Raw genomic sequence first — 57671 nt, forward strand, 5'->3', positions numbered from 1 at the left:
GCTGCACGAAGGCCGGCTGCTGGCTCAGGGCACGCCGGAAGAACTGCGCCGACTGACCGCCGGGCTCTGCTTCGCCTCCGACGTTCCGCACGGCGTGAAGGCGCGCCGACTTCAGGCCTGGCTGCTCGATCAGCCCTCGCTCGTCATGGACGCCGTGCCCGAAGGCAGCCGCGTGCGCTTCGTACTCGCGCCCGAATGCGGCAAAAACGGCATTCCGGAAGCGCTGCTTGCGCCTTCCGAAGGTGCGCTGCGCCTTCGCCCCGAAGACTGCCGCCCCGTCGCTCCCCGCCTCGAAGACAGCTTCATGTTTCTGCTCCGGCACAGGGACAACCCCGCGCCAGGCGCCTCTTCCGACGCCGCCGTCGGCTTGCCCGAGGCAGAATCTGGAGCCTCCGGCACGGATTCCGGAACACCTGAGTCAAGCGCCGGAGCAGGCCGACAGTGTGCCGGGGCAACGGCGCTCTCCTCCGGGGCAATGGCTTCCCCCATCAACGACGCATCACCGAACAATCCGGCAAACGACGACGAACCCGTCATTGAAGTGCGCGACCTGGTGCGCAAATTCGGCGACTTCACCGCCGTGGCCAGCACGTCCTTTTCCGTTCGGCGCGGCGAGGTGTTCGGTCTGCTCGGCCCCAACGGCGCAGGCAAAACCACCACCTTCCGCATGCTCTGCGGTCTGCTCCCCGCCACCAGCGGCTATCTGCGCGTGGCCGGAGAAAACCTGCGCAAGGCCGCCGCGCACGCCCGCACCCGCGTGGGCTACGTTTCCCAGAAATTTTCCCTGTACGGCAATCTTTCCGTGCTGGAAAACCTGCGCTTCTTCGGCGGCGTGTACGGGCTCGGCCCCTTTGCCCTGCGCAGGCGCATCCGCGAAGTGCTGGACGAATTCGACCTTGCCGGGCACGAGCACGATTTGAGCGGCGCCATGCCGGGCGGCTTCAAGCAGCGTCTTTCCATGGCCGTGGGCATGCTGCACAAACCGGAAATCCTCTTTCTCGACGAACCGACGAGCGGCATTGATCCGCTGGCCCGCCGCGTGTTCTGGCGGCGCATCACCACGCTGTCGGACGAAGGCACCACCATCATCATCACCACGCACTTCATGGAGGAGGCCGAATACTGCGACCGCATGCTCATTCAGGACGCCGGACGGGTGCTCGCCCTCGGCACGCCGGACGAAGTGCGCGCGCAGGGCGGCCACGCCCCCACCATGGAAGAAGCCTTCATTCATATCGTGGAACGCTCGCGGGCCGAACGCGCCGCAAAGGAGGGCGCATGAACGGATTCCTCCGCCGCCTGAAAGCGCTCACCATCAAGGAAATCAGGCAGATATCCAGAGATCCGAGCAGCATCATGATAGGCATCGCGCTACCCATCATCCTGATTCTGATTTTCGGCTACGGCCTTTCCCTGGACGTGAAGAACGCGCCCGTGGCCGTGGTCATGGAAAAATCCACGCCGCTTGCGCGCGACGTGCTCGCCGGACTCAACGGATCGGCCTATTTTTCGCCCCGCTACGCCGCCTCCATGCACGAAGCGGAAGCCATGCTCAAAAAACGCGAGGTGGACGCCATCATACGCACCGGCAGCGACTTCGACAGTCGCTTCGCCCGGGGAGACGCCGAGGTGCAGCTCATTCTGCACGGCGTGGATTCCACCACGGCCACGCTCATCGGTCAGTACGTCTCCGCGCTGCTCTCCCTGCGCACGCAGATAAGTCTCGACCGGCAGGGAAAAAGCGCCCCGCAGGGAGCGGGCGTCGCCTCGGTGCAGAGCCGCATGTGGTTCAACGAGGCTGCGGACAGCACCTGGTATCTGGTGCCGGGGCTCATCGTCATCATCATGACGCTGGTGGGCGCGTTTCTCACGGCGCTCATCATGGCCAGAGAATGGGAACGCGGCACGCTGGAATCCCTGTTCGTCTCGCCCGTGGGCCGCGCGGAAATTCTGCTCTCAAAAATCATTCCCTACTTTCTGCTCGGCATGGCCGGACTTCTGCTCTGCCTTGCCGCCGCGCGCTGGCTGTTTTCCGTGCCCATGCGCGGAAGCATGATCCTGTTTCTGCTCTGCTCCTCGCTGTATCTCATCGTGGCGCTCGGCATGGGACTGGCCATTTCCTCCGTGACGCGCAGTCAGTTTCTTTCCTGTCAGATTGCGCTCGTGGTGAGCTTCCTGCCTGCCATCATTCTTTCGGGCTTTCTCTTCGATCTGCGCAGCGTGCCCCTCGTGGCCCGCGTGGTGGGCAACATTCTGCCCGCCACCTACTACATGGAAATTCTGAAAACCCTGTTCCTCGCCGGAAACAACGCCTCCATTCTTCTGCGCGACTGTGCGGCCCTGCTCTTCTACGCCGTGCTCTTCATGGGAGTCGCCGTGCGCTTCACCCGCAAAAATCTGGACTAGCCATGCGCTTTCTTCTCCTGCTCCGAAGACTCCGCAGTCTCTGCATCAAAGAGCTGCTCATCATTCTCAAGGATCCGGCCAACAGGCTGGTGCTCATCGTGCCCGTGGTCATCCAGTCGTTCATCTTCGGCTACGCGGCCACCTACGACCTCAACTTCGTGCCCTACGTCGTGTGCGATCAGAGCCGCTCCACCCTCTCCCGCGACCTCATCGCCCGCCTCGACGGTTCGGAAAAATTCTCCCGTCAGGCCACGCTCGACAGCACGGCCGAGGCCGAAAAATGGATCTACGACGGCAAGGCGCTGCTCGCCGTGCAGATAGGCAGCGACTTTGCCGACAAACTTCTCTCCGGCCGGAACGCCGCCATTCAGGTCATTCTCGACGGCCGCAATTCCACCACGGCCTCCATCGCGCAGGGCTACCTTGCCCAGATTGTGGAAGGCTGGAACGCCGCGCGCGGCATCAAATCCGCCGTGTCCATCGTCATGCGGGCATGGTTCAATCCGCAGCTCGAAACGCGCTGGAACATCATGCCCGGCATGCTGGCCTCGCTGAGCATCATTCAGATCATGCTGCTCGCCGCCCTTTCCGTGGCCAGAGAACGGGAACAGGGAACCTTCGATCAAATGCTGGTCACGCCGCTTTCGCCGTGGGAAATCCTCATCGGCAAGGCCATTCCGCCCATCGTGGTGGGTCTCGCCCAGGCCGCGTTCATTCTCGTGATCTGCGTGCTCTGGTTTCACATTCCCTTTGCGGGAAGCTACGTCGATCTCTTTGTCGCCCTCGGCGTGTTCACCCTGAGCTGCGCCGGACTCGGCCTGTGCGTGTCCGCCATTTCCCTGAGCATGCAGCAGGCGCTCGTGTACTGCTTCGTCACGCTTCTGCCCATGATTCTGCTCTCCGGTCTGGCCACTCCCGTGAGCGCCATGCCCGAAGCCCTGCAGATCGCCACCTACGCCAATCCTCTGCGCTTCGCCCTCGTGTGCGTGCGCAGCATCTATCTCGAAGGCTCCACGCTGGCCGACGTTGCGCAAAACTTCGTGCCCATGCTGGCCGTGGCCGCCGTCACGCTTCCGCTCGCGGGCTGGCTGTTCCGAAACCGGCTGAGCTGAGGCACTGCGTCCGCAAACGCTGAGGCGGGAAAAACGACCGCTCGCCAAAGCGCCCGGCGCATGAAAAAGCGCGGCCGAAACGACCGCGCTCAACAATCGTGCGCAAATCCACACGTGCGTAATGCCGCTAAACAAGCTCAAACTGTTCTTTCCCTCCGATATCCGGTTCGTGCGGCCCTGAACGTGACGGCCGGGTCGTGAACGTTTTCCCGAAAGGGCCGGCGCTTCCGAACTTGAACATCGCCGGGCGAACCTGCGACAGCAGATCAGCGCTGCATGAGAGCGGCCATGTGATTGCAGGGGCCGTGCCCCTTGCCCGGAGCAAAGCTGTGACGAAGCGCCAGGTTGAGAAACTCCTGCGCCTTTGTGACGGCCACGCGCAGCGGCATGCCGAGAGCAAGCTGCGCGGCAATGCCCGCGGAAAGCGTGCAGCCCGTGCCGTGACTGTTCTGCGTATCCACATGCGGCTGACGAAGAGCCACGGGCTCGCACCCCTTTTCCAGCAGCCAGTCGGTCACAAAAACTGGATTGCCCTCGCAGTGACCGCCCTTCATGAGCACGGCGCGTGCCCCGCTCTTCAGAAGGCGTTCGCCCGCCTCGATGACGTCGTCCTCGGTTTTGATCGTCATGCCGGAAAAAAGTTCGGCCTCCGGACGGTTGGGCGTAAAAAGATCCGCGCGCGGCATGAGCCGCTCGCGCAGCGTGGCTATGCCCTCATCTTCCATGAGCTTGTGACCGCTCGTACTTACGCACACGGGATCCACCACCAGCGGAAAGGTCTGCGCGTCCAGAATGTCGGCCACCGCGCTGATGATGCCGGAATTGAACATCATGCCCGTCTTGGCCGCGTTCACGGGAAAGCCCTCCAGCACGGTATTGAGTTGAAGCGCCACAAACTCGGGCTCCGGCGCATGAATGCCCGTCACCCCAAGGCCGTTCTGCGCGGTGAGCGCCGTAATCACGCTCATGCCGAACGTCCGCATCATGGTCATGGTCTTCAGATCGGCCTGTATGCCGGCGCCTCCGCCGGAATCGGACCCCGCAATGGTCAGAACATTCGGAATCTTCTGCATGAAACGCTCCTTTTTTCCTGCATTTTTCTCCCTGAGATGCACACAAAAGCCTTGCACCGTCAAGTTTCTCCCGCCGCTGATCTCCTAAAGTTCTTGATGGAACGCGTTTTTTTAGGTACAAGAAAACCTAATTCTATTTTTTCCCGAAAGGAGTCCGTGGATGCACCGTTTCAAATTCATTTCGGCCCTCCTTCTGGCGATGCTGCTTGTGCCGAGCATATGCCTCGCCGAAGGTCATTTCCAGCTGCCCAATGATCTTTCCATCATCTGGGTTGTGCCCTTTGTCTGCATGCTGCTTTCCATAGCCATCTGCCCCCTGGTGGTTCCTCATTTCTGGGAGCATCATTTCGGCAAGGTGGCCCTCTTCTGGGGACTGGCCTTCCTCGTTCCCTGCGCGCTCGTCTTCGGTTTCGGCAACGCCTTCTTCATCGCCGCCGAAAGCATCCTGCTTGAGTACGTGCCCTTCATTCTGCTGCTGCTCGCCCTCTTCACCGTGGCCGGCGGCATCCGCCTCAAGGGCACCCTCGTGGGCACTCCCATCGTGAACACCGCCATCCTGGCCGTGGGCACCATTCTCGCCAGCTGGATGGGCACCACCGGCGCCGCCATGCTCCTCATCCGTCCGCTGCTCCGCGCCAACGCCCACCGCAAGTACCGCGTGCATCAGGTCGTGTTCTTCATCTTCCTTGTGGCCAACATCGGCGGCTCCCTTACGCCTCTGGGCGATCCGCCGCTGTTCCTCGGCTTCCTCAAGGGCGTGAGCTTCTTCTGGACCACCGTGCATCTCTTTGTGAAGACGCTGCTGATCTCCGTCATCCTGCTCGCCCTCTACTTCGTCATCGACACCGTGCTCTTCAAGAAGGAAGGCAGCCCTGTTCCCGCCGACGCCGCCGGTTCCAAGGAAAAGCTCGGCTTTGAAGGCTGCATCAACTTCGTGTTCCTCGCCTGCATCGTGGCCAACACCCTCATCTCCGGTCAGTGGACCGGTCCCACCTTCCACATTTTCGGCGTTCCCATGGAACTGCAGAACGTCGTGCGCGACCTCATGTACATCGTGATCGCCGTGGCTTCCTGGAAGGCTACCGACATGGGCTGCCGCACCCGCAACAACTTCACCTGGGCTCCCATTGAAGAAGTGGCCAAACTGTTCATCGGCATCTTCCTCAGCATGATCCCCGCCATCGCCATCCTGAAGGCCGGCTCCGACGGCGCTCTCGCCGCCGTGGTGAACCTCACCACCGACGCCGAAGGTCATCACGTGACCTCCATGTTCTTCTGGATGACCGGTCTGCTGTCCTCCTTCCTGGACAACGCTCCCACCTACCTCGTGTTCTTCAACACCGCAGGCGGCAATGCCGCGCAGCTCATGGCCGACGGCGAAGTGCTGGCCGCCATTTCCGCCGGTGCGGTGTTCATGGGCGCCAACACCTACATCGGCAACGCGCCGAACTTCATGGTGAAGGCCATCTCCGAAGAACAGGGCGTCAAGATGCCCAGCTTCTTCGGCTACATGGCCTGGTCCGTCGGCATTCTCTGCCCGCTCTTCGCCCTCATCACCTTCCTGTTCTTCATGTAATCTCCATCTGAACCTCGTCAAAGGGGCCGCGTCCATGCCGGGCGCGGCCCCTTTTCTTTTAAATCCCCCCCCCCTGAAGAGACGACTTTCTTTCCCACGAAATGCCGCCGCAGCGTCGAACGCCCTGTGCCTTGAATACCCGCCGCACTTCCGGCAGGACGCCCGCCCCTCCCCAGGCACGGATGACGCCTTCCGTCACGTGCGACGGTGTTTCCGACACAAGCCATGTTTCGAAAGCAGCCGAACCCGAGCGATGCCGGGCTTTTCAAAAAAATCTTCAATTCCCTCCCCAAGCGCGGACGAAGGCTGGATCAAGGCGTTTCGACGTCTCACAGGCCGTTTTTCTCTCCTCGGAAGCGACAAAACGTCAGCCGAGACCGGAGTATGAAAGACGCACGTACTCCCGCAAACGCAACAGAACGTCGGCAGCGATCACGGCCGCAAGGCCGACGTGATCTTTTCCCCCACAGGCTGGGCCGAACGTGACGGACGCCTGTCCGCCGGAGGCAGAAACAGGCATTCTTCACGAGAGCACGACAAAACGCCGGTCAAAACTCCGCCCGCAGCGCAGGGATGCACCCGCCCCATGCCGACGCGCCCGCCCTCCGACCGCCGAACCTCTCCGTCTCTGCGCCCTCGGCCTCCGCTCTTTTCTCCGAGCGTCACGCCCTCCCCGCATGCCTCAAGAAAGCTCTCAATCGCCGCCCCCTCATGCCTCGCCCCCCTGTCTCCGAAACGCGTTCAGCATCCGGCCCTGCCACGCCGCCGACTCCGGCTGCCCACGCTCTCCCCTCGGACTCCCCTCCCGCAGGCGGCGCAAAAAAAAGCCCCCTTTCCGAAAAGGAAAGAGGGCCCGGGCTTACGCCCAAAACTCGCGGATGCGCGCCTTACGCTTCGGGATCGAAGTCTTCGGGGAAGTCAGCGTTGGTGTACACGTTCTGCACGTCGTCGAGTTCTTCCAGCGCGTCGGTGATGCGCATGAGCTTCTGCGCGGTGTCGGCGTCCACAGGCACCAGCATGCGGGGAACCATGGCAAGCTGAGCTTCCATCATTTCCACGCCCTGGCCTTCGAGAGCTTCACGCACGGTGTTGAAGTCGGCCATGGAAGTGCGCACTTCCCAGGTGTCGTCGTTGTCCTGCACGTCGTCGGCGCCGGCTTCGAGCACCATGTTCATCACGGCTTCTTCATCCGGATACTTTTCCTTGTCCAGGGTGATCACGCCGAGGTGATCGAACTGGAACGCCACGGAACCGCTTTCGCCCATGGCTCCGCCGTACTTCGTGAACACGTGGCGCACTTCGGCCACGGTGCGGTTCTTGTTGTCGGTGGCGGTTTCCACAATGATGGCCACGCCGCCCGCGCCGTAGCCTTCGTACATGATTTCGGTGATGTCGCCGCCCGCGTCCTGACCGGTGCCCTTGCGGATGGCGGCTTCAATCTTGTCCTTGGGCAGGTTCACGGCCTTGGCGGCGGCGATGGCGGAACGCAGACGGGCATTGCCGGCAGGGTCCCCACCGCTCTTGGCGGCGATGATGATTTCCTTGGCGGCCTTGGTGAATGCCTTGCCTCGCTTGGCGTCCTGAGCACCCTTGCGAAGTCTGATGTTTGCCCATTTGTTATGTCCCGACATGTAAGCCTCCGAAACAGAAAAGTGTTTATCCCTGAACAGGGCCCTTGAACCCCATGCCGACTTCAAAAATTTCCTTGCTTTCGGCGCGGGAGCTCTTGGGTTTGAATGTTTTTACCGTGGCAAAGCGCGCGCGGAGCGCCCTTGCCAGTTCCTGAAAATCCGGCCCCATGAATATCTTGGCGATGAAGCCGCCGCCCGGCTTCAGATAGCGGTCGGCCACCTCCACGGCTTCCAGACACAGCTCCAGAGAACGGGCCTGATCGGTGAACTTCGTTCCCGTCGTGCGCGGGGCCATATCGCTGATGACCATGTCGAACGGCCCCTTTTCTTCGAGGAGAGCCTCGAATTCGGGCGTGCGTTCAAAAACGTTTTCCTGCAGGAAGGTCACGTTCGGGGGAAAGGTCGTATCGGTGCTCTGCAGATCGCAGGAAAGCACGAGACCTTTCTGACCTACGCGCTCCGCGGCGTACAGAGACCACGAACCGGGAGCCGCGCCGAGATCGAGCACCTTCATGCCGGGCCTGAAAAGGCGGAAAGCCCTGTCCATCTCCTTGAGCTTGTAAACGGAGCGGGCAGGGTAATGTTCCTCTTTGGCCTTAAGAAAATAATAATCGCGATATACTTTCATGGCTGCTCGGGACTGTGTACCGTATTTCCTGGCGGTCGCCAAGTAAATTCCGGGCGGAAATTTTTTGCGGGAAATCTTGTATCACAAACCTTTTCCCTTTTCCAGTGTCTTGACGGGGCTTTTCCCGGCAGGTCAGGACGGATTTTCGCCTCAGAAAAACCGCAGGCGGCGCGCCTTCCGCCCGGACGGAGCGCAAAATTTGGACTTGACTTCTTATCGAGAATAATTATTGTTTATTTACTGCCGCGAAAAACATTTCGCGCAAGCCAACCATCTTCTACCAGGAGAATGAGTCATGCCTGCAAGATATGAAGTATACCAGTGCAAACATTGTGGAAATATTGTTGAAGTGCTGCATGGCGGCGCTGCCCCCCTCATCTGCTGCGGCGAACCCATGAAGCTTCTGCGCGAAGGCTCCACCGACGGCGCCAGCGAAAAGCACGTCCCCGTCATTGAAAAGACCGAAAACGGCTACAAGGTGAAGGTCGGTTCCGCCGCGCATCCCATGGCCGAAGATCACTACATCGAATGGATCGAGCTTCTGGCCGACGGCGTTTCCCACATCGCCTTCCTGAACCCCGGCGACGCTCCCGAAGCCGAATTCTGCGTGAAGGCCGACAAGGTCACCGCCCGCGAATTCTGCAACAAGCACGGCCTCTGGAAGGCCGAATATCAGGGCTGATCGACCATGAAGAAGTACATCTGCAACGTCTGCGGCTACGAATACGATCCCGCCAAGGGCGACCCTGATTCCGGCATCGCTCCCGGCACCGCCTTTGAAGACATCCCCGAAGACTGGGTCTGCCCCGTCTGCGGCGCTTCCAAGGCCGACTTCGAGGCCGTGGAAGGCGAAGAGCCCAAGGCCGAAAAGGGCGAGAAGGACATGTCCATGTGGCAGTGCCAGGTAGGCAACTGCGGCTACATCTACCGCCCCGAAAAGGGCGACCGCAAGGGCAAGATTCCCGCCGGAACCCCGTTTGAAGACCTGCCCGACGACTGGCACTGCCCCGTCTGCGGCGCAAGCAAGAAAATGTTCAAAAAGCTCGCCTAGCGGGCAAAGAGAAGCATTATGGTTCACTGCAAAACTTCCGCGAGCGCCTGCGCGGAGCAGACCATGCTCGGCGCCGGCGTCAAGTTTGAACGCATACGCCGCATCACCGGCTATCTGGTCGGCACGCTCGACCGCTTCAACGACGGCAAGCGCGCGGAAGAACACGACAGAGTCAAACACTGCAACATGGAAAACTGGCGCTGAGCCGCTCTCAAGGAGACACACCGATGGAAAAGTACATCTGCAACGTCTGCGGTTACGAATACGATCCCGCCAAGGGCGATCCCGATTCCGGCATCGCTCCCGGCACCGCCTTTGAAGACATCCCCGAAGACTGGGTCTGCCCCGTCTGCGGCGCTTCCAAGGCCGACTTTGAAGCCGCGTAATTACTGAAAAGATTGTCCGCGGGCAGCCTTCTTCGGAAGGCTTCCCGCTTTTTTTGTTTTACCCAGCCGAGGAAATCATGAGACCTGTTGAACTTAAAAAGGATATTTACTGGGTCGGCGCCGTCGATTTCGACATCCGCAACTTCCATCACTACAGCCGCTCCCCCGAGGGCAGCACCTACAACGCCTATCTCGTGTGCGACGAAAAGAAGGTGCTCTTCGACACCGTGAACGCTCACGAATTTGAAACCCTGGCCAAGCACATTGCCGAAATCACGGATCCCGAGAGCATCGACTACATCGTGTGCAACCACCTCGAGCAGGATCACTCCGGCGCGCTTCCCCGCATCGTGAAGCTCTGCAAGCCCGAAAAGATCTTCTGCTCGGCCATGGGCTACAAGTCCATGACCAATATTTATAATACCGAAGGGTGGCCCATCGAAGTGGTCAAGGACGGTCAGCGCCTGAACATCGGCAAGCGCAACATCACCTTCCTCGAAACCCGCATGCTGCACTGGCCCGACAGCATGGTGTCCTACCTCGAAGAAGACAAGGTGCTCTTCAGCAACGACGCCTTCGGTCAGAACATCGCGAGCTCCTACCGCTTCGCCGACGAATGCAACCGCTACCAGCTTCATGAATCCATGAAGCGCTACTACTACAACATCGTGCTGCCCTACTCGCCCCAGGTGCTCAAGACCCTGAAGCGCGTCACCGATCTCGGCCTGCAGTTCGACATCATCGCTCCCGATCACGGTCTCATCTACCGCACGCCCGAAGACGTGAAGTTCGTCATCGACTCCTACCTCGAATTCGCCCAGCAGAAGCCCAAGAAGCGCGCCGTCATCGCCTACGAAAGCATGTGGAACGGCACCGCCAAGATGGCCGAAGCCGTGGCCGACGGCCTGGAACAGGAAAACGTGCCCTACGTGCTCATCAACCTGCAGACCTGCCACTGCAGCGACGTGATGACCGAACTTGCCGACAGCGGCGCGCTCATTCTCGGTTCCGCCACGCGCAACAACATGCCCATGGTGAACATGATGGCCTGCCTCGCCCATGTGAAGGGTCTGCGTCCGCAGAACCTCGTGGGCGCCACCTTCGGCACCTACGGCTGGTCCGGCGAAGCCCCCAAGATGATGGCCGACGCCCTTGCCGAAATGAAGGTCGAACTCGTGGGCGAACCGCTCAAGTGCTATTTCAACCCCAAGAAGGAAGATCTTGAGAAGTGCCGCGAACTCGGCGCCGCCGTGGCCCGCGCCCTCAAGGAAAAGTGCGGGGACTAACCGCCTGAAACCTTAAGCGCCCGAGCGTTTCCGTTCTTGCGGAAGCGTTCGGGCGACATGGCCGATTACGGCAGAGACTCGTCTTTTCTACGCCGCCGACGAGCACCAAGGAGCAAATCATGGATCTTATCCTCCTCTCCCGCCTCCAGTTCGCCATGACCGTGTTCTTCCACTTCATCTTCGTGCCGCTCACCCTGGGCCTTTCCGTGCTGCTCGCCATCATGGAAACCATGTACGTGCGCACCGGAGACGAAGACTACAAGAGAATGGTCAAATTCTGGGGCAAACTCTTCCTCATCAACTTTGTTCTGGGCGTGGTCACGGGCATCACGCTTGAGTTCCAGTTCGGCACCAACTGGTCCCGCTACTCCGCCTACGTGGGCGACATTTTCGGCTCTCTGCTGGCCATTGAAGCCACGGTGGCCTTCTTCCTCGAATCCACCTTCGTGGCCGTGTGGACCTTCGGCTGGGAACGCGTGAGCAAGAAGGTTCACTGCTTCGCCATCTGGATGGTCGCCATCGCCGGCAACATTTCCGCCCTGTGGATCATTCTCGCCAACGGCTTCATGCAGCATCCCGTGGGCTACGTCATCCGCAACGGCCGCGCGGAACTCGACAACTTCCTCGCCGTGGTCACCAATCCCTACGCCTGGGGCGAATATTTCCACACCGTTTCCTCCGCCTGGATGCTCGGCGGCTTCTTCGTGCTCGGCGTGGCCGCATGGCACCTTGCCCGCAAGAATGAAACCTCCCTGTTCACCAAGGCCGTGCGCATAGCCGCGCCCTTCACGCTCATCATGGCTCTGCTCGTCGGCGCCGCCGGCCATCAGCAGGGCATGAACGTGGCCGAATATCAGCCCGCCAAGATGGCCGCCATGGAATCCCACTGGACCACCCAGACCAGAGCCCCCATGTACCTCCTTGCCTGGCCCGATCAGGAAAACGGCCGCAACCTCGTGGAAGCGCTGCCCATTCCCGGCCTCATGAGCTTCATCGCCTTCAACGACGTGAACGCCGAAGTCAAGGGCCTCAGCGACTTTGCCAAGGAAGACATTCCGCCGGTGCTGCCCACCTTCCTGTCGTTCCGTATCATGGTGGGCCTCGGCTGCCTGTTCATCCTGGTGGCCGCCTGGGCCTGGTGGCGACGCAAGGATCTGGCCGCCGACACGCGCCTTGCCAAAATCCTGCCCTGGATGATTCCGCTGCCCTACATCACCATCATGCTCGGCTGGACCGTGGCCGAAGTGGGCCGTCAGCCCTGGATCGTGTACAATCTCATGCGCACCTCGGACGCCGTGTCCCCCGTGCCCACGAGTTCCGTGCTCATTTCCGTCATCGCCTTCCTTGTGATCTACACGCTGCTCGGTCTCATCGACATCTGGCTGCTGTATTCCAACTCCCGCAAGGGTCCCGAACCTGTCAAAGCCGCTGAGGAGGCGTAACATGGAAACGATCTGGTTCTTCCTCTGGACGCTTTTGTGGGCCGTGTACTTCATTCTCGACGGCTTCGACCTCGGCATGGGCACCCTCATGCCCTTCGTGGCCGCCAACGACCATGAACGCCGCGTCATCTACAACGCGCAGGGCCCCTACTGGGACGGCAACGAAGTGTGGCTCATCACCGCCGGCGGCGTGACCTTCGCCGCCTTCCCCAACGCCTACGCCGTCATGTTCAGCGCGCTCTACGCTCCCCTGCTCATCCTGCTGTTCTGCCTCATCTTCCGCGCCGTGGCCTTTGAATTCCGCGGCAAGGGCGATTCCTGCACCTGGATCTTCAGCTGGGACGTGTGCATGACCCTCGGCAGCTTCCTGCCCGCGCTTCTGCTCGGCGTGGCCTTCGCCAACCTGTTCATGGGCATTCCCATCGACGCTAACGGCGTGTACCACGGCAACATCCTCAAGCTCCTCAATCCCTACGGCCTCGCCGGCGGCGTGCTCTTCGTGGTGATGTTCTGCTATCACGGTGCGCTCTGGCTTGAACTCAAGTCCGAAGGCAATCTGCAGGCGAAGGCCCTCAAGGCCGCCCGCGTGCTCTGGCCCGTGCTGCTCGCCCTGGTGCTGCTCTTCCTGGCCCTCACCGGCCACTTCACCGAAAGCTTCACCCGCCTTGCGCAGCATCCCGCCGCCTACGCGGCCCTCGCCCTGGCCGTCATCGGCCTCGTGGGCAGCCGCCTCGCCCTCAACAACTGCACCCTCGTCGCCTGGCTGTGCAGCGCCCTGTTCATTCTCGGCCTGACCTTCTTCGGCGTGTTCGGCATGTATCCCGGCATCATTCTTTCCAGCATTGATCCGGCCTACAGCATCACCGTGTTCAACGCCGCCTCCAGCCCCCTCACCCTGAAGATCATGCTCACCGTCACGCTCTGCGCCGTGCCCGTGGTGCTCCTCTACCAGGCCTGGGTGTACTGGACCTTCGCCCACAAGGTGACCAAGGAAGTGCTCAAGGACGAACACTCCTACTAACAGGACAACGTTCTTCCACCTTTCCGGGGCCGACGCGCTGCTTGCGCGCCGGCCCTTTTTCTTACCCGAAACTCTCTTTCTCCGAGCCTACAGATTTCCGGCGTTCTTCGGCGCAAACCAGAACAAAAAAGGCTCGATTTTTTCGACTCGAACGAAGAAAACATAGCGGAAAGGTAGGAATTTTACCTGCGCGCCCTGTTCCGGCCTTGCCAAGACAAGACAAAAGGTTATCGTAAGTAACAGGCCCAAGCGGCCACATCATCAAAAGCGAGGACACCATGTCAGCATCCAGTGAAGACGCGCCCAAACCCAACCTTCAGGTCGCCGCCCGCGTGGAAGAGCTTCTCCGGGAGCAGCTTGAGGAAATGGGCGTGAACCCCCGCAAGCTGAAACCCGAGGAAATCGCCGCCAATATGACCTGTCACATCGCGCCGGACAACAGCATGACGTACCTGTGGAAGAACGAACCCATACTCCACGTCACGCCCGAAAAGCGCGAACGCGACGGCGAAACCTCCATTCTCTGGCGCATGTTCACCAAGGACGACATTCCCTCCCTCCCAGATCATTCGTGAGGCGTCTATGAATATTCTCGATACCATCGGGCACACGCCGCTCATCTACCTGAACAGCGTGTCCGCAGAACTTCCGGCTAAAATTTTCGTCAAATACGAAGCCCGCAACCCCGGCGGCTCCATCAAGGACAGAGCCGCGCTCGGCTACGTGCGCGCCGCCATCCGCGAAGGCGCGCTGGCCCCGGGCGGCACCGTGGTGGAAGCCACCAGCGGCAACCTCGGCATCGGTCTTGCCGTGGTGTGCGGCAAAATGAATCTTCGTCTCATCCTCACCATGCCTGCATCCGCGAGTAAGGAACGCATCGCCCTGCTCCGCGCCATGGGTGCGGAAGTCGTGCTCACCCCGGCCGAAGAAGGCATGCAGGGCGCGCAGAACAAGGTGGAGGAACTGCTCGCCTCCATTCCCGGAGCCTACCGTCCCAACCAGTTCAGCAACCCTGTGGGGCCGCGCGTTCACTACTCCACCACCGGCGTGGAAATTCTGGAAGACTGCCGCAAGGAAGGCTTCGTGCCGCAGGCCTTCGTGGCCGGCATAGGTTCGGGCGCCACGCTCATGGGCGTCAGCCTCCGGCTCAAGGAAGCCAATCCCTCCATCCGCTGCTTCGCCGTGGAGCCCGCGGAATCGCCGGTGCTTTCCGAAGGCCGCAGCGGCCCGCACGGCATTCAGGGCATAGGCGCGAACTTCGTGCCCGAAGTGTTCGACCGCTCCCTCGTGGACGGCATTCTCACGGTGAGCACCGAAGACGCCATGGAAACGGCCCGCATGCTCATGGCCCGCGAATCCATGAGCTGCGGCATCACCTCGGGCGCCAACGTGCGCGCCGCCATGAATCTGGCTCAGCTTCCCGAATTTGCGGGAAAACATATTGTCACCGTCGCTCCCGACACCGGGGAACGGTATCTCTCCACTCCTCTCTTTTCCAAGGAATAAGCGTTCATGACCCCCTGCCATCCCGCCCCAGACATGGAACTGGCCCTCTCCCGCATGCGCGAACTCGATGAAGTGACCGAAGCGCTCTGCCGTCCGGAATCGCTCGCCTCCGTACTCAATGCCAAAGACTGCTCCACGCCCCTGCCCTCTCAGGAGGTGCTCAAGGAAGTGATGGAACGTCTCAAGGCCGTGCTCTTTCCCGGCTATTTCGGCCCTTCCCACGTGCACAGGGAATCGCTGCGCTACCATATCGCCGCCAACCTCGATTCCATCTTCCGTCTGCTCAGCGAACAGATCCGCCGGGGCGGCTGCTTTGCCTGCGCCGACTATGTGAACGACTGCCGCGGCTGCGACGTGGCTTCCAAGGAAATGGCCATGAAGTTCATGCAGCGCATTCCCGCCATCCGCGACATGCTGGCCCAGGACGCCCGCGCCGCCTACGAAGGCGATCCCGCCGCCACGAGCCCCGGCGAAACGGTGTTCTGCTACCCCTCCATGCTCACCATGATCCATCACCGCATCGCCCACGAACTCTATAAGCTGAACGTGCCCATCATTCCCCGCATCATCGGAGAAATGGCCCATTCCCGCACGGGCATCGATATTCATCCCGGCGCGCAGATCGGCGAAAACTTCTTCATCGATCACGGCACCGGCGTGGTCATCGGCGAAACCTGCATCATCGGCAAGGGCTGCCGTCTCTATCAGGGCGTGACGCTCGGTGCGCTCTCCTTCTCCAAGAACCCGGACGGCACGCTCGTCAAGGGCATTCCCCGTCATCCCATTCTCGAAGACAACGTCACCGTGTACGCCGGAGCCTCCATTCTCGGCCGCATCACCATAGGCAAGGGCTCCGTCATCGGCGGCAACGTGTGGCTCACCCACAGCGTGCCCGAAGGAAGCCGCATCGTGCAGAGCGGCCCCAAGGCCAAGCCCGGCGAAAGCCTCACGGGCAAATGCGAAAAGCATCACGCTTCCGAAGAAAAGAAGCACGACTGACAAAACGAGGGGTCCGGCAGAAGCCGGGCCCCTCGTGCGTTTAATGCGAGAGTGCGGTGAATGCGGGAGCGAAGCAAACGCCCGCCTTCCAAAACGGGCGCTCGTTCCCCATGCCCTCCGCAAGCGTTCCCCGCCTTTCCGCCCCCTCTTCCTTCCTGCCGAAAAAACACGCCTTCCGGGCAGGCTCCTGAAATTCTGTCATGCTCCCGTCACACTTTCGGGCCATACTGCCGCAAGCAAAGGAGCAGTTTCATGACAGCAGACATCCTTCACGTCGCCGTGGCCGGCGGCGGAAGCTGGGGCACGGCCCTCGCCCATGTGCTGGCCTCGGCCGGGCACGACGTCACCCTCGTTCTTCGCGATCCCGCCGTGGAGAGCGCCGTCAACGAACGGCACGAAAATCCGCGCTATCTGCCCGGCAAGGCACTGCATCCCGGCGTGAAGGCATCTCTGTCGCCGGACGCCATCCGTCGCTGCAACCTGCTCGTGCTGGCCGTGCCCTGCCAGCATCAGCGGGCATGGCTGGCCTCCATGCGGCCCGTGATTGCCGAGCGCTGCGTCATCGTCAACGCCTCCAAGGGGCTGGAAAACGGCACCTGCCTCACCATGAGCCGCGTGGTCATGGAAGAACTCTCCGCCCTCTCTCCCCGCTACGCCGTGCTTTCCGGCCCGTCCTTTGCGGCGGAAGTCATGGACGCGCAGCCCACGGCCGTGGTGCTCGGCTGCGAAAACGACGCCCTCGGCGCGCGACTCCGGGAAATCTTTTCCACGCCCTTTTTCCGCTGCTATTCCAGCGCCGACGTCACGGGCGTGGAAATGGGCGGCGCGCTCAAGAACGTCATGGCCATTGCCGCGGGCATCGGCGACGGGCTCGGCTTCGGCTCCAACGCCCGCGCCGCGCTCATCACGCGGGGGCTCGCGGAACTCTCCCGCCTCGGCACGGCCATGGGAGCCCGACCCCTCACCTTCATGGGCCTTTCCGGCCTCGGAGATCTGGTTCTCACCTGCACGGGCGGACTTTCCCGCAACCGTCAGGTGGGCATCCGCCTCGGCAAGGGCGAAAAGCTCGACGACATCGTCGCCTCGCTCGGCATGGTGGCCGAAGGCGTGAAAACCGCCTCTGCCGCCCGCGAGCTCGCGAAAAAACTGAACGTGTCCGCGCCGGTCACCGAAGCCATGTGCCGGGTGCTCTACGAAAACGCCGATCCGGCGGCGGCCGTGCGCGAACTCATGGAGCGTCCGCTCAAGGAAGAGCTGGACTGACGACGCGCCCCGGGCCGTTTGCCCCGGAGCCTCCGAAATCCCGCCTGCCGCATCCGCAACAGGCTCCCGCACCGCACTCGGGCGGCTGCGCTCCGGGGTGGGTGCGCTTTGAACAGGGATTTCCCTTTCACGCGCTCAGGCGTCGGCGCACCTGCACAGACTGCACAGTTCTGCCCCGGCGTTTCTCAGCTCTCGCCCAGGCGACGCGCCATTCCGCCACAGGGCAAAAAACAAAAAACGCTAGGATGCTCGGAAAAGCCGCGTCCGGTATGCCCTCCCCCTCCGGGGAGCAGCATGCCGTTGACGACCTCCCTGATCTGCGCAAGGCAATGAGTCCCTCGGACGCGGAACGACGATGCCTTCCGCCAGGCTCCCCGTTCCCGGATAAATGATGCCCCACAGGCGCGGAAGGACGCCCTTCCCCGGAAACGCTCCGCAGGAGAAGGAAGGTCGACACAGCTCCCCATGCGCTGCGCCGAAACCGGCGCAAAGCCCCAGCGCCTGCGCTACTCCCGGCCCGAACGGGCGTTCTTCAGTCTTGTGATGTTGCGGTGCGGCGGTTCGCCGAACAGGCGCTTGTATTCCCTGTTGAACTGCGTGGGGCTCTCATAGCCCACGGCGAGTCCGGCGCTGGCCGCGTCCACCCGTTCCGAAAGCATGAGGCGCTGCGCCTCAAAAAGACGCAGTCTTTTGTGAAACTGCAGCGGACTCAGGCTCGTCACTTCCTTGAAATGCCGATGGAAGGTGGACGTCGCCATGTTCACGCGGCGGGCGAGCTCCTCCACCTGAAGCGGCGAACGATAATTGTCCCGCAGCCAGGTGACGGCCTGCGCAATCTGCATGCTCTGCGAGCCCAGCGTATGGAAACGGCGCAGGAACTCCCCCTGCGGTCCGATGAGCATGCGGTAGTAGATTTCCCGGATGATCATGGGCGCGAGCACGGCAATCTGTTCAGGCTTGTCCAGAAGCTCCGCCAGACGCAGAAAGGCGTCGAGCACGGAAACGTCCACGTCGGCCACCGACACGCCCTTCATGCCGCCTTCCCCGCCCGATCCCGGCGTCGGCGGAACTTCGGCGGCCAGCCTTGCCAGCAGAAACTTGTCCACTTCCAGCGAGAGACACAGAAACGGCGCTTCCTCCGTGCCGTCCATGACGTAAAAGGAGCTCGGCACGTCCACGCCGACCACCAGACACTGCCCCTCGCCGTACACGTATTCCTCCGTGCCGATGACGGATTTCTTCCGCCCCTGAAGCATGACCCCGATGCACGGGTGATACAGGCTGTTTTCCAGCACGTCGTGCGCCAGCCGCCGGGACAACGACAAGCCGGGAATCTCCGTCTGACGGTAGCCCGGCTCCGGCATGTGACGCAGCACCAGTTCCTTGAGGCGGTCGTTGATACGCTTCCATTCTCCCATGCGCACCTCCATGCCGCGCACATTTCTGGACTCCGCGCGGCGCTCTCCGGAAAGAATATCCGTCATATTACCCGCGCGCCGAGGCCTCTCCTAGATACGATTCCCCTTTTTTCTTGCCTGATTCTCTCATGGCGGCACAGAAAAGTCCATTTTCGACAAACGCCGCGTTTTCGACTACAAGGACATGTCTCTGCAACATCAATAAGGCTCTCATCATGGAACTTTCCCTGCTCGTCATCGTTGTTTTGTGCCTGTTCTTCTTTGTCGCCGGTTTTGTGGATTCCGTGGCCGGAGGCGGCGGACTCATTTCCACCCCGGCCATGCTTCTGTGCGGCCTGCCGCCGCACACCGCCCTCGGCACCGGAAAGTTCGCAAGCACTCTCGGCTCCCTCACCTCGCTGTGGACCTTCGCCCGCAATCATCTCGTGGTGCTGCGCATCGCGCCCGCAGGCTTCGTTTCCGCCTTTGTCGGCGGCATGGCCGGATCCGGCCTCGCCATGCACGTGGACAGCGCCATGCTCGGCAAGCTGCTCATCTTCCTGCTGCCCGTGGGCATGGTCATTTCCCTGTTCTCGGGAAAGCTCGTCAGCGAAGAAGGCGAACTGCCGGAAAAGCATCTCTGGCTGCGCGTCATTCTCATGGGATTTTTCATCGGCGCGTATGACGGATTCTTCGGACCGGGCACGGGCAGCTTCTTCATCATCGCTCAGCATCTCGTGCTGCGCATGGGACTCGTGCGCGCCTCGGCCACCGCAAAAGTGTTCAATCTCGCCTCCAACGCCGGAGCCTTCGCCGTATTCGCTTCCGGCGGCGTGGCCCTGTATTCTCTGGGCATTCCCTGCGCCGTGGCCAACATCCTCGGCAATCAGCTCGGCACGCATCTGGCCATCCGCATCGGCACCCGCATGGTGAGAAACTTCCTCTACGTCACCCTCTGCCTGCTGCTCGCTTCGCTCATCTACCGCTTCTTCATCGCGTAGCAGAAAACGCCCCAGACCGATATCCCCCTCTGGACACAACTCCTGAATGATGGCATTCTCTTAACGAGAATATTTCCTATCAACCCAAAGGAGCCCCATGCTCTTCATCGAGAAATGCAAGGAAGCCGTGATCTCGGTCGTGCCGATCGTGATTCTGGTTCTCCTTCTTCATCTGACAGTTGCGCCCCTCGGCGACGCCCTGCCGAGATTTCTCGCGGGCGCAGTGCTCTTCATCATCGGCCTCGGCCTGTTTCTGGTGGGCGCGGACATCGGCGTGCTTCCCGTGGGCCAGAAGGTGGGCTCCACGCTCACCGGAAAGCGGAATCTCACCCTCATGCTGGCCGTGGGCTTCGTGGTGGGCTTCATCATCACCGTGGCCGAACCCGACGTTCAGGTGCTGGCCGCGCAGGTCACGGGCGTGGCTCCGGTCATCGCCCCCATGGCGCTCGTGTGCATCATTGCCGCGGGCGTAGGATTCTTCGTGGCCGTGGCCATGGGACGCATCATCTTTCAGCTTCCGCTCAAGCTGCTGCTCTTTCTCTGCTACGCCGCGGTGTTTCTCTGCGCAGCCTTCACGCCCGATCTCTTTCTCGGCATAGGTTTCGACGCAGGCGGAGCCACCACGGGCCCCATGACGGTGCCGTTCATCATGGCGCTCGGCGTGGGCGTGGCCGCCGTGCGCGGCGGCAGCGGAGCCGGAGACGACAGCTTCGGTTTCGTGGGACTGGCCTCGGTGGGCCCCATTCTTGCCGTGCTCATGCTCGGCCTGTTCGCCTCTCCGGCCTCTCCGGAGCTTGCCGCCGCTGCGGAAGAAGGTTCGCGCGGGCTCGTTGCCCACTTTCTGCACCTTCTGCCTGAAGTGACGCACGAAGTGGCCATGGCGCTCGGCCCGCTCGCCGTGCTCTTTCTGCTGTTCCGGCTCTTTCTCATCAAGCTTTCCCGCCGCCAGACGCTGCGCATGGTCATGGGCCTTGTCTATACCTTCTTCGGCGTCGTTCTGTTCTTTCTCGGCGTGAAGGGCGGCTTCATGCCCGCGGGCGACGCGCTCGGCGCGCTGCTCTCCGCGCCGGAACACCGGTTCTGGCTCATTCCCGTGGCGCTGGTGCTCGGGGCCGTGGTGGTGTGCGCCGAACCCGCCGTGTGGATTCTCACCGAACAGGTGGAACAGGTTTCCGGCGGCGCCATACGCCGCATGCTCATGCTGGCGGCCCTTTCCGCCGGCGTGTCCCTGGCCGTGGGCATTGCCATGTTCCGGGTAATCTCGGGAACGAGCCTCTGGTTCTTCCTCATTCCCGGCTACGCCGCGGCCATGCTGCTCATGCGCTTCTGCCCGCGCATGTTCACGGCCATCGCCTTCGATTCCGGCGGCGTGGCATCCGGCCCCATGGCCTCCACGTTCATTCTCGCCTTCATGCTCGGCGTATCCAAGGGCGTGGGCGGCAATCCCGCCGTGGACGCCTTCGGATGCATCGCCATGATCGCCATGACGCCGCTCATCGCCATTCAGCTTCTGGGCATCGTTTTCAGCCGCAAGACGGGGGACCGCGCATGACCATCTCGTTCAACGAACAGGCAGGCAAGCTGCTCATTGCCGTCATAGAAAAACACAAGTGCGACGCCGCCATGGCCGCGGCCAGAAAAGCCGGAGCTCCCGGCGGCACCGTGCTCATGGGACGCGGCACGGCCCAGAGCAAATGGCTGCGCATTCTCGGCCTCGACGACGTGGAAAAGGAACTGCTCTACACCCTGCTGCCCGCCTCGCTGGTCCGCCCCGTGATGAACGCCATACGCAACGCCCCGGCGCTCTCCAGAACAAGAGGCATACTCTTCACCATCGACGTGCTCGAAGCCTTCCGGCATCACGATTCCGCGCCCGCCGCTCCTTCCCAGACTCAGGAGGACACCATGTCTGACAACAGCCCGGAACAGTCCGGCTACGAACTTCTCTCCGTCATCGTCAACCACGGCAGCGCCGATCAGGTCATGGACGCGGCCAGAAGCGCCGGCGCCACGGGCGGCACGGTCATCCACGCGCGCGGCACGGCCCGCCCGGACGACGCCTCCTTCTTCGGCATCACCATCGTGCCGGAAAAGGAACTCGTCATGATTCTCGCGCCGAAGGACAAAAGCGCCCGCATCATGGAAAGCGTCAAGGCGGAATTCAAAGACGCCGAACCCGGTTCCGGCATCGCCTTCCGCACGGCCGTGGAATCCTTCGACATGCTGGGCTCGCCCCGTCGATAATCCTGCCGACGATTTCGCCGAACATGATCCCCGTTGCTCTCCCGCGGCGGGGATTTTGTTTCCCCCCCCTCGGCCCGGCGGAAGACGCGCCGTTGACAGCCCCGGGCCTTCCTTTTATTTAAGTAATTACTTAATTAAAACTTCGGAAGCCGCCGCGCTTCTGCCGCCTTCCGAACAACGCGCCGATTTTCATGGACAACGATCTGCTTTACCGCGCCCTTGCCGACGACACGAGACGCAGGCTCCTCCGTCTGCTGCTGAGCGGCAGCTGCTGCGTTTCCGCCCTCGCCGGCCGCCTGAACATCAGCGAAAGCGCCGTATCCCAGCACGTCGGCCTTCTGCGACGCGCAGGTCTCCTTGATGGAACAAGGCGCGGACGCTTCATGCACTACGCCGTCAACCGGCAGCGCCTGCTCGATCTGGCCCGGGAGCTGGAAGCGCTTGCCGCAACGCACCCTGACGACAAGGCGGACGAAGCCGCGCCCCGCGCCTCCGGTTGCGACGAAGCCATGCGCCGCCGCTGTCACGGCGCAGGCAAACTCCGCACGCTGCCCATGGCTCCGCCAACTGTCGAGGAACATTGACATGTCCACCGCCGCCCTCTACCTCGTCACCCTGATTCTGCTCGCGCTCTCCTTCCGAAAGGACAGGAAAAAAACGCGTCAGGCGCTCGTCAAGGCCTGGAAATCCTTTGAAAACATTCTGCCCCAGTTTCTGGCCATCCTGGTGCTCATAGGCCTCATGCTCGCCGTGCTCGACAAAGAGCTCATCACCCGTCTTCTGGGCGCGGAATCCGGGGCTCTCGGCATGGCCATCGCCGCAGTGATCGGTTCCGTCACGCTCATTCCGGGCTTCATCGCCTTTCCGCTGGCGGCCTCGCTGCTTTCTTCCGGCGCAGGCTACGGGCAGACGGCCATGTTCCTCACCACGCTCATGATGGTGGGCATCGTCACTCTTCCGCTGGAAGGCACCTTCTTCGGCAAACGTCTGGCCCTGATGCGCAATGTGCTGGCCTTTTTCTACGCCGTCGTTTCCTCCGTCGTTCTGGGGGCGCTGCTGTGATCGCCGCCGTACTCCGCCGCTACCGCATGTTTCTGGCGCTCTTCGCCTTCAATGTCGCGCTGCTCTTCCTTGAACCCGCCGTGGGGGAAAAGGCCCTGGCGCTGACCGGAGACAACGTGCTTGAAATGCTTTCCTTTCTGCCGCCCATCTTCGTGCTGCTCGGTCTTCTGGACGTGTGGGTGGACAGAGAAACCATGATGAAATACATGGGCGAAGGCTCCGGCGCGCGGGGCATGCTGCTCGCCTTTATTCTCGGCTCCGCCGCGGCGGGCCCCCTCTACGCCGCCTTTCCCATGGCCGCGGTCATGATGAAAAAGGGCGCGAGCATGCGCAACGTGTTCATCTTCATCGGAGCCTGGTCCACCACGAAAATCCCGCTCATTCTCTTTGAAAGCGCCACGCTCGGCTTCCGCTTCATGGCCATGCGCCTTGTCTTCAACATCGTGGGCATCTTCCTCATCGCCCTCATTCTGGAACGCGAAGCCAGGCGGCATCCCGTTCCCCTCCCAGCGGAACAAGCCTCCGATCCCGGCAGGCATTGACGCTCCTTCGCCTCTTCTCTATGCTTCCGGCAATCTCGTGCGGGCGCGTCCGTCCGCCATCCGGCCCGAAACGCGCCTCTCTGCGGCGTCTTTCTCCAACGCCACGCGGCACAAATCTCAGGCGGATCATCATGCACGGCAGACTCGTCTATGTCATGGGAGCCTCCGGCGCGGGCAAGGACAGCCTTATCCGCGAAATGCTCCGTTGTTTCCGCGGCCTTCCGCTGGCTGCGGTCAGGCGTCACATCACCCGCCCAGCCTCCGCTGAAGGCGAGCGGCACATCGCCGTGTCCCGCGAGCGCTTTGAAGAGCTGGCCGCCGCAGGACGCTTTTCCCTGCACTGGACAAGTCACGGACTTTGCTACGGCATTTCCGTCCATGCCGAACAGGCGCTCGCCTGCGGCGTTTCCCTGCTCGTCAACGGCTCCCGCGCGGCCTTTGCCGAGGCCGTGCGCCGCTATCCAAATCTCATTCCCGTACTCGTGACCGCAAAGCCGCATCTTCTTCGCGAACGCCTGCTGGCCCGGGGACGGGAATCCGGCGCGGAGCTGGAAGAGCGTCTCGCCGGAGCGCTGCTCGCCCTGCCCGATCTCGATTCCCTGCCCTGGATACGCATAGACAATTCCGGCCATCTTCATGAAGCGGCCTCGCTTCTGGAGCAGGAACTCAGACGCGTTCTTTCCCTGCCTGCCGAACGTCTTCCCCGCGCCTGAGCGCCCCTTCCGCAAAAGCCTTCTTTTGACGCGGCGCATCCGGGCGCGACAAAATTATCCTTGCAAAACAGTTGCCTGTCCGCAAGATTCAGGCGTACCCTGAACCTCGCGGAAGACTCGGGTGGATTTTCCCCCGGTCGCGATCGAAAACCGCGCACGGCGCAGGTCGTCATTTCGCGCCGACCGACGCGGCTCCCAGCCTTCGCCTCAACGGAAAATGTGCAGAATCCGCAAAAAAATTTTTCGATGTAAGGAGCGTGTAAGTTTCCGATGCTCTACTGACCTCAAGTGGAAAAAGCAATAACAAAAAAACAAAACATATACTCTACGGAGGTTTTCTTATGACCATGCATCCCGCTTCTCTGAACGACCGTCGTTCTTCCGATTCTTCCCGCAAGTCCCGTCTTCCCCTGGCCCTCGCCGCGGCCCTCGCCCTCAGCCTCACCCTCGGCGCTTCCGACGCCCTTGCCAAGGGACGCGACGGAGGCTACATGCAGGGAGGAGGCTACACCGGCCCCGGCCCCGCCCTCAGCACCGTAGCGCAGGCCAAGGAGCTTCGCGATGACACCCCCGTCACGCTCAGAGGCCACATCATCCGTCACCTCGGCGACGAACGCTACGTGTTTGAAGACCAGACCGGCACCATCAACGTGGAAATCGATCACAAGCGCTGGAGAGGCCAGAACGTGGGACCCAACGACCTCGTGGAAATCTCCGGTGAAGTGGAAAAGGACTGGCGTGAGCTGGAAATCGACGTCAAGAGCGTCGTGAAGAAGTAAGCATCGTCCGGCGCGTTCTGCTCCCCTGGAACGCGCCGGAACACAAAGGAGCACCATGCGCGTTCTTCTCATCGAGGATGACATTCTCATAGGCAACGGACTCAAAATGGGCCTGCCCGCCATGGGCTTTGCCGTGGACTGGTTCAAGGAAGGTCCGCTCGGCATGAAGGCTCTCGCATCGGCGGAATACGACGCCGTCATTCTCGATCTCGGGCTCCCCGGCATGGACGGGCTCGACATTCTGAAAACGTGGCGCTCCTCGGGACAGGACGTGCCGGTGCTCGTGCTCACCGCCCGGGACGCCATCAGTCAGCGCGTGGAAGGACTCAACCTCGGCGCGGACGACTATCTCGGCAAGCCCTTTGATCTGGACGAAGTGGCGGCGCGTCTGCGTGCTCTCGTGCGTCGCAGACACGGCGTGTCCTCTCCGCAGCTTGTCCACGGCGCAGTGAGCTTTGATCCGCTTACAAGAACCGTTTCTCTGAACGGACAGACCGTAGCTCTGGGACAAAAGGAAGTCATGCTCGTGGAGCTGCTCCTGCTCAACAAACACAGCGTGCTTTCCCGCAGCGCCATTGAAGAAAAGCTCTATCCCTGGGGCGAAGAGGTCAGCAGCAATTCGGTGGAAGTGCTGGTTCACCGCATACGCCGCAAGCTGGGATCGGGCTTCATCAAAACCGTGCATTCCGTGGGCTACACTCTGGGAGACGCCTCATGACACCTCCTGAACATGCAGGAACGCGTTTCGGCAAGGTCGGAAGTTTCTGCCGCCGCACATTTTCGGCGACGGGACAAAAAGCTTCCGGCCTTTTTGTTCGCGGCCGCCGACTGACCGGCAGACTCTGGAACCGCATTCTTTCCCTGCCCGTCAGCCGCAAGAGCCTGCGGCTGCGGCTGAGCCTGTTCTTTTCGCTGTTCATGCTCACGGCGTGGCTGGCCGCCGCCCTGTTCAGCTGGCATACGTGCCGCAGCTACATCAACGAATTTTTCGACTCCCAGCAGATGCTTGTGGCGCGAACGCTGGCCGTGGCCGATCTCACGCGCGCGCCGGGCGAGCTGCCCCACATCGGCGAGATGCTGCCGGGCGTCAAGAAAAAAGGCATCGGCAAGCTCGAAGACGAAGCCATCGCCTTTGCCATTTTCTCCCCCGAAGGAGAACGACTGCTCACCGACGGTCAGAAAGGCCGGCGTTTTCCGTTTGAAGACTCGCGCCACGGCTTCGTCAACGAACCGCTGATCCATGACGACGACACCTGGCGCATTCTGTGGATGGATTCCAGCGACGGGCGCTACGTCATTGCCGTGGGGCAGGAAGAGGACTACCGCAGCGACATGGCGCTCGAAATGCTGGAAGGTCAGATTCTGCCGTGGCTGATTCTTCTGCCCGTGCTTCTGGCCGGACTCTTCATTCTACTCACGAGGGAACTTGCGCCCCTGCGCAGCATGGCGGCGGCGCTGAGTTCCCGCGATCCTGAAGACACCTCGGCGCTTGATCTGAGCCGCATGCCCTCCGAAGCCCTGCCCATGGCGGAATCGCTGAACGGCTTTTTCGCACGCACCAAGGACATGCTGACAAGGGAACGCTCCTTCATTTCCGACGCCGCGCACGAACTGCGCACTCCCCTCGCCGGACTCCGCATTCAGGCGCAGGTGGCGGCCCAGCCCGGCATGGCGGCCGAAACAAGAATGGAGGCCCTCTCCTTCCTGCGTCAGGGCATAGACCGCTGCTCCCGCCTCATCGATCAGCTTCTCGCCCTCTCCCGGCTCGAAGCCTCGCACATGCCCGGCTCCAGCCCCTCGCCGAAAGACCTTGTGCTCTCCCACGTGGTCTGGAGCGAACTTCTGGCCGACTATCTGCCCTCCTACCGTTCGCGGCTGGAATCCTCAAACCTGCGGCTCGAATCGCAGCTTTCCTCGCTCAACGCCGGAGTACAGGGCAACGCCGCCCTGCTCTCCATGCTTCTGCGCAATCTTCTGGAAAACGCCGCCGCCTACACGCCGACAGGCGGCCTCATCCGCGTGACGCTGGAACAAGACCGCCTCACCGTGCAGAACGACTGCGCCTGCCTGCCGGAAGAATACGTGGCGAGACTCGGAGAACGCTTCTTCCGCCCGCCCGGACAGGAAAAATCCGGCAGCGGTCTCGGCATTTCCATTGTACGGCGCATTGCGTCCATCCACGGTTTCCGCCTGAACATCAGCATGGAAAAAGACGCCGTCGGCTTTTCTCCCTGCTCCTTCAAGGCCGAACTGCGCTGGTAGCGCACCCTGCCTGCGCGCCCGCCCGGGCGGCAGAAGAACGGTCGTCGGCCTGTGCGAAAATAAAAAAACACCGGCGTGATTTCCCGAAAAAAGAATTCACGCCGGCGGCGTCAACAAAATCTGCGCCGTTCACGGCATGGGCGTCAGGCGGAACCCGATCCGCGGAACCGTTTTCAGAATCGGCTTGTTCCGAAGCTCCAGATTGCTCCGCAAAATATGAATGTAGGTGCGCAGCGCGTCGCTGTTGGGAGGCGTGTCGCCGTAGAGCGCGCTTTGAAGCTCGCTGCGCGTCACCACGTTGGGCGCGGCCTTCATCAGCCGGGCCAGCAGGGTGAAGGCCATGGGCGGCAGGTGCAGACTTCCGCCGTCGCAGGTGACGGTGTGCGCCTGCGGATCCAGCTCAATGCCCGCCCAGCTCAGCTTCATTGAGGAGAAGTGCGCCTTGGCCAGACGTATGGACGCCAGCACCCGCGCTTCCAGTTCCAGCAGATGCAGCGGACTGGTCACGATGTCGTCGGCGCCGCTGTTCAGATACATGGGCAGGTTTTCCAGCGTATTCTCCGGCGCAAGCAGAATGATGGGACAGCTCACGTTTTCCAGGCGCAGACCGGTGTACAAAGGAATGCCGTTCTGATCGCTGAAACGCGCGTCGAGAATGAGCGCGTCATACGAGGAAGTTTTCAGGCAGTTGCGCACTTCGTCGCTGTCCGCGGCGCTGTCGAGCTGATAGCCCATAGGTTCCAGATACGCGAAAATATTCTTCATTATCGACGCATCGGAAACGCCGACGAGCAGATGAAGGTCGGGTACGGAAAGCTGTTTTTTAAGGCTGTATAGCATGGAGCAGCTCTCTGATCGGCTTATGGTATGAAAAAAAAGAGGAAGCTGCCGAAAAAAATGACCGGACTATGCAGGAACACGCTGCTGACAAATCGTACTCAAGGCAGGTCTGTACTTGAAATACTAGGGCATGGTCTGATATTCGTCAAGATTTACGCAGCCGATGCAGGCAACAATCCTGATCACAGATGTTTCTCGTCAGCAATTTTGGAACAGTCATAAAAAAATGGCGTGACTTGCAAAGAGCTTCAACAGAGGTCGAAGACGGATTCAGGCTTCATTGCCCTGCCGCGATGAAAAAATCGCCGCCTGCTGGCCGGCCATGCGGGAAAAAACGGCCTCATCCTCTTGATATGAGCGTTCATCAGCGTTTCCGCCGCGGCAGAGTGAAGAGACCGTTTTGCCCGGAACACGCGGCAGCAATCCGACATTGAAAAAAAAGCGGGAGAGAATCTTCATTCCCTCCCGCACCATCTCTATCCGAGCGGACTATGCCCGCACCGAATTAGAACTTGTAGGCAAAGCTGAGAGCGGTGCTCCAGCCGTCCTTGCCGATCTTCTTGCCTTCGGCCCATTCGCTGTGATCAGTGCGATCGTAATCGGTGATCATGTAGGCGAGTTCGAGGCAGGCGGTCAGGTTCTTGTAGATCTTGTAGGTGTTGGCCAGGTTGAATTCAACCACGGTATCGGCGGTGGTCATGTACTCCCAGGGAGAGATTTCCTTGGCCCAGATGTTGTCTTTGTTGGTACCCTTGAACATGGTCACGGTGAACTTGTGCTTCAGGTCTTCCATGAAGGAAACGTCTTCAACGCCGACCTGCACGCCCCAGGTGCCCGCAATGTTGTGACGGGTGGTGGTGTCGTACAGCGCGAATTCGCCGGAGCTGTAGCCGAGGGTGGGATGGAAGCGGCCGTTGAACGTGGGAATCCAGTCCTGACGGGCGTACTGCACGTTGTGATCGTCGCCGGAACCGTACCAGGCGCCCAGAATGGGAGTGCCGTAGGCGGTCTTGTAGGAAGCCTTGCCCTGAACGTACCAGCCTTCGCGGTTCTTCAGCTTTTCGGTTTCGAGGGTATCGGTCTTGCCGGTCAGCTTGTTGGTGTAGCTGAACACGCCGTCGCCTTCGTAGTCGATGACGCCGTAAGCGCCGGAGAGCTTCAGCATGAAGGGATCAAAGTAGGTCAGCATGGCGGAAGCGCCGGCCCAGAAGGCGTTGCCGTCGGCGGAGAGCACGCCGAATTCGTCGTTGTCGCCCATGGCACCAACATAGTTGGCGTCGGTGGAAGCGCCGATGTTCGCGCCCTTGTCGAGAGCGGCGTACATCACATAGGGAGAGAAGGAGAAGCCGTCGAACTTGAAGGCAGCAGCCAGAGAGAAGAAGTCGGACTTCTGAGATTTGTCGGTGTCGTAGTTCACGCCGCCGGAGCCCTTGGCGGGAGCGTAGGCGCCGCGCACCCAGAAGGCGGTCAGATCAAGCCAGTCGGTCACGGGAGAGGTCACGACGATGCCGTCGCGGCCCTGCCAGCCGGGATGCATGATGGCGTTCTTGCCGAAGGCGTCTTCAGGCAGACCGATGAGCTGACGACCCATGCGCACCTTGACGTCGGTCTGAGGAATCATCCAGTCCACATAGGCCTGACGCATGCCGATTCTGGTGCTGTTGCCGGAAGGATCGGCGCCCCAGTCGTAGGTGCCGGTGCTGTTCGGGCTGGTGCCGATCTGAACCTGGAAGTAGCCGGAGAGGCTTTCGCTGGCGGTAAGGGTCATGCCGAGACGCAGACGCTGACCGGCGTTGTCGAAGTTGTCGCCGGTGGCAACGCGTTCGCCGAGAGCAAAGTTGAAGAGATATTCACCGTCCATCTTCATATCGACGGCGGAAGCAGGAGCGGTCGCGGCGAAAGTCATGCCGGCAGCCAGAAGAAGCGTAGTCAGCTTTTTCATGATGGTCATTCCTCTGAAAAAAAAGTGGTTAACACAACTATGGAAAATCCCTCTTTTTCCATGAAACGACCTTGCAACAGACGATGATAAGAATTTGTTAATAAATCATGAACAATTCAGGAATAAATCACGACAACACATTATTTTCATTGAAATAAAAAAATTTTTACAGTGTCGTTTTTCCACTGAAGGCCAAGAGTCCTGCGCCGGATGTTCTTCGCAAAATCCGCACGACGATGTCTGCAAAGCCGCCTTCGGGCCCTGCCGAACTCCCCGCAAACGCCTCAGACCGCTCAAACGCCTTTCATGAAACACCCGCCGCGCAACCAGGAACGCCGAGCGGCACGTCCGCCGACAAAAAAAGGCCGCCCCCCGAAGGAGACGGCCCCTGTTCATCGAAAAAGCACGCGCTAGATGCGCACGCCGAGGCTCTTCACCACGAACGACGCAATCTTTTCGCGTTCCTTGTCCACTTCGCCGTCCTGAAGCGTGCGGTCGGCCTTGCGGAAGGTCAGGCGGCAGGTGATGTGACGATCAGCGCCGTCCTTGGGTTCATACACGTCCAGAAGCTCCACGCTCTCCATGAGATTCGTCTTCGCGCCGCGAACGGCGGAGAGCACGGCGTCCACATGCATGGCGCGGGGAGCAATGAACGTGATGTCGCGGCGCACGGCCGGATACACCGGCAGCGGCTGGAACACGGTTTTTGCGCCCTGCGAGGCAGCGCGCAGGTAGTCCATGTCGAGATCGGCGTACCACACGGCCTTGCGGGCCAGATAGGCGTCGGCAAGAGCGGGCTTGAGGCGGCCGATCACGCCGACCACAGTGCCGTCGGGCATGGTCATCTGCACGGCGGGAGCCAGGTAGGGATGCGTTTCCTGCATGGCGAACGCAGGCACGGGCAGATGCAGGAAGCCGAAGAGCTTTTCCACAATGCCCTTCAGATCCACATAGTCCAGATCCTCGTCCTTGTGGGCCCAGGCTTCGTCGTAGCGGGAGCCGTAGAGCACCATGGCAAGGTGACGCACTTCCTTCACCGTAGTGTCGCTGGACGGATCCAGGGTGAAGGCTTCCGCCACTTCAAAGAGGCGGACGCCCGCAGCGCCCTGCGCGATGTTGTGGCGCACGTTCTGGAACAGACCGGGAGCAAGTTCGGTGCGCAGCACGTCCTGCTCGGCGGTGAGCGGATTCATGATGTTCACGCGGCCTTCGGCAGGCAGACCGAGGAAGTCGAGATCCTTGTTGCCCACGAAGCTGTAGTTCACGGCTTCGTTGAGGCCGAGGCCCGCAGCCCAGTTCTTCACGCGCATCATGAAGGCGTGACGGCTTTCCGGCGCGCCGAAGGAAGAAAGGGTCTGCGGAATGGAGGGCAGCGTTTCGCCGAGGTTGTCCACGCCCTTGAAGATGGCCACTTCCTCAATGAGGTCGGCTTCGCGGGTGAGGTCGTAGCGCCAGCCGGGAGTCTTCACGCTCCACTCGTCGCCCGCGCTGCGGTCCACGGTGCAGCCGAGGCTCTCCAGCGTCTGCGCGCAGAAATCGTCGGTAAGTTCCACGCCGAGCAGATCTTCGGCGCGGCTGCGGCGGAAGCGCACCACCGGAGCCTGCCAGGGATTCGGCGTGCATTCGCACACGCCGCGGCACACTTCGGCCCCGGAAAGTTCGGCCATGAGCGCGGCCGCGCGATCCAGCGCAAACGACATGTTGGTGGGATCCACGCCGCGTTCGTAGCGGTAGGAAGCCTCGCTGGTCAGGCCGAGGCGACGGGCCGTCACGCGGATGGAGCTCGGACGGAACACCGCGCATTCCAGGAACACGCTCTCGCTCTCGTCGGTGATTTCGGTTTCCAGGCCGCCCATGACGCCGGCAAGCGCCACCGGCTTTTCGGCGTCGCAGATGAGGCCGTCGCCGGCCTTGAGCAGACGTTCCTGCCCGTCGAGGGTGGTGAGCTTTTCGCCGTCCACGGCCGGGCGCACGATGATGCGGCCGCCCGCCAGCTTGTTGTGATCAAAGGCGTGCAGGGGCTGGCCCAGTTCCATGAGAATGTAGTTGGTCACGTCCACAAGGTTGGAGATGGCGCGAACGCCCACGCCGTGCAGACGATAGCGCATCCAGGCCGGAGAGGGCTTGACCTTCGCGCCCTTGATGATGCGGCCCATGTAGGAGGGGCAGAGACCGCCGTCCTTCACCTCGACCGGCACGGCATGGCTCATGTCCTCGCCCTTCTCTTCCAGATGGAAGGAAGGCATGGTCACGGGCAGATGCAGGTACGCGCCCACAAGACGGGCGAAGCCGTACACGGAAAGGCAGTCGGCACGGTTCGGCGTAATGCTGATGTCGAGCACTTCCTTGTCCAGTTCGTAGGCGTCCACGAACTTTTCGCCGGGCATGACCTTGCGGCCGGATCTGTTTTCTTCGGGCAGCACGAGAATGCCGGAATGATCGTCGGCAAGACCGAGCTCGCGTTCGGAGCAGATCATGCCGAACGAAGGCACGCCGCGCAGCTTGGCCTTCTTCATGACCAGGCCGCCGGGAAGCGTCGAGCCCACGGGAGCCACGACGACGAGCTGACCGGCCGCCACGTTGGGCGCGCCGCACACGATGTTGAGGGGCTCTTCCGCACCCACGTCCACGGTGCAGACATGCAGATGATCGGAATCGGGATGCGCCTCGCAGGTGAGCACTCGGCCGGTCACCACGCCTTCGATTTCCGCGTAGGGATGCACCACTTCTTCCAGTTCGAGGCCGAGCATGGTGAGCATTTCGCCCAGCTCTTCAGCCGTTCCGGTGTACGGAACAAATTCCTTCAGCCAATTGAAACTCAGCAGCATATGTTTTTTCTCCTCAGAGGATGAAAATTCTGGTCGTTCCGGATGCCGCCCGCAAAGGCGGCGTTTCCGGCCCTCTTCCGCAGCCCGCGGCAGTCAGCGAGCCTGTGCGGAAGACGGGAACAGGGAAGGAACAACAAGTCCTTCCCGACCGCATATTCCGTCCTCTACGCAGGGAACTGATGGAGGAAGCGCACGTCGTTTTCAAAGTTCATGCGCAGATCGGTAAGACCGTATTTCAGCATGGCGATGCGTTCCACGCCGAGGCCGAAGGCGAAGCCGGAAACCTCGTCGGGATTGTAGCCGACGGAGGCGAACACCGCCGGATCGACCATGCCGCTGCCGAGAATTTCAAGCCAGCCGGAGCCCTTGCACACGCGGCAGGGCTGACCGTTCACATGGCCGTGGCCGCCGCACTGGGTGCAGGACATATCGACTTCCACGCTGGGCTCGGTGAAGGGGAAGAAGCTGGGACGGAAGCGCACGCGGGTCTTTTCGCCGAACACGGCGCGCACGAAGGCCGTGAGCGTACCGCGCAGATCGGCCATGGTGACGTGCTTGTCCACGAGCAGGCCCTCTATCTGATGGAACATGGGGGTGTGGGTCACGTCGGAGTCGCGGCGGTACACCTTGCCTGGTCCGATGACGGCAAGCGGAGGCTTGCGGTTCATCATGGTGCGCACCTGCACGCAGGAGGTGTGGGTACGCAGCAGCACCTTGTCGGTGATGTAGAGGGTGTCCTGCATGTCGCGGGCGGGATGTTCCGGCGGCATGTTGAGGGCTTCAAAGCAGTTGAAGTCGGTTTCCACTTCGGGACCGCCGGCAATTTCGTAGCCCATGTGCTGGAACACGGAACACACTTCCTGCATGGCCAGCGTGATGGGATGCAGGGAACCGTTCCACAGGGTGCGGCCGGGCAGGCTGGGATCGAAACCGGCGAGGAAGGCGGCCTCCCGTTCCTGTTCCTGACGGGCAAGGCGGGCTTCAAAAAGTTCCACGAGGCGCTGCTTCACCGCGTTGGCGGCCTGACCGAAGGCCGGGCGCTGTTCGGGCGAGAGCTCGCGCATGTGCGACATGAGTTCGGCAAGCTGCCCCTTGCGGCCGAGAAAGTCCACGCGGGCCGCTTCCAGTTCCGCTTCAGACGAGATGCGGTTCAAGCGTTCATCGAGCTTGCCGACCAGTCCGTTCAATTGTTCAAGGAAATCCATGGCAAGGCCTTGTGGCAGGCTGCGCTTTGGGCGCGCCTGAAGGAAAGATATGAAAAAGGGGTGCAGAGCCAAGGCCCTGCACCCCCTGCGGGGAAAAACTCCCCAAAAAGCTTCATCTGGTGCCTCGGGCCGCAAGGGCCGCGGGCTGTTCCGACAAAGGGAACTTACGCCAGCTTGGACTTGGCCAGTTCGACGATGGCGGCGAAGTCGGCCTTTTCGCGCACGGCGAGGTCGGCCAGCATCTTGCGGTTGATTTCCACGCCGGCAAGCTTCAGACCGTTGACCAGACGGGAATAGGACAGGCCGTTGATGCGGGCGCCGGCGTTGATGCGCTGGATCCACAGGCGGCGGAAGGCGCGCTTGCGGAGCTTGCGACCTTCAAAGGCATAGTTCAGAGAACGTTCGACGGCTTCGCGGGCGATGCGATACAGACGGCTGCGGCCGCCGCGGAAGCCCTTGGCCATATCCAGATATTTCTTGTGCCGACGATGGGCAGCAAGACCTCTCTTTACACGCATGGAAAATCCTCCACATTCAGTCCCGCGAGGCGGAGATCAGGCCAGCGGGAGTTGAGCCGCAAGAGGCGGCGAAATTTGAAAATCTACGCGACCTGCACGGGCAGGACTTAGGCGTAGGGCATGAGGCGCTTGACGGCCTTCAGGTTCGCGCTGTCCACGAGAGCACCCTTGCCCAGACGGGCACGACGCTTGGCATCCTTCTTGGTGAGGATGTGGCGCAGGTTCTGACGACGACGGCGGAACTTGCCGCTGCCGGTGGTGCTGAAACGCTTGGCGGCGGAACGGCTGGTCTTGATCTTGGGCATAACCAACTCCTTAGTATTCGCGACGCGCCGAATACAACGCGCGCGATTTGGGCATCAGAAAGAACCGACTATGCAACATTTTCGCATAATCCGCAAGTAAAAAATGGGGCCCGAAGCGCGAACGACAACGCTCCGCGCGCTCTGCCGGTTCCTTCCGGGAACGGAAGCATCTTCCGTTCATCGCGGTTTCCCGCGAAAATTCCTCCGGCGCGACGGAACAAAACGTCCGCCGCGCCGGGTATGAACTACTTCTTGGGAAGAGGAATGAGCAGCATCTGAAGGGTGCGGCCTTCGGCGCTGGGAGCCTGTTCGACCTTGCCCACATCGGCGGTGTCGGCGATGATCTTGGTCAGAATGGATTCGCCGCGGTCCTTGTGCACGATTTCGCGTCCGCGGAAGAACACGGTCACCTTGCAGCGGTCCCCGTCTCCGAGGAAGCGGCGAATGTGGCGCAGCTTGGTTTCGTAGTCATGATCGTCGGTCTTGGGGCGAACCTTGATTTCCTTGATCTGCACTACGGTCTGGTTGCGTTTGGCTTCCTTCTTCTTCTGCTGCTGTTCGTACTTGAACTTGCCGAAGTCCATGATGCGGCACACGGGCGGTTCCGCGTTGGCGGCCACTTCCACGAGGTCGTAGCCGGCCTCATGGGCCATGGCGATAGCATCGGAACAGGGAAGAATGCCGACCTGTTCACCTTCCGGACCAATCACCCGTACTTCACGGGCACGAATCTGCTCGTTGCGGCGCACGCCGTCCTGAGGCACGTCGCGGCGAGGTCTCATGTTAGGCGAAGCTATAGCTCATACCTCCACGTTTGAACGGTTCCTCACTGTCCGCCTTAATCATGGCGATCACGTCCTCCACGGAGCGGAAGCCGATGTTCTCGCCGGAACGCAGGCGAACGCTGAAGCCTCTGTCGGCCACTTCCTTGTCGCCCACCACGAGGACGTAGGGAATCTTGGCCATCTGGGCTTCACGAATCTTGAAGCCCAGCTTTTCGTTGCGCAGGTCGGTTTCCACGCGGATACCGGCAGCAACGAGGCTGGCCTTCATTTCCTTGACATAATCCATCTGGGCGTCGGTCACGTTGACGATGCGGGCCTGCACGGGAGCAAGCCAGGCAGGGAAGGCGCCGGCGTAATGTTCGGTGAGAACGCCGATGAAGCGTTCCAGAGAACCCAGAATGGCGCGGTGCACCATGACGGGACGATGACGTTCGCCGTCCTGCCCGACATACACGAGATCGAAGCGCTCAGGCAGGGTGAAGTCCACCTGAATGGTGGAAAGCTGCCATTCGCGGCCGATGGCGTCGGTGACCTTGATATCTATCTTGGGGCCGTAGAACGCGCCGTCGCCTTCGTTGATCTGGTAGGGCTTGCCTTCCTTCTCCACGGCCTTGATGAGCGCGTTCGTGGCGTTTTCCCAGTCCGCGTCGGAGCCGATGCTGTCCTCGGGACGGGTGGAAATGAAGATGCGGTACTTGAAGCCGAAAAGATCCATCAGGTCGGCGGAAAGATGCATGACGTTGATGATTTCGTCTTCCAGCTGATCGGTGGTGCAGATGATGTGGGCGTCGTCCTGGGTGAACTGGCGCACGCGCAGCAGACCGTGCAGCGTGCCGGACTTTTCATGACGATGCACCACGCCGAGCTCGAACATGCGCACGGGCAGATCGCGATAGCTGTGCAGGGTTTCGCCGTACATGAGCATGTGGCCCACGCAGTTCATGGGCTTCACGCCGTGAACGTCGCCTTCGATTTCCGTGAAGTACATGTTTTCACGGTAGTGATCGTAGTGACCGGAACGCTCCCACAGTTCGCGGCGCAGAATCTGCGGGCCGCGCACGAGCTCATAGCCGCGCTTGAGATGTTCGCGCACGAGGAAGTCTTCGAGAATGGTGCGGAGCATCATGCCCTTGGGCAGCCAGAAGGACATGCCAGGGGCCACGTCTTCATGGAAGGAGAACAGGCCGAGTTCCTTGCCGAGGCGGCGATGATCGCGTCTCTTGGCTTCCTCAAGGGCGTTCAGATATTCCTTGAGGGCCTTTTCGTCCGCAAAGGCCGTGCCGTAAATACGGGAGAGCATGGGATTCTTTTCGTCGCCGCGCCAGTAGGCGCCGGCCACGGAAAGCAGCTTGAAGGCCTTGACCGCGCCCGTGCCGGGAATGTGCGGTCCGCGGCAGAGATCAAGGAAGTCGCCGCAGCGGTACAGGGACACGGTGTCGGCGTCGATGCCCTCGATGATTTCGACCTTGTAGTTCTCGCCCTTGTCGCGGAACAGGGCAACGGCGTCGTCCTTCTTCATCTCGGAGCGCTCGAAGGGAACGTTCTCGGCGATGATGGAACGCATTTCCTTTTCAATGGCTTCAAGGTCGTCGTGGGAGAAGGGACGCGGAGTATCGAAGTCGTAATAGAAGCCGGAGTCGATGGACGGGCCGATGGTGACCTTCACGTCGGGGAACAGTCTCTTCACGGCGGCGGCCATGACATGGGAAGTGGAATGGCGCAGCAGCTGAAGCCCTTCGGGGTCCTCAGCCGTCACGGGGGCGGCTTCCAGCGCATCGGCGGGCATTGCAGCAGAAAGATCGAGCAGCGTTTCCTTGTCTGCGGTCTTCACGCGGCAGGCAAGAGCGGCCTTGAACCGTTTGCCGGAAAGAGCCTGCTTCAGCACCTCGGCGCAGGAAGCGCCGTCGGCGGCCTCAACCAACTTTCCTTCTACGGATATCTGCATGGGAAACTCCAAAAATCACAGTTGATAAAACAAAAAAGAAAAGGGAGGCGCTGCCTCCCTTTCCGATGATTTTTTGTGGTAGGCACGAGCAGACTTGAACTGCTGACCCCTTCCGTGTCAAGGAAGTGCTCTGCCACCTGAGCTACGCGCCTTTATTGTTCGGTGAGGACGATTCTTATAGACCTTTCCCCGGTTCGTCAAGCATTTTCTACAAGAATTTTTCACTTTCTTCCCCGCAGCCGGGCTCCGCGGACGCGTCTTCGGGCAGGTCCGCGCCTTTCCGCACGCCGAAAACTGCGCGCAATGCTTCCGCTTTTTCCCGGGCCGCCGCCCGCCCTTCCGACAGGCGAAAACACGCGCCCTCCAGGCGTTTCCGCCCTTCTCTCACGAACCGCCGTATTGCGCGAAGGACATTCCTGTGCTAACAGCGCAAAAACGTACTTTTAATGATGGAGGATCAACATGTCCGCAAAAGCCGCCGACTTCTCGCTAATTCTCAAACTTCTGGCCGGCATCGTGATAGGCTCCCTCATAGGCACCTACCTCGGCAACAACACGCAAAGCCCTCTGCACCACATCATGGACGCCGTGGTCTCCCTGCGCTACATCTTCGGCCAGATCATCTTCTTCCTCGTGCCGCTCGTCATCGTGGGCTTCATCACCCCGGCCATCGTCCGCCTCGGCCAGAACGCCAGCAAAATTCTGTTCACCGCCGTGGCCATCGCCTATCTCTCCTCCATCGGCGCGGCCTTCTTCTCCACCGTTTCCGGCTACATCATCATCCCCCATCTTTCCATCGCCACCTCCACGGAAGCACTGCGCAAGCTCCCCGAAATCGTGTTCCGGCTCGACATTCCCCCGCTCTTCAGCGTCATGAGCGCCCTGATCCTCGCCCTCTTCTTCGGCGTGGCCATCACCTGGACCAAGTCGGAAAATCTGGCCCGTCTCTTCGCCGAACTCGAACGCGTCATGAGCTCCCTCGTGGTGCGCATCATGATTCCCATCCTGCCCTTCTTCGTGGGCATGTCCTTCCTCGGCCTCGCCTATGAAGGTTCGCTCAGCCTGCACCTGCCGGTGTTCATCTCCATGGTGCTCATCGTCATCGTGGGTCACTTCATCTGGCTTGCCGTGCTCTACGGCATCGGCGGCGCGCTCTCCGGCCGCAATCCCTGGGAGGTGTTCCGCTACTACGCTCCCGCCTATCTCACCGCCGTGGGCACCATGTCCAGCGCCGCCACCCTGCCCGTGGCCCTCGAATGCGCCCGCAAGTCCCGCGTGCTCAGCAAGAACCTCGTGGAATTCATGATTCCCCTGGGCTCCACCGTGCATCTGTGCGGCTCCGTGCTCACCGAAACCTTCTTCTGCATGACCCTGCATCTCATGCTCTACGGCACGCTGCCGAGCGTCGGCGTCATGATTCTCTTCTGCCTGCTGCTCGGCATCTTCGCCGTGGGCGCCCCGGGCGTGCCCGGCGGAACCGTGGTGGCCTCCCTCGGCATCGTGACCGGCGTGCTCGGCTTCGATCAGAACGGCGTGGCCCTGCTCATCGCCATCTTCGCCCTGCAGGACAGCTTCGGCACGGCCTGCAACATCACGGGCGACGGCGCGCTCACGCTCATGCTCGAAGGCATCTTCAACCGCAACGAACAGCTCGGAGAACTCCAGCACAAGAACGAGGCGTAACCATGAGCATGGACAAACAGGAACGCTCCGTCTTTCTTTCTCTGCTGCACAAGGAAGTCGTGCCCGCGCTTGGCTGCACGGAACCCATCGCCGTGGCCCTGTGCTCGGCCCGGGCGGCCGAGGAGCTCGGCGAAACTCCCGAACGCATGGACGTGGCCGTGAGCGCCAATCTTCTCAAGAACGGCATGGGCGTCATGGTGCCCGGCACGGGCGAAATGGGCCTCGGCGTGGCCGCAGCCGCAGGCGCGCTCGGCGGCAAGAGCGCCCTCGGACTGGAATGCCTGAAGGATCTCGACGAAGCCACGGCGCAGGCCGCACGCGACATGCTTGCCAAAGACGCCGTGCGCCTGCACCTTGCCGACAACGATCAGCTTCTCTACTGTCTGGTCACGGTGCATGCCGGAAACGAAAGCGCCGCCGCGGAACTTGCGGGCAGCCACGACAACATCACCCGCGTGTGGAAAAACGGCGAACTCGTCTTTGAAAAGAAGCAGGAGAGCGCCGAAGCCGAAAACGCAAACGAGCCCTGGCCGCTCACGCTGGCCAAAATCTACGAATTTGCGGTCACGGCCCCGCTTGAGGAAATCAGCTTCATTCTCGAAGCCGCGCGCATGAACCGCCGCGTGGCCGAAGAAGGACTCCGGCAGCAGTACGGCCTCGGCGTGGGCAAGATGATGGACATGCAGATCCGCAACCACATGCTCGCCGACGATCTGCCCACCTTCGCCACCAAGCTCACGGCCGCCGCGGCCGACGCTCGCATGGCCGGCGTGATGATGCCTGTCATGAGCAATTCCGGCAGCGGCAATCAGGGCATCACCTGCACCATGCCCGTGGTGGCCTGCGCCATCCGCACCCAGGCCGACGACGAAAAGCTCGCCCGCGCCCTCATGGTAAGTCATCTTACCTCCATCCACATCAAGCATCACCTCGGCCGCCTTTCCGCCCACTGCGGCGCCATGGTGGCGGGCACGGCCTCGGCCTGCGGCATCGCCCTGCTGCTCGGCGGCGGCCTCAAGGACATGGAACGCACCGTGCGCAACATGGTGGGCAACGTTTCCGGCATGATCTGCGACGGAGCCAAAAGCAGCTGCGCCCTCAAGGTGGCCACGGCCGTGGGCGCGGGCATTCAGGCCGTGCTGCTTGCGCTCAACGGCACCGTGGTGCCCGGCAACGAAGGCATCGTTGACGACGACATCGAGGCCTGCATCGCCAATCTCGGACGCCTCGGCTCCAAAGGCATGAAGGAGGCCGACAAAGTCATTCTCGACATCATGCTGCACAAGTCCTGATACCGGACAAACAGACGCAAAACAGACGGGGCCCGGCGCTCCGTCTGTTTTTTTATGCAGAAAAACGCCCCGCTCTTCTCCCGCCGCCGGAATGTTTCTTTGCCGTCACGAGCCCGCCGACGCGCATCCCGAGCCAGGGCATCCGCGGGAAACGACAGGCGTATTTCAGAGAAATCTTATGTCCTGCCCAGAGGTCTGCCTTCTTTCTTCTGGACAAGCACAAACCGCTATTTTATCGTGAAAGGACTTTTTGCTGCTGCCCCGACAAACGGGAACAATGCACATTCTCATTTCTACAAGGATATATCCCTATGGGCATGACCGTAACTCAGAAAATACTGGCCGCGCACGCCGGACTCGACAGCGTGACCGCGGGCCAGCTCATTGAAGCGAAGCTCGACGTGGTCATGGGCAACGACATCACCATAGCGCTGGCCGTTCCCGAATTCCGCAAGGCCGGAGCCGACAAGGTCTTCGACAAGGACAAGGTTGTGGTGGTTCTCGACCACTTCGCGCCGAACAAGGACATCAAGGCCGCCATGCAGTGCAAGGTCTGCCGCGAATTCGCCCGCGAAAACGAACTCACCCATTTCTTCGACGTGGGCCGCATGGGCATAGAACACGCCCTGCTTCCCGAACAGGGCATCGTGGCTCCCGGCGAAGTCATCATCGGCGGCGACTCCCACACCTGCACCTACGGCGCGCTCGGCGCGTTCTCCACCGGCGTGGGCAGCACCGATCTCGCCATGGGCATGGCCACGGGCGAAAACTGGTTCAAGGTTCCCGCGGCCATCCGCTTCAACCTCACGGGCAAGCCCGGCAAGTGGGTCTGCGGCAAGGACGTCATGCTGCACATCATCGGCCTCATCGGCGTGGACGGCGCGCTCTACCGCTCCATGGAATTTTCCGGCAGCGGCGTGGCCAACCTCTCCATGGACGACCGCTTCTCCATGACCAACATGGCCATTGAAGCCGGTGCCAAAAACGCCACCTTCCCCGTGGACGACGTGTGCCGCGCCTACCTCGAAAAGCACTGCAAGAAGAGCTGGACCGCCTACGAGGCCGACCCCGACGCCGAATACGAAAAGACCATCGACATCGATCTTTCCGCCATCCGCCCCACGGTAGCCTTCCCGCACCTGCCCTCCAACACCCGCACCATCGACGAAGTGGGCGACGTGGAACTCGATCAGGTGTTCATCGGCTCCTGCACCAACGGCCGCATGGAAGACATGGCCATGGCCGCAAGCATTCTCAAGGGCCGCAAAATCAGCGACAGGCTGCGCGTCATCGTCATTCCGGCCACGCCCTCCATCTACATGGAATGCATGGAAAAAGGCTACATCCGCACCTTCATGGAAGCCGGATGCGCCGTGAGCACCCCCACCTGCGGTGCGTGCCTCGGCGGCCACATGGGCATTCTCGCCGCGGGCGAAAAATGCCTTTCCACCACCAACCGCAACTTCGTGGGCCGCATGGGCCATGTGGAGTCGGAAGTGTATCTGTGCAGCCCGGCCGTGGCGGCCGCTTCGGCCATAGCGGGCCGCATCGTCAGCCCTGAAGCAATCATGGACAAGGAAGGTAACGACTGATGCAGAACGCACACGGCAAAGCCTTTGTTTTCGGCGACGACGTCAATACCGACGTCATTCTCCCCGGCAAGTATCTCAACGTGACGGACCCGAAGGAACTCGCGTCCCACTGCATGGAGTCGGAAGATCCCAACTTCGTGAAGAAGGTGCATCCCGGCGACATCATGGTGGCGCACAAGAACTTCGGCTGCGGCTCCTCCCGCGAGCACGCGCCGCTCTCCATCAAGTACCTGGGCATTTCCTGCGTCATCGCCTCCACCTTCGCGCGCATTTTCTTCCGCAACGCCCTCAACATCGGCCTGCCCATTCTCGAATGCGACGAAGCGGCGAAAAACATTCACGACGGCGACACGGTGAGCGTCGATTTTGAAACCGGCGTCATCACCAACGAAACCACGGGCCGGACCTTCCAGGCCGAGCCCTTCCCGCCCTTCATGCAGAACCTCATCGCCTGCGGCGGTCTGGTGAACTACTCGAAGGCCAAAATAGAAAAACTGCGCGCCTCGCGCTGACCCTGCCTGCCGCAGCGGACGGCATCCGCGCAGGCCGCACAGGTCTTTTTTCCACGAAAAGCGCCGGCGGCGCTTTCGCAACCTTTTTTCTTCAATCATAAAGGACAACGCCATGGCAACGTATCACATTGCGGTCATTCCCGGCGACGGCATCGGCCCGGAAATCGTGACCGAAGCCCTCAAGGTTCTTGAAAAGGTCGGACAGAAGTTCGGCCATGAATTCGTGTTCACGCATCTGCTCATGGGCGGCGCGGCCTACGACGCCGTGGGCACCTGCTTCCCCGCAGACACCGTGGACGTGTGCAAAAAGAACGACGCCGTGCTGCTCGGCGCGGTGGGCGGCCCCAAGTGGGACAATCTGCCCGGCCCCGAGCGCCCCGAAAAGGCCCTGCTCAAGATCCGCGAAGGACTCGGACTGTACGCCAACCTGCGCCCCGCCATCATGCACAAGGCCCTGAGCGGCGCCTGCCCCATCAAGCATGAGAACATCGGCGACAGCATGGATCTCGTCATCGTGCGCGAGCTCACCGGCGGCATCTACTTCGGCGAACACGGCTGGCGCGAAGGCAAGTACGGTCAGGAAGCCTACGACGTGGAACGCTACAGCGAAATGGAAATCCGCCGCATCGCCAAGGTGGCCTTCAACGCGGCCATGGCCCGCAAGAAGAACCTCGTGAGCGTGGACAAGTCCAACGTGCTGGAAACCTCCCGTCTGTGGCGTCGCGTGGTCAACGAAATGAGCGCCGACTACCCCGAAGTGACCGTTTCCCACATGTACGTGGACAACGCCGCCATGCAGCTCGTGTATCGTCCCGGTCAGTTCGACGTCATTCTCACGTCCAACATGTTCGGCGACATCCTTTCCGATGAAGCCAGCATGATTACCGGCTCTCTCGGCATGCTGCCTTCCGCCAGCCTCGCCGACGGCTCCTTCGGCCTGTACGAGCCGAGCCACGGATCCGCCCCGGACATCGCCGGAAAGAACATCGCCAACCCGCTGGCCACCATCCTGTCCGTTTCCATGATGCTGCGCTACAGCTTCGGTCTGGAAAAGGAAGCCGCCGCCATCGACAACGCGGTCACCGCCGTGCTTGAAGCGGGCATCCGCACCTGCGACATCGCCGAACCCGGCATCACCCCCGTTTCCACCACGGAAATGGGCAAGGCCGTCTGCGACAGAATCTAAGTTCCGGCAGTCACCGGAAGCCGCGGGGGAAGACCTGACGTCTTCTCCCGCTTTTTTGTGCCGAACGCCCGGGCCGAGCTTCTCCGCTGGCCCGCCGAAAAGATCTCCGTTTCAGCCTCTCCCTTCCTTCAATGTCCCTCGCCCATGCATTTTCGGCAACAAAAAAAGCCGGAGCCGAAGCCCCGACTTTTTCTGCGTCAGATAACGCACGCCAAAAGCATCAGTCCGTCCACGGCGTCAGCGTTCCCTGCATGGTCTTGTTGAGCGTTTCATAGACCTCACGAACGGGAATGTCCCGCACGTCGTCGTTCACCTTCGACACGGCGGAAAAGTTCAGCGGCCCGCGCGGCGTCCAGAGCGTTTCCGACCACGGATAGGTGATGGACACCGTCGGCACCTTCACGGCTCCCGCCAGATGCTGCGGCGAGGACGTACACGTGACGAAGGCATCGCACGTTTTCAAAAATGCGGCCGTGTGCTGCAGCGACTTCTTGCCGATGAACTGATGCAGTCTGGGATGCTCCATGCCGCGGTAGGCGTCCAGCAGCGGCACGTCGCTTTCGCCCGCCACAATCCACACATCCACATCGTCATTTTTGTCCAGAAGAACCTTCGTCAGCTCCACGAACTTTTCAATGGGCCAGCGAAGCCCGGTCTTCTTGATGTTGCCGATGAATATGCCTACCCTGCGCAGGCCCGCAACCGGCGGATACGTCTCCCGAACGGCCTTTTCCACCGCTTCCGGCACAGTAAAGCGGATGCTGATGTCGGGATGCTCGTCGTGCGGGAGCTGAAACTCGGCCTCCAGTTCCCGCAGCATCACGCCGGAATAGTGCTCGCCGTCTTCCGGAGCGCCGCTCCACGGCGCGAGCCTGCCCTGATTCAGGGCGCCCTTCTTCCGGCCCCGGGCCAGCGAGGAAAGCAGACAGAGCGTGCGCGAATGCGCATTGAAGTTCACCACCAGATCGTGCGGCTCCAGCAGATGCGGCAGGAGACGAAGCCACGAGGCCGCAGACTTCTTGTCGTAAATGAAAAGACGACTCACGTCGGGATTGTCTTCCAGCGCCACGGCACCGAGCGGACTGGCGATCACGTCCAGCACGGCATCGGGATAAAGCTCGCGAAGGCGATGAATGACCGGCGTGCTGACCAGCATGTCGCCGATGCGGTCGCATCTGATGCAGAGAATATGAAACTTTTTCAACGAAACGCTCCTGTAACCGTTGTGTCCACCGCAGCGCGCACGGCGCTTCCACGCTCCAAAAGGCGATGCGAAGCCTGATTGCGCATGCCCGGCCCCTTTTTGCCCTGAAACGCGGCCAGGGCCCGCAGAAACGCCCTGTCCGTCATGCCTGAAGGCCGCTGCGGCTGCTTTTGCAAGGCAGAAAGCAGTCACATCCACTGTCCGCGAACAAACGGGGACTGTCAAGACGGACGCCGCTTTCTCCCCGGCTGAGGCAATATATCCGTCTGCTTTCGCCGCCGCCGAACAGCCTCGGCGCTGCCGCGCGCTGCCGACGCACACACTCCTGCCCCGGGAAAACGGCATGACGATCAAAGATGCCGTGCTGCGCCTCTCAAGCACATGGGCGCTCGAAACGTCCGCCCGAGAGCGCCCGACTCCGCAGCCAGAAGCAATTTCCGGGAAGCCCCCCCAACATCAGCGCTCTTGCCTTTCTCCGCCGAGAGCCCGAAAAATTCCGGCACACTCCCCACCGGCAGTCCCTCGAACTCCGTCATTAAACTCCGAGGCCGACCCCCGTGCTCCCGAAGGAGCAAAAGGCGTCGGCCTCGTATTTCAGGCGCGGGAAAAACCCGCTCCGTTTAGTCGTTTATCGCGTTGTTGATGCCGGTTTCGATATCAGGAGCGATGATGGGACGCTCCTCAAGGTCTTCCAGGAACTTGTCGGGGCGTTCCTTCTGATCCGGAACCTCGATGTTCTGGTTGACGTATTCGCGATAGCCGGTACCCGCAGGAATGAGGCGGCCGACAATGACGTTTTCCTTGAGGCCGCGCAGGTAGTCGTGCTTGCCCTTGAGGGAAGCTTCGGTGAGCACCTTGGTGGTTTCCTGGAAGGAGGCCGCGGCCACCCACGACAGGGAGCTCAGAGAGGCCTGCGTGATGCCGAGCACCAGCGGTTCGGCCACGGCGGGCTGACGGCCCTCGGCAATGGCCTTGTCGTTCTCTTCCTTGAATTCCACCTTGTCGACCTGCTCGCCCACGAGGAACGTGGTCTGGCCCGGATCGAGAATGGTGACCTTCTTCAGCATCTGGCGGACGATGACTTCAATGTGCTTGTCGTCGATGCCCACGCCCTGGAAGCGGTACACTTCCTGGATTTCGTCCACGAGGTAGCGGGCCAGATACTTTTCGCCGCGGGTATGCAGAATGTCGTGCAGCTCCGGATGACCTTCGGTCACGGGCTCGCCGGCCTCCACATAGTCGCCGTCGGAAGCCGTGATGTGCTTGCCCTTGGGAATGAGGTATTCCTTGGCTTCGCCCACTTCAGGCCGCACGATGAGCTTTCTCTTGCCCTTGGATTCGCCCGCGTATTCCACGATGCCGGAGATTTCCGACACCACGGCCATTTCCTTGGGCTTGCGGGCTTCGAAGAGCTCGGCCACGCGAGGAAGACCACCCACGATATCCTTGGTCTTGGAGGTTTCGCGGGGCTTACGGGCGATGATGTCGCCGGCCTGCACGGCCTCGCCGTCCTTCACCATGATGAGGGCGCCCACCGGCATGGTGTAGGTCGCCGGAATGGAGCCGGTGCCCTGCGCCGAGGTGCGCGACTTGATGGTGCCGTCTTCCGCCGTGATGTCGATGGCCGGGCGGAAGCTCGTGGTGCGGTATTCCATGATGGTGCGGGTGGACTGGCGGGTGGCCTCGTCCATCTTTTCCTGCACGGTCTTGCCTTCGATGATGTCCTTGAAGCGGATGAAACCGTCAACTTCCGTGATGAAGGGTTCGTTGAACGGATCCCATTCGGCAAGCATCTTGCCCTTCACCACTTCCTCGCCGTCGGAGACGTAGAGGCGGGCGCCGTTGGGCAGGATGTACTTTTCGGCTTCGCGGCCCTGATCGTCCACGATGGTGAGCTGACCGCTCTTGCCGATGACCATGGCGATGCCGTCGCGGTTGATGACGGACTTCACGCGGGTCAGGCTGATGCGGCCGGAGTTCTGGGCCTCAAAGCTGGACTTGGCGACCTGAGCGGACGCCGTGCCGCCGATGTGGAAGGTACGCATGGTCAGCTGCGTGCCGGGTTCGCCGATGGACTGAGCGGCGATGATGCCCACGGTTTCGCCCACGTTCACGAGATGACCGCGGGCCAGGTCGCGGCCGTAGCACAGGGCGCACACGCCGCGTTCGGCCTGACAGGTCAGGGCGGAACGGATGGTCACGGTGCCCACGCCGGCTTCGTCGAGGGCGTTGGCCACCTTTTCATCCACCAGGGTGTTGGCCGGGAACAGCAGCTCCTTGGTGGTGGGATGCATGACGGGGTACAGCAGCACACGGCCGATGATGCGGTCGCGCAGAGGCAGCTTGATTTCGTTGCCTTCGCGCAGGGCAGTCATTTCGATGCCGTCCACGGTGTTGCAGTCTTCCTGAGACACGATGACGTCCTGCACCACGTCCACCAGACGGCGGGTGAGGTAACCGGAGTTAGCGGTCTTCAGAGCGGTGTCGGCCAGACCCTTGCGGGCGCCGTGCGTGGAAGTGAAGTACTGCAGCACGGTAAGGCCTTCACGGAAGCTCGCCGTAATAGGCGTTTCGATGATGGCGCCGGAAGGCTTGGCCATGAGGCCGCGCATGCCGCCGAGCTGTCTCATCTGGTCCGCGTTGCCTCGAGCACCGGAGTTGGACATCATGAAGATAGGGTTGAAGCTGGTGTCGTCGGCTTCGCGGCCCGTCTTCGGATCGACCACGTGATCGACGGAGATTTCCTTCATCATTTCCTTGGAAATGGTGGTGGAAGTCTGCGACCACACGTCAACCACCTTGTTGTACTTTTCGGTACGGGTGATGATACCGTTGCGGTACTGCTGTTCGATGTCGTCCACTTCGGCCTGAGAGGCGGCAATGATGGCCTTCTTGCGGGCAGGAATGGTCATGTCCTTGAGGCCGATGGAAATGCCCGCGCGGGTGGAGAACTCGTAACCGATGTTCTTCAGCTGGTCGCACAGGATGACGGTGTTCTTGATGCCGGCGGCCTTGTAGGCGATGCCCACGAGCTTGCCGATGGCCTTCTTGGTGAGCACCTTGTTGACTTCCTCGAAGGGCAGCACGTGAGGCAGACGTTCCCACACGAGCACGCGGCCGCAGGTGGTGTCCACAAGATTGCCGTCTTCCATGCGCACGCGGATGCGGGCATGCAGGTCGAGCTGCTTGGCGTCGTAGGCGGCTTCCACTTCCCAGGGGCCGCAGAAGACCATGCCTTCGCCCTTGCAGAAGGAGCGGTCCACGGTCATGTAGTACAGGCCGAGAACCATGTCCTGCGAAGGAATGATGACAGGGCTGCCGTTGGCGGGCGAGAGAATGTTGTTGGTGCTCATGAGCAGCACGCGGCATTCGATCTGCGCTTCCACGGAAAGCGGAATGTGCACGGCCATCTGGTCACCGTCGAAGTCGGCGTTGTAGGCCGTACACACGAGCGGATGCAGACGAATGGCCTTGCCTTCCACGAGCAGGGGTTCAAAGGCCTGAATGCCCAGACGGTGCAGGGTAGGCGCGCGGTTCAGGAGCACGGGGTATTCGCGCACCACTTCGGCGAGAATGTCCCACACCACGAGTTCCTCGCGTTCGACCATCTTCTTGGCGCTCTTGATGGTGGAAGCGTAGCCTCTCTTTTCCAGTTCGGAATAGATGAAGGGCTTGAAGAGTTCCAAAGCCATCTTCTTGGGCAGGCCGCACTGATGGAGCTTGAGCGAAGGACCGACGCAAATAACGGAACGACCGGAGTAGTCCACGCGCTTGCCGAGCAGGTTCTGACGGAAACGGCCCTGCTTGCCCTTGATCATGTCGGACAGGGACTTCAGCGGACGGCCGTTGGTGCCGGTGATGGCGCGACCGCGACGACCGTTGTCGAACAGGGCATCCACCGCTTCCTGAAGCATGCGCTTTTCGTTGCGGATGATGATGTCCGGCGCGCCGAGTTCCTTGAGGCGCTTCAGACGGTTGTTGCGGTTGATGACGCGGCGGTACAGATCGTTGAGGTCGGAGGTCGCGAAGCGGCCGCCGTCCAGCGGAACCAGAGGACGAAGATCCGGCGGAATGACGGGGATGACTTCCAGAATCATCCATTCCGGCTTGTTGTTGGATTCGAGGAAGGCTTCCACGATCTTCAGGCGCTTGGTGAGCTTCTTCTTCTTGGTCTGGCTCTTGGTTTCCTGCGATTCTTCGCGCAGTTTCACCTTGAGGGCCGGCAGATCGAGCTCTTCGAGAAGGCCGCGGATGGCTTCGGCGCCCATGCCCACCTTGAGGGCTTCGTCGCCGAAACGTTCCAGAATCTGAAGGTACTGGTCCTCGGATATGACCTGCATGCGGCTCAGGTTGGTGGAGCCGGGATCGAGCACCACGTAGGAGTCGAAATACAGCACCTTTTCCAGATCGGCCATGGTCATGTCGAGCAGGGTGCCGATCTTGGAAGGCAGGGTCTTCAGGAACCAGATGTGGGCGACGGGCGCGGCCAGTTCGATGTGGCCCATGCGCTCGCGGCGCACCTTGGAGGCAATGACTTCAACGCCGCACTTTTCGCAGACGATGCCGCGGTGCTTCATGCGCTTGTACTTGCCGCAGTTGCACTCGTAGTCTTTGACGGGACCAAAGATCTTGGCGCAGAAAAGACCGTCGCGTTCAGGCTTGAACGTACGGTAGTTGATGGTTTCCGGCTTCTTGACTTCGCCGTACGACCATTCCCGTATGTTTTCCGGCGACGCGAGCGTGATCTGAATGGAGTTCAGATTGCGGATGTTCGACACGCTGGAGGTGGCCGCCGTGTCACGGACAGTAAACAGATCGTCCAGACTCATCTATATCTCCCTGGCAAGAGGGTTGGATTCATCTTTGCCTGAGCAGGAAAACGGAGCATCCGGTCTCCTGCGGAAAATATCCGCGCCGCACCGGCCCGAAAAGGCCGATGCGGCTCCCGGGGCGACCCGGGCGGATTCCGGGGCAGCGCCCCGTCTTATTCTTCAATGACAGGGGTGTTCACGAAGAAGCGGGGCTTGGCCGGCTTCTTGGGTTCTTCCTGTTCAAGATTCACATTGAGGCCGAGGGACATGAGTTCCTTGACCAGAACGTTGAAGGATTCGGGCAGACCGGCTTCAAGGAAGTTGTCTCCCTTGACGATCTTTTCATACATCTTCACGCGGCCGGCCACGTCGTCGGACTTGACGGTCAGGAATTCCTGCAGGAGGTACGACGCGCCGTAGCCTTCCAGAGCCCACACTTCCATTTCACCGAGACGCTGGCCGCCGAACTGGGCCTTACCGCCGAGAGGCTGCTGCGTCACCAGGCTGTAGGGGCCGGTGGAACGGGCGTGAATCTTTTCGTCAACGAGGTGATGCAGTTTCAGGTAGTACATCACGCCCGTGGTCACGCGGTTGGCGAAGGGTTCGCCGGTGCGGCCGTCGTACAGCACGGTCTTGCCGTCGTTGGGCAGACCGGCTCTTTCCAGCCACGACCAGATCTGATCTTCCTGCGCGCCGTCGAACACGGGGGTCTTGGTGATGATGCCCTTGCGCAGACCGAGCACGGCCTTCCTGAGTTCTTCGTCACTCATGCTGTCCACCAGTTCGTCGATGGTCATGCCGTCGGCGCGGGCGGCGGGCAGGTCGGCGGCGAAGATGTCCTTCACCTCGCGGCGCAGCTCATCCATGGCCACGCCGTTGTCCACCATTTCGGCGAGCTGACGGCCGAGTTCCTTGGCGGCCCAGCCCAGATGCGTTTCCATGATCTGACCGATGTTCATTCGGGAAGGCACGCCCAGGGGGTTCAGCACGACGTCCACGGGACGGCCGTCCTTGAAGAAGGGCATGTCTTCTTCGGGCAGGATCATGGAGACCACACCCTTGTTACCATGACGGCCGGCCATCTTGTCGCCCACGGAAAGCTTACGCTTGATGGCGATGTGAACCTTGACCATCTTGATGACGCCCGGAGGCAGATCGTCGCCTTCGGTGGCCTTTTCACGCTTGGAGTCGTAGAGCTTCTTCACCACTTCGAGCTGGCGGTCGTAGGCTTCCAGCATGTGGACGATCTGATCGTTGACGTCCTTGTTGCGCAGGATGTCGGCCAGACGCTTGATGGGCAGCTCCAGCATGACGTCCCAGGTGAGTTCGCTGCCGGCCGCGGCCAGCACTTCGCCCTTGCGCTTGCCGGCGATGTCCACGGCGAGCACCTGACCTTCCATGAGAGGACGCATGCGTTCGCGGGTACGCTCGGTGAGGGCGCGCACGTGATCGGCTTCCTTGCGGTCGAGCTTGGCGATTTCGTAGGCTTCGATTTCGCGGGTGCGGTCGTCCTTTTCACCGGAACGGCGGTTGAACACCTTCACGTCGATGACGGTGCCCTCGATTCCCGGGGGAACCTTGAGGGAGGTGTTCTTCACGTCGCGGGCCTTGTCGCCGAAGATGGCGCGCAGCAGCTTCTCTTCAGGAGTGAGCTGCGTTTCGCCCTTGGGCGTGATCTTGCCCACGAGGATGTCGTCGGGCTTCACGGACGCGCCGATGCGGATCACGCCGCTCGCGTCGAGGTTGTGAAGCATGTCGTCGCCCACGTTGGGAATGTCGCGGGTGATTTCTTCCGGTCCGAGCTTGGTGTCGCGGGCGGCAACCTCGAATTCCTCGATGTGGATGGAGGTGTAGATGTCGTCCTTCACCGCGCGCTCGGAGATGAGCACGGCGTCTTCGTAGTTGTAGCCGCACCAGGGCATGAAGGCCACAACCAGGTTCTTGCCGAGGGCCAGTTCGCCGTTCTCGATGCCGGGACCGTCGGCAAGCACGTCGTTCTTCTTCACGCGCTGACCGGGGTAGCAGGTGGGCTTCTGGCCGAAGCAGGAGTTCTGGTTCGACTTGTGGTACTTCAGAAGATCGTAGCTGCGCACGCCGCCGCGGTCTTCAAGATAAAGGTTGTCGTAGGCCACGATGACGCGTTCGGCGTCGGCGTAGCGGACCACGCCGTCGCCTTCGGCGAGCAGGCAGGCGCCGGAGTCGCGGGCCACGTCGTACTCCATGCCGGTGCCCACGAGAGGACGTTCGGAACGCAGAAGCGGAACGGCCTGACGCTGCATGTTCGAGCCCATGAGGGCTCGGTTGGCGTCGTCGTGTTCAAGGAAGGGAATGAGCGCGGCGGAAATGGACACCATCTGGCTCGGCGAAATGTCCTGCAGGGTGACTTCGTCGCGGCTGGCCATGAGCACGTCGCCGCCGGTGGAGCGGACGGTCATGTTCTCTTCGATGAAGCGGCCGTTTTCATCCACGGGAGCGTTGGCCTGAGCGATGATCTGATCCTTTTCGCAGGAAGCGTCGAGATGCACGATTTCATCGGTGCGGCAGCCGTTGCGGATCACGCGGTAGGGCGTTTCAATGAAGCCGTATTCGTTCACCTTGGCGTAGGTGGTCAGAGAAACGATAAGGCCGATGTTCGGGCCTTCAGGCGTTTCAATGGGGCAGATGCGGCCGTAGTGGGAGGTGTGAACGTCTCGCACTTCAAAGCCCGCGCGCTCACGGGTAAGACCGCCGGGGCCCAGAGCGGAAAGACGACGCTTGTGCGTGACTTCCGAGAGGGAGTTGGTCTGATCCATGAACTGCGACAGCTGGGAGGTGCCGAAGAATTCCTTGAGCACGGCCGCCACGGGCTTGGGATTGATGAGATCGTGAGGCATGAGCGAGGCCACTTCCTGAATGCTCATGCGTTCCTTGATGGCGCGTTCCATGCGCACAAGGCCGATGCGGTACTGGTTTTCCACCAGTTCGCCCACGAGACGCACGCGACGGTTGCCCAGATGGTCGATGTCGTCGGGAGCGCCGTTGGTGTCCTTCATGGTCACGAGCACCTTGATGGCCGTGATGATGTCCTCGTCGGTGAGGGTGAGCACGTCCTTGTCGGTGGTGAGACCGAGGCGCAGATTGAGCTTGTAGCGGCCCACGGCGGACAGATCGTAGTAGTCGGGATTGCGGAACAGGTTGTCGAAGTAGCTGGCCGCAATTTCGGGCGTGGGCGGAGAGCTCGGACGCAGACGACGGTAGATTTCCTCCTGCGCCTTCTCGGTGCTCGTGGTCTTGTCGAGCATGAGGGTGTCGCGGATGGAGGAGGAGGTGTCGGCGCCCTTGGTGTGCAGAATGCTGAGCGTGGTCACGCCCGCTTCCTGAAGCTGATCAAGCAGGGAAGGCGTCACTTCGTCGGCGGCTTCGGCCATGATTTCGCCGGTGGCGGCGTTGACCACGTCTTCGCCGAGGAACAGGCCCTGAAGCGAATCGGGAGCCACTTCGATGAACTCGATGCCGGCTCCGGCAATCTTTCTCCAGTCGCGCTTGTTCAGCTTCTTGCCGGCCTTGACCACCACGTTGCCTTCGGCGTCGAGAATGTCGTTGTAGGCGAGACGATCCTTGTCGTTGGCGTACAGATCGGCGTCGGCGCGCATGAACAGACGGGAGCCGTCCAGACGATACTCTTCCTTCTTGTAGAAGGTGTCGAGAATCTGATTCTTGGACATGCCCATGGCCTTGAACAGAATGGTGGCGGGCATCTTGCGGCGACGGTCGATGCGCACGTAGAGGATGTCCTTGTGGTCGAAGTCGAAGTCGAGCCACGAACCGCGCATGGGAATCACACGGCAGGAATAGAGCACCTTGCGGGAAGTGTGCGTCTTGCCGCCGTCGTGCTCGAAGATGATGCCGGGAGAACGCTGCAGCTGATTGACGATGACGCGTTCCGTGCCGTTGACGATGAAGGTGCCCTTTTCGGTCATCAGCGGAAGCGTGCCGAAATAGATGTCCTGCTCCTTGCCGTCGCGGTAGGTGCGGGCGCCTGTGGCTTCATCGACGTCGTAGATATCGAGACGTACCTTGATGCGCACGGGAGCTTCGTAGGTCAGACCCTTGGAGATGCACTCGGCCTGGTCGTACTTTGGCTCGCTTATCTCATAGCCCAGATATTCCAGGCTGGCGGTGCGATTAAAATCTTCGATGGGGAACACCGACCGGAAGACTCCTTCGAGTCCGACATGAGGATCGCGTTCCGATTCCTTGCGGCCTTCCTGAAGGAAGGCGCTGTAAGAGTCCACCTGAAGATTCAAAAGGTGCGGAATGGGAATGGACACTTTGATTTTGCCGAATTGCTTCGTAAGCTGACCCATTACTTTACCTCAAGAATGGCAGTTGTCCGGCCCTGCGCCGGAAAATTGACGTACGGAAGAAAGCCTTGACACAGAAAGTGCAGACGCGAAAAAACAGGCAACAAAGCCCCCCTTTCCATGCCTTGGAAGGGGCGTTGCCTGCGGTTTATGGCATCTGGTTATATGGAGCGTTCAATGTGTGATGCCTGCATATCCGTCCGTAGAGATTATCCTAATGAGTCAGTCAGACTAACCCCTTATCAGGCAAATAGCAAGTGTTTTCATGACACCTTTTCCATATTTCAGGATAGCTCATTTTTTTCTAAAAAACAATTGCCGTTTCTGTTGACAAGTGAAATTTTCCTGCTTTTTCTCCATTTTTTCGAAAAAAATCAATGCAGCAGAAAAAATTTGCTCTTCAATTTTCCTGTGGAAGCAAAGACGACCGCACGGCTTTTGCCGTCGGGCCGGTCTTCATGCCGCATATTTTGGCGCCTCGCTGCCGAAAACGGGGGAAAACGCCATAACTTCGCCGGGCGGATTCGTTTTTCAACTTATTTTCGGATAAAATACCACGCGGCTTGCGCTCAAGAGCGCATTTCTATGCCGCGTCCGCCGCATTTCACGGCATTCTGCTCCGATTCTAAACATGCTCAATAAACGGAAGCGGCATTGTTCAGAACCATTGCCGCGTCCACGTTCGGCAGGCAGACGAACGCCTGCCGACGGCGACGCATGGACCACAAACGCACAACGAACGCAACGCCGCCTTGAAGGCAGAACCATCCTCCCCAGACTTACCCCGGTTGCCGCCCCCGGTCTGTCCCGGCTCTCTTCCCAGTCTCTTCCTGATCGCCGTGCTCCCGGCAATGAGGTCCGAGCCAAAGCAAAGGCTCTGCCCTTTCCCCGGTTGAACTTTCGACAATGACGAGCCCCCATCAGGGAAGATTCATCGACAATCCAGAGCGGCCTCCTGCAAGGCATGACTCACTTGCGGGGCAAAGCGCTTTCGCCGACCGCCGCTCTGCCCCTGCTCTCCCCTCCGTGCTTCGCTGCGCATGTCCTCCTTCTCCGACTTTCTGCGCAGCCTCAGTCAGACAAGCCTCCGCCTGCCGGGATCACTTCACCACGGACGCAGAAGCACATCCCCTGCCGGGCCTCGGACTTGCGCCCTCTCACGTCCAGGGACAGACGACCACTTTTCATCCCAATGCCATTCCATGACGATGACCTTGTTCCCCGTTGCTATACTCTCCGTGGTGGGAATGACAGCATAGGCGCAACTCTCCCGTGCCTTTTCCTGATTGCCTCACTCCCGGCAATGAGGCCCGCTCCAAAGCAAAGGCTCTCCCCTTTCCCCGGTTGAACATTCGACAATGACGAGCGCCCCCATCAGGGAAGATTCATCGACAATCCGGCAGCGGCCTGCCTGCAAGGCATGACTCACTTGCGGGACAAAGCGCTTTCGCCGACCGTCGCTCTGCCCCTGCTCTCCCCTCCGTGCTCTGCTGCGCACGTCCTCCATCGCCGACTTTCTGCGCAGCCTCAGTCAGACACGCCTCCCGCGCCTGCCGACCTCCACCATTCTTCCCGACCGACGCCTTCGGATCGCGGAAACGGAGCTCTTTGATTGCGGCTCTTCCGAACAATGTTTCGGCAGAAAACGAAATCACCGAAAGCTGAGGCGTCAGGAATTGACCGATTCTCAGCATCTCTGCCGAAGCACATCAAAACACAACGACTCCGTTCCGGCGGAAGAGCCCCGCCGAGTCCGCACCAACTCGCCCTGCCCGCGCAGACTTTCCCTCGGCGCAGAAACAAGCGCTGCGGACGCCACGGCATGGCCTCAGTCCTCCAGGTTCGCGCAACGCAGAGGTCTCTCTCCCCGATGCGTCGAAACGGACGCATGTTCCCCCTGCTGCTTCATGCCCTGGGCATCCCGCGCAAAAACTCCCCCGCCAGAAAACACCTCCGCGCTCTCCACCTCTCGCCGCGGCAGCAAACCGACGCACGCACTTCGGAGCCCTGCCGCACTTCGACAAGACGCCAAGGAGCGCAGCACGCGGCCCCGCTGTTACTCCCGCCGTTGCTGCTCCGTCCTTTCGTTCCGACCTCGCGCCGGAATCTGCGACCGATCGCAGCGTGCAGCCCTGACGATGCCGGGAGGCTGTCGAGCGAAACTGCCCCGCCGATAAAACCGCGTGTCCTGCTTCGGGCAACAAAAAAGCCCCCTCGGGCTGAGGGGGCTTCAAATTCACATTGCTGTGAAAGGAACTTACTTGATTTCGACGGTGGCGCCGGCTTCGGTGAGTTCCTTCTTGGCGGCTTCGGCGTCTTCCTTGGAGACAGCTTCCTTCAGGGTGGAAGGAGCGTTGTCAACCTTGTCCTTGGCTTCCTTGAGGCCGAGGCCGGTCAGAGCGCGCACAACCTTGATGACGCCGATCTTGTTGGCGCCGACTTCCTTCAGGATAACGTCGAATTCGGTCTTTTCTTCTTCAGCAGGAGCGGCGGCAGCGGGAGCGGCGGCCACGGCAACGGCGGGAGCGGCGGCGGAAACGCCGAACTTTTCTTCGAGTTCCTTGATGAATTCAGCCAGTTCGAGCACGGTCATGTTGGAGATGAACTCAACAACCTGTTCCTTGGTGATATCGGCCATGGTAATGACTCCTTAAAAAAATTCTTTGACTTTGATGGTTTGGGGCGAAATGGCAGCCAAAGGTGCGAGTTACGCAGCCTTCTTCTCTTCGATAGCCTTGAGGGCGTACAGAAGAGGACGAACCATATTGGCCATGAGAGACACAAAATTGGTGGGCACGGCGTTCATGGTCGCCAGAGCCTGAGCAAGCAGCTGTTCCTTGGAAGGCAGCTTGGCGAGATCGGCCACCTGAGCAGGAGTCAGGGGCTTGCCGTCGAGGCTGGCCTGACGGATCTCGAGCTTGTTGTTGCTCTTGGCGAAGTCCGTGAGAGCCTTGGCCACACCGACCGGATCATTGAATCCAAGGGCAATGGCACAGTTATCCTTCAGCGAAGAAGAGATGGAGCTGTGTTCGGTGTCTGCTAAAGCGATGCGGGCAAGAGTGTTCTTGACGACGTGATATTCGCCGCCAGCGGCGCGCAGCGCCACACGGAGCCCGGTCAGCTCTTCCACCGACATACCCTTGAAGTCGGTCACAACCGCAAACGAAGCACGAGAGGCAATTTCTTTGACCTGCTCGATGATTACGGCTTTTTCAGACCTGTTCTTCACGTGATGCTCCTCACGATTGGGTGTTTTGTCTTGTGGAATGCCGAGCCAAAGAATCTGTCTGAGCAGGATAT

48 protein-coding genes, 1 tRNA gene and 1 pseudogene are annotated in these 57671 nt (G+C 61.0%); 31 read left to right on the forward strand and 19 right to left on the reverse strand.

Going from position 1 to position 57671, the window contains the following annotated elements:
* From ACZM96_RS00905 to ACZM96_RS00915, 3 genes are all read left to right on the forward strand, one after another.
* On the forward strand, positions 1–1282 hold a 1282-nt coding region (locus ACZM96_RS00905), incomplete at its 5' end, for an ABC transporter ATP-binding protein (RefSeq protein ID WP_489486738.1).
* The gene (locus ACZM96_RS00910) at positions 1279–2406 is read left to right on the forward strand and encodes an ABC transporter permease (RefSeq protein ID WP_489486740.1); all 1128 of its coding nucleotides are present in this window, start codon (positions 1279–1281) and stop codon (positions 2404–2406) included. The genes ACZM96_RS00905 and ACZM96_RS00910, both read left to right, overlap by 4 nt.
* A 2-nt stretch (positions 2407–2408) precedes the next feature.
* Positions 2409–3518 (forward strand): ABC transporter permease, encoded by a 1110-nt coding sequence (locus ACZM96_RS00915; RefSeq protein ID WP_489486741.1) that lies wholly within the window; start codon positions 2409–2411, stop codon positions 3516–3518.
* 266 nt (positions 3519–3784) lie between these two features.
* Here the strand turns inward: ACZM96_RS00915 and thiD are convergent, their stop codons facing one another.
* On the reverse strand, positions 3785–4591 hold the full coding sequence (gene thiD / locus ACZM96_RS00920; protein WP_489486742.1) for a bifunctional hydroxymethylpyrimidine kinase/phosphomethylpyrimidine kinase: 807 nt from the start codon (positions 4589–4591) through the stop codon (positions 3785–3787).
* Positions 4592–4751: 160 nt separating this feature from the next.
* On the opposite strand from thiD, the gene ACZM96_RS00925 reads away from it, so the two are divergent.
* On the forward strand, positions 4752–6167 hold the full coding sequence (locus tag ACZM96_RS00925; RefSeq protein WP_489486744.1) for a sodium:proton antiporter: 1416 nt from the start codon (positions 4752–4754) through the stop codon (positions 6165–6167).
* A gap of 887 nt (positions 6168–7054) precedes the next feature.
* On the opposite strand, the gene ACZM96_RS00930 is transcribed toward ACZM96_RS00925, so the two are convergent.
* Positions 7055–7798 carry a YebC/PmpR family DNA-binding transcriptional regulator gene (locus tag ACZM96_RS00930; RefSeq protein ID WP_489486745.1) on the reverse strand — a complete coding sequence of 248 codons (744 nt, stop codon included), beginning with the start codon at positions 7796–7798 and terminating at the stop codon, positions 7055–7057.
* Between the two features lie 25 nt (positions 7799–7823).
* A complete protein-coding gene (locus tag ACZM96_RS00935; RefSeq protein WP_489486747.1) occupies positions 7824–8426 on the reverse strand; it encodes an RlmE family RNA methyltransferase in 603 nt (200 codons plus the stop codon).
* Between the two features lie 295 nt (positions 8427–8721).
* Between ACZM96_RS00935 and ACZM96_RS00940 the strand changes: the two genes are divergently transcribed.
* The 12 genes and pseudogenes from ACZM96_RS00940 to ACZM96_RS00995 all read left to right on the forward strand — a co-directional run bounded on the left by ACZM96_RS00940 (position 8722) and on the right by ACZM96_RS00995 (position 17380).
* Positions 8722–9108, forward strand: coding sequence for a desulfoferrodoxin (locus tag ACZM96_RS00940; protein WP_294483837.1), 387 nt, complete (start codon positions 8722–8724; stop codon positions 9106–9108).
* A 6-nt stretch (positions 9109–9114) separates the two neighbouring features.
* Positions 9115–9264, forward strand: a pseudogene (gene rd, locus ACZM96_RS00945) (rubredoxin); the annotation flags it as partial.
* Between the two features lie 51 nt (positions 9265–9315).
* Positions 9316–9477: a rubredoxin gene (locus ACZM96_RS00950; protein ID WP_294484499.1), complete on the forward strand. Its 162-nt coding sequence runs from the start codon at positions 9316–9318 to the stop codon at positions 9475–9477.
* A gap of 18 nt (positions 9478–9495) precedes the next feature.
* Positions 9496–9681, forward strand: a complete 186-nt coding sequence (gene nrdD, locus ACZM96_RS00955; RefSeq protein WP_489486749.1) for an anaerobic ribonucleoside-triphosphate reductase — start codon at positions 9496–9498, stop codon at positions 9679–9681.
* A gap of 23 nt (positions 9682–9704) precedes the next feature.
* Positions 9705–9863, forward strand: a complete 159-nt coding sequence (rd, locus tag ACZM96_RS00960) for a rubredoxin (RefSeq protein WP_294483841.1) — start codon at positions 9705–9707, stop codon at positions 9861–9863.
* Between the two features lie 77 nt (positions 9864–9940).
* A complete protein-coding gene (locus ACZM96_RS00965) occupies positions 9941–11149 on the forward strand; it encodes an FprA family A-type flavoprotein (RefSeq protein ID WP_489486751.1) in 1209 nt (402 codons plus the stop codon).
* 119 nt (positions 11150–11268) lie between these two features.
* On the forward strand, positions 11269–12591 hold the full coding sequence (locus ACZM96_RS00970) for a cytochrome ubiquinol oxidase subunit I (RefSeq protein WP_489486752.1): 1323 nt from the start codon (positions 11269–11271) through the stop codon (positions 12589–12591).
* Position 12592: 1 nt separating this feature from the next.
* A complete protein-coding gene (gene cydB / locus ACZM96_RS00975; RefSeq protein WP_489486753.1) occupies positions 12593–13612 on the forward strand; it encodes a cytochrome d ubiquinol oxidase subunit II in 1020 nt (339 codons plus the stop codon).
* Between the two features lie 278 nt (positions 13613–13890).
* Positions 13891–14187 carry a hypothetical protein gene (locus ACZM96_RS00980; protein WP_489486754.1) on the forward strand — a complete coding sequence of 99 codons (297 nt, stop codon included), beginning with the start codon at positions 13891–13893 and terminating at the stop codon, positions 14185–14187.
* Positions 14188–14194: 7 nt separating this feature from the next.
* Entirely contained in the window at positions 14195–15118 is a 924-nt protein-coding gene (cysK, locus tag ACZM96_RS00985) for a cysteine synthase A (protein WP_489486755.1), read from the forward strand.
* Positions 15119–15124: 6 nt separating this feature from the next.
* Positions 15125–16117, forward strand: coding sequence for a serine O-acetyltransferase EpsC (gene epsC, locus ACZM96_RS00990; protein WP_489486756.1), 993 nt, complete (start codon positions 15125–15127; stop codon positions 16115–16117).
* A 252-nt stretch (positions 16118–16369) separates the two neighbouring features.
* Positions 16370–17380, forward strand: coding sequence for an NAD(P)H-dependent glycerol-3-phosphate dehydrogenase (locus ACZM96_RS00995; protein WP_489486757.1), 1011 nt, complete (start codon positions 16370–16372; stop codon positions 17378–17380).
* A 506-nt stretch (positions 17381–17886) separates the two neighbouring features.
* Here ACZM96_RS00995 and ACZM96_RS01000 read toward each other — a convergent pair.
* On the reverse strand, positions 17887–18798 hold the full coding sequence (locus ACZM96_RS01000) for an AraC family transcriptional regulator (RefSeq protein WP_294483857.1): 912 nt from the start codon (positions 18796–18798) through the stop codon (positions 17887–17889).
* A gap of 215 nt (positions 18799–19013) precedes the next feature.
* Between ACZM96_RS01000 and ACZM96_RS01005 the strand changes: the two genes are divergently transcribed.
* From ACZM96_RS01005 to ACZM96_RS01050, 10 genes are all read left to right on the forward strand, one after another.
* Positions 19014–19778 (forward strand): sulfite exporter TauE/SafE family protein, encoded by a 765-nt coding sequence (locus ACZM96_RS01005; protein ID WP_346665271.1) that lies wholly within the window; start codon positions 19014–19016, stop codon positions 19776–19778.
* A gap of 97 nt (positions 19779–19875) precedes the next feature.
* Positions 19876–21330: a DUF1538 domain-containing protein gene (locus ACZM96_RS01010; RefSeq protein WP_489486758.1), complete on the forward strand. Its 1455-nt coding sequence runs from the start codon at positions 19876–19878 to the stop codon at positions 21328–21330.
* Positions 21327–22022 carry a P-II family nitrogen regulator gene (locus ACZM96_RS01015; RefSeq protein ID WP_489486759.1) on the forward strand — a complete coding sequence of 232 codons (696 nt, stop codon included), beginning with the start codon at positions 21327–21329 and terminating at the stop codon, positions 22020–22022. Before ACZM96_RS01010 ends, ACZM96_RS01015 begins: the two co-directional genes overlap by 4 nt.
* A gap of 191 nt (positions 22023–22213) precedes the next feature.
* Positions 22214–22606 (forward strand): ArsR/SmtB family transcription factor, encoded by a 393-nt coding sequence (locus ACZM96_RS01020; RefSeq protein WP_489486760.1) that lies wholly within the window; start codon positions 22214–22216, stop codon positions 22604–22606.
* A 1-nt stretch (position 22607) separates the two neighbouring features.
* Positions 22608–23084: a permease gene (locus ACZM96_RS01025; RefSeq protein ID WP_489486761.1), complete on the forward strand. Its 477-nt coding sequence runs from the start codon at positions 22608–22610 to the stop codon at positions 23082–23084.
* On the forward strand, positions 23081–23626 hold the full coding sequence (locus ACZM96_RS01030) for a permease (protein ID WP_489486763.1): 546 nt from the start codon (positions 23081–23083) through the stop codon (positions 23624–23626). The genes ACZM96_RS01025 and ACZM96_RS01030 overlap by 4 nt, the downstream gene beginning before the upstream one ends.
* Before the next feature lie 131 nt (positions 23627–23757).
* Positions 23758–24339, forward strand: coding sequence for a phosphonate metabolism protein/1,5-bisphosphokinase (PRPP-forming) PhnN (phnN, locus tag ACZM96_RS01035; RefSeq protein ID WP_489486764.1), 582 nt, complete (start codon positions 23758–23760; stop codon positions 24337–24339).
* Between the two features lie 341 nt (positions 24340–24680).
* The gene (locus ACZM96_RS01040; protein ID WP_489486765.1) at positions 24681–25118 is read left to right on the forward strand and encodes a YgiW/YdeI family stress tolerance OB fold protein; all 438 of its coding nucleotides are present in this window, start codon (positions 24681–24683) and stop codon (positions 25116–25118) included.
* Positions 25119–25173: 55 nt separating this feature from the next.
* Complete coding sequence (locus ACZM96_RS01045; RefSeq protein WP_489486767.1) at positions 25174–25836, forward strand: response regulator; 663 nt, start codon at positions 25174–25176, stop codon at positions 25834–25836.
* The gene (locus tag ACZM96_RS01050; RefSeq protein WP_489486769.1) at positions 25833–27380 is read left to right on the forward strand and encodes a histidine kinase dimerization/phospho-acceptor domain-containing protein; all 1548 of its coding nucleotides are present in this window, start codon (positions 25833–25835) and stop codon (positions 27378–27380) included. The genes ACZM96_RS01045 and ACZM96_RS01050 overlap by 4 nt, the downstream gene beginning before the upstream one ends.
* Before the next feature lie 129 nt (positions 27381–27509).
* On the opposite strand, the gene ACZM96_RS01055 is transcribed toward ACZM96_RS01050, so the two are convergent.
* From ACZM96_RS01055 to ACZM96_RS01100, 10 genes are all read right to left on the reverse strand, one after another.
* Entirely contained in the window at positions 27510–28220 is a 711-nt protein-coding gene (locus ACZM96_RS01055; protein ID WP_489486771.1) for a response regulator transcription factor, read from the reverse strand.
* Between the two features lie 270 nt (positions 28221–28490).
* Positions 28491–28679: a hypothetical protein gene (locus ACZM96_RS01060; RefSeq protein WP_489486773.1), complete on the reverse strand. Its 189-nt coding sequence runs from the start codon at positions 28677–28679 to the stop codon at positions 28491–28493.
* Between the two features lie 46 nt (positions 28680–28725).
* Positions 28726–30162, reverse strand: coding sequence for an outer membrane homotrimeric porin (locus ACZM96_RS01065; protein WP_489486775.1), 1437 nt, complete (start codon positions 30160–30162; stop codon positions 28726–28728).
* A gap of 410 nt (positions 30163–30572) precedes the next feature.
* Entirely contained in the window at positions 30573–32990 is a 2418-nt protein-coding gene (gene pheT, locus ACZM96_RS01070; protein WP_489486777.1) for a phenylalanine--tRNA ligase subunit beta, read from the reverse strand.
* Between the two features lie 164 nt (positions 32991–33154).
* Entirely contained in the window at positions 33155–34195 is a 1041-nt protein-coding gene (gene pheS, locus ACZM96_RS01075) for a phenylalanine--tRNA ligase subunit alpha (protein ID WP_294483891.1), read from the reverse strand.
* 164 nt (positions 34196–34359) lie between these two features.
* Positions 34360–34713, reverse strand: a complete 354-nt coding sequence (gene rplT, locus ACZM96_RS01080; RefSeq protein ID WP_294445933.1) for a 50S ribosomal protein L20 — start codon at positions 34711–34713, stop codon at positions 34360–34362.
* 107 nt (positions 34714–34820) lie between these two features.
* Complete coding sequence (gene rpmI, locus ACZM96_RS01085; protein WP_077071977.1) at positions 34821–35018, reverse strand: 50S ribosomal protein L35; 198 nt, start codon at positions 35016–35018, stop codon at positions 34821–34823.
* 245 nt (positions 35019–35263) lie between these two features.
* Entirely contained in the window at positions 35264–35800 is a 537-nt protein-coding gene (gene infC / locus ACZM96_RS01090) for a translation initiation factor IF-3 (RefSeq protein WP_294483894.1), read from the reverse strand.
* 1 nt (position 35801) lies between these two features.
* Positions 35802–37748 (reverse strand): threonine--tRNA ligase, encoded by a 1947-nt coding sequence (gene thrS / locus ACZM96_RS01095; RefSeq protein WP_489486780.1) that lies wholly within the window; start codon positions 37746–37748, stop codon positions 35802–35804.
* Positions 37749–37824: 76 nt separating this feature from the next.
* A tRNA-Val gene (locus tag ACZM96_RS01100) sits at positions 37825–37900 on the reverse strand.
* A 310-nt stretch (positions 37901–38210) separates the two neighbouring features.
* Between ACZM96_RS01100 and ACZM96_RS01105 the strand changes: the two genes are divergently transcribed.
* The 5 genes from ACZM96_RS01105 (at position 38211) to leuB (ending at position 44013) form a co-directional block, all read left to right on the forward strand.
* The gene (locus ACZM96_RS01105; protein WP_489486782.1) at positions 38211–39431 is read left to right on the forward strand and encodes a dicarboxylate/amino acid:cation symporter; all 1221 of its coding nucleotides are present in this window, start codon (positions 38211–38213) and stop codon (positions 39429–39431) included.
* 8 nt (positions 39432–39439) lie between these two features.
* Positions 39440–40723 (forward strand): L-cysteine desulfidase family protein, encoded by a 1284-nt coding sequence (locus ACZM96_RS01110; protein ID WP_489486796.1) that lies wholly within the window; start codon positions 39440–39442, stop codon positions 40721–40723.
* Positions 40724–41034: 311 nt separating this feature from the next.
* Entirely contained in the window at positions 41035–42315 is a 1281-nt protein-coding gene (gene leuC / locus ACZM96_RS01115) for a 3-isopropylmalate dehydratase large subunit (RefSeq protein ID WP_489486783.1), read from the forward strand.
* Positions 42315–42827 (forward strand): 3-isopropylmalate dehydratase small subunit, encoded by a 513-nt coding sequence (locus tag ACZM96_RS01120; protein WP_489486784.1) that lies wholly within the window; start codon positions 42315–42317, stop codon positions 42825–42827. The genes leuC and ACZM96_RS01120 overlap by 1 nt, the downstream gene beginning before the upstream one ends.
* A gap of 112 nt (positions 42828–42939) precedes the next feature.
* Complete coding sequence (gene leuB, locus ACZM96_RS01125; RefSeq protein WP_489486786.1) at positions 42940–44013, forward strand: 3-isopropylmalate dehydrogenase; 1074 nt, start codon at positions 42940–42942, stop codon at positions 44011–44013.
* 220 nt (positions 44014–44233) lie between these two features.
* Here leuB and ACZM96_RS01130 read toward each other — a convergent pair whose 3' ends face one another.
* The 5 genes from ACZM96_RS01130 to rplJ form a co-directional block, all read right to left on the reverse strand.
* On the reverse strand, positions 44234–45217 hold the full coding sequence (locus ACZM96_RS01130; protein ID WP_489486787.1) for a glycosyltransferase family 9 protein: 984 nt from the start codon (positions 45215–45217) through the stop codon (positions 44234–44236).
* 620 nt (positions 45218–45837) lie between these two features.
* Positions 45838–50046: a DNA-directed RNA polymerase subunit beta' gene (rpoC, locus tag ACZM96_RS01135; RefSeq protein ID WP_294483908.1), complete on the reverse strand. Its 4209-nt coding sequence runs from the start codon at positions 50044–50046 to the stop codon at positions 45838–45840.
* Positions 50047–50201: 155 nt separating this feature from the next.
* A complete protein-coding gene (gene rpoB / locus ACZM96_RS01140; protein WP_489486789.1) occupies positions 50202–54374 on the reverse strand; it encodes a DNA-directed RNA polymerase subunit beta in 4173 nt (1390 codons plus the stop codon).
* A 2254-nt stretch (positions 54375–56628) separates the two neighbouring features.
* Complete coding sequence (rplL, locus tag ACZM96_RS01145) at positions 56629–57009, reverse strand: 50S ribosomal protein L7/L12 (protein ID WP_489486791.1); 381 nt, start codon at positions 57007–57009, stop codon at positions 56629–56631.
* Positions 57010–57078: 69 nt separating this feature from the next.
* Positions 57079–57600: a 50S ribosomal protein L10 gene (gene rplJ / locus ACZM96_RS01150; protein WP_489486792.1), complete on the reverse strand. Its 522-nt coding sequence runs from the start codon at positions 57598–57600 to the stop codon at positions 57079–57081.
* Positions 57601–57671 lie beyond the last annotated feature (71 nt).

It is taken from the genome of Mailhella sp. (genome assembly GCF_057866825.1).

Coding starts and splice junctions, on each gene's coding strand:
- rpoC (WP_294483908.1), bottom strand. CDS start 50,046: ATGAGTCTGGACGATCTGTTTACTGTCCGTGACACGGCGGCCACCTCC.
- ACZM96_RS00930 (WP_489486745.1), bottom strand. CDS start 7,798: ATGTCGGGACATAACAAATGGGCAAACATCAGACTTCGCAAGGGTGCT.
- ACZM96_RS01005 (WP_346665271.1), top strand. CDS start 19,014: ATGGAACTTTCCCTGCTCGTCATCGTTGTTTTGTGCCTGTTCTTCTTT.
- ACZM96_RS01055 (WP_489486771.1), bottom strand. CDS start 28,220: ATGCTATACAGCCTTAAAAAACAGCTTTCCGTACCCGACCTTCATCTG.
- ACZM96_RS01010 (WP_489486758.1), top strand. CDS start 19,876: ATGCTCTTCATCGAGAAATGCAAGGAAGCCGTGATCTCGGTCGTGCCG.
- ACZM96_RS00935 (WP_489486747.1), bottom strand. CDS start 8,426: ATGAAAGTATATCGCGATTATTATTTTCTTAAGGCCAAAGAGGAACAT.
- ACZM96_RS01015 (WP_489486759.1), top strand. CDS start 21,327: ATGACCATCTCGTTCAACGAACAGGCAGGCAAGCTGCTCATTGCCGTC.
- ACZM96_RS00940 (WP_294483837.1), top strand. CDS start 8,722: ATGCCTGCAAGATATGAAGTATACCAGTGCAAACATTGTGGAAATATT.
- ACZM96_RS01000 (WP_294483857.1), bottom strand. CDS start 18,798: ATGGGAGAATGGAAGCGTATCAACGACCGCCTCAAGGAACTGGTGCTG.
- rplL (WP_489486791.1), bottom strand. CDS start 57,009: ATGGCCGATATCACCAAGGAACAGGTTGTTGAGTTCATCTCCAACATG.
- ACZM96_RS01050 (WP_489486769.1), top strand. CDS start 25,833: ATGACACCTCCTGAACATGCAGGAACGCGTTTCGGCAAGGTCGGAAGT.
- ACZM96_RS01020 (WP_489486760.1), top strand. CDS start 22,214: ATGGACAACGATCTGCTTTACCGCGCCCTTGCCGACGACACGAGACGC.
- ACZM96_RS00910 (WP_489486740.1), top strand. CDS start 1,279: ATGAACGGATTCCTCCGCCGCCTGAAAGCGCTCACCATCAAGGAAATC.
- leuC (WP_489486783.1), top strand. CDS start 41,035: ATGGGCATGACCGTAACTCAGAAAATACTGGCCGCGCACGCCGGACTC.
- cysK (WP_489486755.1), top strand. CDS start 14,195: ATGAATATTCTCGATACCATCGGGCACACGCCGCTCATCTACCTGAAC.
- ACZM96_RS00915 (WP_489486741.1), top strand. CDS start 2,409: ATGCGCTTTCTTCTCCTGCTCCGAAGACTCCGCAGTCTCTGCATCAAA.
- ACZM96_RS01105 (WP_489486782.1), top strand. CDS start 38,211: ATGTCCGCAAAAGCCGCCGACTTCTCGCTAATTCTCAAACTTCTGGCC.
- ACZM96_RS00965 (WP_489486751.1), top strand. CDS start 9,941: ATGAGACCTGTTGAACTTAAAAAGGATATTTACTGGGTCGGCGCCGTC.
- ACZM96_RS01045 (WP_489486767.1), top strand. CDS start 25,174: ATGCGCGTTCTTCTCATCGAGGATGACATTCTCATAGGCAACGGACTC.
- ACZM96_RS01025 (WP_489486761.1), top strand. CDS start 22,608: ATGTCCACCGCCGCCCTCTACCTCGTCACCCTGATTCTGCTCGCGCTC.
- rd (WP_294483841.1), top strand. CDS start 9,705: ATGGAAAAGTACATCTGCAACGTCTGCGGTTACGAATACGATCCCGCC.
- epsC (WP_489486756.1), top strand. CDS start 15,125: ATGACCCCCTGCCATCCCGCCCCAGACATGGAACTGGCCCTCTCCCGC.
- leuB (WP_489486786.1), top strand. CDS start 42,940: ATGGCAACGTATCACATTGCGGTCATTCCCGGCGACGGCATCGGCCCG.
- phnN (WP_489486764.1), top strand. CDS start 23,758: ATGCACGGCAGACTCGTCTATGTCATGGGAGCCTCCGGCGCGGGCAAG.
- ACZM96_RS00995 (WP_489486757.1), top strand. CDS start 16,370: ATGACAGCAGACATCCTTCACGTCGCCGTGGCCGGCGGCGGAAGCTGG.
- thiD (WP_489486742.1), bottom strand. CDS start 4,591: ATGCAGAAGATTCCGAATGTTCTGACCATTGCGGGGTCCGATTCCGGC.
- rpmI (WP_077071977.1), bottom strand. CDS start 35,018: ATGCCCAAGATCAAGACCAGCCGTTCCGCCGCCAAGCGTTTCAGCACC.
- pheS (WP_294483891.1), bottom strand. CDS start 34,195: ATGGATTTCCTTGAACAATTGAACGGACTGGTCGGCAAGCTCGATGAA.
- ACZM96_RS01040 (WP_489486765.1), top strand. CDS start 24,681: ATGACCATGCATCCCGCTTCTCTGAACGACCGTCGTTCTTCCGATTCT.
- ACZM96_RS01110 (WP_489486796.1), top strand. CDS start 39,440: ATGGACAAACAGGAACGCTCCGTCTTTCTTTCTCTGCTGCACAAGGAA.
- pheT (WP_489486777.1), bottom strand. CDS start 32,990: ATGCTGCTGAGTTTCAATTGGCTGAAGGAATTTGTTCCGTACACCGGA.
- ACZM96_RS00980 (WP_489486754.1), top strand. CDS start 13,891: ATGTCAGCATCCAGTGAAGACGCGCCCAAACCCAACCTTCAGGTCGCC.
- infC (WP_294483894.1), bottom strand. CDS start 35,800: ATGAGACCTCGCCGCGACGTGCCTCAGGACGGCGTGCGCCGCAACGAG.
- cydB (WP_489486753.1), top strand. CDS start 12,593: ATGGAAACGATCTGGTTCTTCCTCTGGACGCTTTTGTGGGCCGTGTAC.
- ACZM96_RS01060 (WP_489486773.1), bottom strand. CDS start 28,679: ATGAAGATTCTCTCCCGCTTTTTTTTCAATGTCGGATTGCTGCCGCGT.
- ACZM96_RS00970 (WP_489486752.1), top strand. CDS start 11,269: ATGGATCTTATCCTCCTCTCCCGCCTCCAGTTCGCCATGACCGTGTTC.
- ACZM96_RS01120 (WP_489486784.1), top strand. CDS start 42,315: ATGCAGAACGCACACGGCAAAGCCTTTGTTTTCGGCGACGACGTCAAT.
- ACZM96_RS01065 (WP_489486775.1), bottom strand. CDS start 30,162: ATGAAAAAGCTGACTACGCTTCTTCTGGCTGCCGGCATGACTTTCGCC.
- nrdD (WP_489486749.1), top strand. CDS start 9,496: ATGGTTCACTGCAAAACTTCCGCGAGCGCCTGCGCGGAGCAGACCATG.
- ACZM96_RS00925 (WP_489486744.1), top strand. CDS start 4,752: ATGCACCGTTTCAAATTCATTTCGGCCCTCCTTCTGGCGATGCTGCTT.
- rplT (WP_294445933.1), bottom strand. CDS start 34,713: ATGCGTGTAAAGAGAGGTCTTGCTGCCCATCGTCGGCACAAGAAATAT.
- ACZM96_RS00950 (WP_294484499.1), top strand. CDS start 9,316: ATGTGGCAGTGCCAGGTAGGCAACTGCGGCTACATCTACCGCCCCGAA.
- thrS (WP_489486780.1), bottom strand. CDS start 37,748: ATGCAGATATCCGTAGAAGGAAAGTTGGTTGAGGCCGCCGACGGCGCT.
- rpoB (WP_489486789.1), bottom strand. CDS start 54,374: ATGGGTCAGCTTACGAAGCAATTCGGCAAAATCAAAGTGTCCATTCCC.